Origin of the sequence: Flavobacterium omnivorum (genome assembly GCF_900099915.1) — a bacterium.
GTDB classification, from domain to species: domain Bacteria; phylum Bacteroidota; class Bacteroidia; order Flavobacteriales; family Flavobacteriaceae; genus Flavobacterium; species Flavobacterium omnivorum.
Genome location: NZ_FNDB01000007.1, coordinates 1 through 57,671, shown reverse-complemented (window position 1 = coordinate 57,671; position 57,671 = coordinate 1). Strand labels below are relative to the sequence as shown.

General features: G+C 34.6%; 54 protein-coding genes and 2 tRNA genes. 34 read left to right on the top strand and 22 right to left on the bottom strand.

Translation table 11 applies throughout. The annotated features are described in order from the left end of the window. The first annotated feature begins 100 nt into the window (after positions 1-100). The 5 genes from BLS90_RS09045 to BLS90_RS09020 all read left to right on the top strand — a co-directional run bounded on the left by BLS90_RS09045 (position 101) and on the right by BLS90_RS09020 (position 6,678). Positions 101-2,083, top strand: coding sequence for a urocanate hydratase (locus tag BLS90_RS09045; RefSeq protein ID WP_091257332.1), 1,983 nt, complete (start codon positions 101-103; stop codon positions 2,081-2,083). Positions 2,084-2,131: 48 nt separating this feature from the next. After that, positions 2,132-2,668 carry a DUF4136 domain-containing protein gene (locus BLS90_RS09040; protein ID WP_091257331.1) on the top strand — a complete coding sequence of 179 codons (537 nt, stop codon included), beginning with the start codon at positions 2,132-2,134 and terminating at the stop codon, positions 2,666-2,668. A 59-nt stretch (positions 2,669-2,727) separates the two neighbouring features. Then, positions 2,728-3,129, top strand: a complete 402-nt coding sequence (locus BLS90_RS09035) for a group III truncated hemoglobin (RefSeq protein ID WP_091257330.1) — start codon at positions 2,728-2,730, stop codon at positions 3,127-3,129. 61 nt (positions 3,130-3,190) lie between these two features. Continuing rightward, positions 3,191-4,324: an esterase-like activity of phytase family protein gene (locus BLS90_RS09030; RefSeq protein ID WP_091257329.1), complete on the top strand. Its 1,134-nt coding sequence runs from the start codon at positions 3,191-3,193 to the stop codon at positions 4,322-4,324. A gap of 596 nt (positions 4,325-4,920) precedes the next feature. Next, a complete protein-coding gene (locus BLS90_RS09020; RefSeq protein ID WP_091257327.1) occupies positions 4,921-6,678 on the top strand; it encodes an aromatic amino acid hydroxylase in 1,758 nt (585 codons plus the stop codon). Between the two features lie 100 nt (positions 6,679-6,778). Here BLS90_RS09020 and BLS90_RS09015 read toward each other — a convergent pair whose 3' ends face one another. The 5 genes from BLS90_RS09015 to alaS all read right to left on the bottom strand — a co-directional run bounded on the left by BLS90_RS09015 (position 6,779) and on the right by alaS (position 13,278). Then, the gene (locus BLS90_RS09015; RefSeq protein ID WP_091257326.1) at positions 6,779-7,399 is read right to left on the bottom strand and encodes a DUF4230 domain-containing protein; all 621 of its coding nucleotides are present in this window, start codon (positions 7,397-7,399) and stop codon (positions 6,779-6,781) included. Between the two features lie 2 nt (positions 7,400-7,401). Next, positions 7,402-8,358 carry a GSCFA domain-containing protein gene (locus BLS90_RS09010; RefSeq protein WP_091257325.1) on the bottom strand — a complete coding sequence of 319 codons (957 nt, stop codon included), beginning with the start codon at positions 8,356-8,358 and terminating at the stop codon, positions 7,402-7,404. A gap of 134 nt (positions 8,359-8,492) precedes the next feature. After that, complete coding sequence (locus tag BLS90_RS09005; protein WP_091257324.1) at positions 8,493-9,350, bottom strand: hypothetical protein; 858 nt, start codon at positions 9,348-9,350, stop codon at positions 8,493-8,495. 135 nt (positions 9,351-9,485) lie between these two features. Then, positions 9,486-10,265, bottom strand: a complete 780-nt coding sequence (locus BLS90_RS09000) for a hypothetical protein (protein WP_091257323.1) — start codon at positions 10,263-10,265, stop codon at positions 9,486-9,488. Between the two features lie 373 nt (positions 10,266-10,638). Then, the gene (alaS, locus tag BLS90_RS08995) at positions 10,639-13,278 is read right to left on the bottom strand and encodes an alanine--tRNA ligase (protein ID WP_091257322.1); all 2,640 of its coding nucleotides are present in this window, start codon (positions 13,276-13,278) and stop codon (positions 10,639-10,641) included. Positions 13,279-13,619: 341 nt separating this feature from the next. Between alaS and BLS90_RS08990 the strand changes: the two genes are divergently transcribed. The 7 genes from BLS90_RS08990 (at position 13,620) to BLS90_RS08960 (ending at position 18,238) form a co-directional block, all read left to right on the top strand. After that, on the top strand, positions 13,620-14,597 hold the full coding sequence (locus BLS90_RS08990; RefSeq protein ID WP_091257321.1) for a M23 family metallopeptidase: 978 nt from the start codon (positions 13,620-13,622) through the stop codon (positions 14,595-14,597). A 99-nt stretch (positions 14,598-14,696) separates the two neighbouring features. Beyond that, a complete protein-coding gene (locus BLS90_RS08985) occupies positions 14,697-15,029 on the top strand; it encodes a MerR family transcriptional regulator (RefSeq protein WP_091257320.1) in 333 nt (110 codons plus the stop codon). Positions 15,030-15,096: 67 nt separating this feature from the next. After that, entirely contained in the window at positions 15,097-15,684 is a 588-nt protein-coding gene (locus BLS90_RS08980; protein ID WP_073352690.1) for a LemA family protein, read from the top strand. 145 nt (positions 15,685-15,829) lie between these two features. Beyond that, complete coding sequence (locus BLS90_RS08975; RefSeq protein WP_091257397.1) at positions 15,830-16,267, top strand: TPM domain-containing protein; 438 nt, start codon at positions 15,830-15,832, stop codon at positions 16,265-16,267. Then, positions 16,267-17,070 carry a TPM domain-containing protein gene (locus BLS90_RS08970; protein WP_091257319.1) on the top strand — a complete coding sequence of 268 codons (804 nt, stop codon included), beginning with the start codon at positions 16,267-16,269 and terminating at the stop codon, positions 17,068-17,070. The genes BLS90_RS08975 and BLS90_RS08970 overlap by 1 nt, the downstream gene beginning before the upstream one ends. 77 nt (positions 17,071-17,147) lie before the next feature. Beyond that, positions 17,148-17,891: a DUF2490 domain-containing protein gene (locus tag BLS90_RS08965; protein WP_091257318.1), complete on the top strand. Its 744-nt coding sequence runs from the start codon at positions 17,148-17,150 to the stop codon at positions 17,889-17,891. 104 nt (positions 17,892-17,995) lie between these two features. After that, positions 17,996-18,238 carry a hypothetical protein gene (locus BLS90_RS08960; protein ID WP_091257317.1) on the top strand — a complete coding sequence of 81 codons (243 nt, stop codon included), beginning with the start codon at positions 17,996-17,998 and terminating at the stop codon, positions 18,236-18,238. 97 nt (positions 18,239-18,335) lie between these two features. Here the strand turns inward: BLS90_RS08960 and BLS90_RS08955 are convergent, their stop codons facing one another. Further along, a complete protein-coding gene (locus BLS90_RS08955) occupies positions 18,336-19,127 on the bottom strand; it encodes an SDR family oxidoreductase (RefSeq protein WP_091257316.1) in 792 nt (263 codons plus the stop codon). A gap of 80 nt (positions 19,128-19,207) precedes the next feature. Next, the gene (gene der / locus BLS90_RS08950; RefSeq protein ID WP_091257315.1) at positions 19,208-20,518 is read right to left on the bottom strand and encodes a ribosome biogenesis GTPase Der; all 1,311 of its coding nucleotides are present in this window, start codon (positions 20,516-20,518) and stop codon (positions 19,208-19,210) included. Positions 20,519-20,559: 41 nt separating this feature from the next. On the opposite strand from der, the gene BLS90_RS08945 reads away from it, so the two are divergent. Next, positions 20,560-20,937 (top strand): hypothetical protein, encoded by a 378-nt coding sequence (locus tag BLS90_RS08945; protein ID WP_091257314.1) that lies wholly within the window; start codon positions 20,560-20,562, stop codon positions 20,935-20,937. A 344-nt stretch (positions 20,938-21,281) separates the two neighbouring features. On the opposite strand, the gene era is transcribed toward BLS90_RS08945, so the two are convergent. After that, entirely contained in the window at positions 21,282-22,163 is an 882-nt protein-coding gene (gene era, locus BLS90_RS08935) for a GTPase Era (RefSeq protein ID WP_091257312.1), read from the bottom strand. Between the two features lie 117 nt (positions 22,164-22,280). Here era and BLS90_RS08930 point away from each other — a divergent pair. The 3 genes from BLS90_RS08930 to BLS90_RS08920 all read left to right on the top strand — a co-directional run bounded on the left by BLS90_RS08930 (position 22,281) and on the right by BLS90_RS08920 (position 22,892). Next, positions 22,281-22,353 (top strand) — tRNA-Met (locus BLS90_RS08930). A gap of 35 nt (positions 22,354-22,388) precedes the next feature. Continuing rightward, positions 22,389-22,461 (top strand) — tRNA-Met (locus BLS90_RS08925). A gap of 155 nt (positions 22,462-22,616) precedes the next feature. Further along, a complete protein-coding gene (locus tag BLS90_RS08920) occupies positions 22,617-22,892 on the top strand; it encodes a hypothetical protein (RefSeq protein WP_091257311.1) in 276 nt (91 codons plus the stop codon). A gap of 273 nt (positions 22,893-23,165) precedes the next feature. Here the strand turns inward: BLS90_RS08920 and BLS90_RS08915 are convergent, their stop codons facing one another. Beyond that, positions 23,166-24,020, bottom strand: a complete 855-nt coding sequence (locus tag BLS90_RS08915; RefSeq protein ID WP_091257310.1) for a leucine-rich repeat domain-containing protein — start codon at positions 24,018-24,020, stop codon at positions 23,166-23,168. 177 nt (positions 24,021-24,197) lie between these two features. On the opposite strand from BLS90_RS08915, the gene BLS90_RS08910 reads away from it, so the two are divergent. Beyond that, complete coding sequence (locus tag BLS90_RS08910; protein WP_091257309.1) at positions 24,198-24,686, top strand: DUF1761 domain-containing protein; 489 nt, start codon at positions 24,198-24,200, stop codon at positions 24,684-24,686. Positions 24,687-24,737: 51 nt separating this feature from the next. Here the strand turns inward: BLS90_RS08910 and BLS90_RS08905 are convergent, their stop codons facing one another. Next, positions 24,738-25,013: a 4a-hydroxytetrahydrobiopterin dehydratase gene (locus BLS90_RS08905; RefSeq protein WP_073352704.1), complete on the bottom strand. Its 276-nt coding sequence runs from the start codon at positions 25,011-25,013 to the stop codon at positions 24,738-24,740. A 97-nt stretch (positions 25,014-25,110) separates the two neighbouring features. On the opposite strand from BLS90_RS08905, the gene BLS90_RS08900 reads away from it, so the two are divergent. Continuing rightward, positions 25,111-26,259 (top strand): 8-amino-7-oxononanoate synthase, encoded by a 1,149-nt coding sequence (locus tag BLS90_RS08900; protein ID WP_091257308.1) that lies wholly within the window; start codon positions 25,111-25,113, stop codon positions 26,257-26,259. On the opposite strand, the gene BLS90_RS08895 is transcribed toward BLS90_RS08900, so the two are convergent. Beyond that, a complete protein-coding gene (locus tag BLS90_RS08895) occupies positions 26,252-27,142 on the bottom strand; it encodes a diacylglycerol/lipid kinase family protein (protein WP_091257307.1) in 891 nt (296 codons plus the stop codon). The genes BLS90_RS08900 and BLS90_RS08895 overlap by 8 nt on opposite strands. A 64-nt stretch (positions 27,143-27,206) precedes the next feature. Between BLS90_RS08895 and BLS90_RS08890 the strand changes: the two genes are divergently transcribed. Then, positions 27,207-28,175: an App1 family protein gene (locus BLS90_RS08890; RefSeq protein ID WP_073352707.1), complete on the top strand. Its 969-nt coding sequence runs from the start codon at positions 27,207-27,209 to the stop codon at positions 28,173-28,175. Between the two features lie 31 nt (positions 28,176-28,206). Here the strand turns inward: BLS90_RS08890 and BLS90_RS08885 are convergent, their stop codons facing one another. After that, positions 28,207-30,114 carry an ABC transporter ATP-binding protein gene (locus BLS90_RS08885; RefSeq protein WP_091257396.1) on the bottom strand — a complete coding sequence of 636 codons (1,908 nt, stop codon included), beginning with the start codon at positions 30,112-30,114 and terminating at the stop codon, positions 28,207-28,209. Positions 30,115-30,187: 73 nt separating this feature from the next. On the opposite strand from BLS90_RS08885, the gene BLS90_RS08880 reads away from it, so the two are divergent. Continuing rightward, a complete protein-coding gene (locus BLS90_RS08880; protein WP_091257306.1) occupies positions 30,188-30,571 on the top strand; it encodes a DUF983 domain-containing protein in 384 nt (127 codons plus the stop codon). A gap of 2 nt (positions 30,572-30,573) precedes the next feature. Here BLS90_RS08880 and BLS90_RS08875 read toward each other — a convergent pair whose 3' ends face one another. From BLS90_RS08875 to BLS90_RS08840, 8 genes are all read right to left on the bottom strand, one after another. Further along, a complete protein-coding gene (locus tag BLS90_RS08875; protein WP_091257305.1) occupies positions 30,574-31,626 on the bottom strand; it encodes an NAD(P)/FAD-dependent oxidoreductase in 1,053 nt (350 codons plus the stop codon). A 99-nt stretch (positions 31,627-31,725) separates the two neighbouring features. Further along, entirely contained in the window at positions 31,726-32,616 is an 891-nt protein-coding gene (gene porN, locus BLS90_RS08870) for a type IX secretion system ring subunit PorN/GldN (protein ID WP_091257395.1), read from the bottom strand. Between the two features lie 47 nt (positions 32,617-32,663). Further along, positions 32,664-34,208: a type IX secretion system motor protein PorM/GldM gene (porM, locus tag BLS90_RS08865; protein WP_091257304.1), complete on the bottom strand. Its 1,545-nt coding sequence runs from the start codon at positions 34,206-34,208 to the stop codon at positions 32,664-32,666. Positions 34,209-34,254: 46 nt separating this feature from the next. Continuing rightward, positions 34,255-34,902, bottom strand: coding sequence for a type IX secretion system motor protein PorL/GldL (porL, locus tag BLS90_RS08860; protein ID WP_091257303.1), 648 nt, complete (start codon positions 34,900-34,902; stop codon positions 34,255-34,257). A gap of 40 nt (positions 34,903-34,942) precedes the next feature. Continuing rightward, a complete protein-coding gene (gene porK, locus BLS90_RS08855; protein ID WP_091257302.1) occupies positions 34,943-36,349 on the bottom strand; it encodes a T9SS ring complex lipoprotein PorK/GldK in 1,407 nt (468 codons plus the stop codon). A 127-nt stretch (positions 36,350-36,476) separates the two neighbouring features. Continuing rightward, a complete protein-coding gene (locus BLS90_RS08850) occupies positions 36,477-37,628 on the bottom strand; it encodes a formimidoylglutamase (protein ID WP_091257301.1) in 1,152 nt (383 codons plus the stop codon). Positions 37,629-37,713: 85 nt separating this feature from the next. Next, on the bottom strand, positions 37,714-40,245 hold the full coding sequence (gene topA, locus BLS90_RS08845; protein ID WP_091257300.1) for a type I DNA topoisomerase: 2,532 nt from the start codon (positions 40,243-40,245) through the stop codon (positions 37,714-37,716). Positions 40,246-40,479: 234 nt separating this feature from the next. Then, positions 40,480-41,244, bottom strand: a complete 765-nt coding sequence (locus tag BLS90_RS08840; protein ID WP_091257299.1) for a DeoR/GlpR family DNA-binding transcription regulator — start codon at positions 41,242-41,244, stop codon at positions 40,480-40,482. 147 nt (positions 41,245-41,391) lie between these two features. On the opposite strand from BLS90_RS08840, the gene BLS90_RS08835 reads away from it, so the two are divergent. From BLS90_RS08835 to BLS90_RS08770, 14 genes are all read left to right on the top strand, one after another. Beyond that, positions 41,392-42,975, top strand: a complete 1,584-nt coding sequence (locus BLS90_RS08835) for a glycerol-3-phosphate dehydrogenase/oxidase (protein WP_091257298.1) — start codon at positions 41,392-41,394, stop codon at positions 42,973-42,975. Positions 42,976-43,008: 33 nt separating this feature from the next. Next, a complete protein-coding gene (gene glpK, locus BLS90_RS08830; protein WP_091257297.1) occupies positions 43,009-44,505 on the top strand; it encodes a glycerol kinase GlpK in 1,497 nt (498 codons plus the stop codon). Positions 44,506-44,523: 18 nt separating this feature from the next. Beyond that, positions 44,524-45,255 carry an MIP/aquaporin family protein gene (locus BLS90_RS08825; RefSeq protein WP_091257296.1) on the top strand — a complete coding sequence of 244 codons (732 nt, stop codon included), beginning with the start codon at positions 44,524-44,526 and terminating at the stop codon, positions 45,253-45,255. 23 nt (positions 45,256-45,278) lie between these two features. Further along, complete coding sequence (locus BLS90_RS08820) at positions 45,279-46,064, top strand: hypothetical protein (RefSeq protein ID WP_091257295.1); 786 nt, start codon at positions 45,279-45,281, stop codon at positions 46,062-46,064. Between the two features lie 163 nt (positions 46,065-46,227). Then, positions 46,228-47,673, top strand: a complete 1,446-nt coding sequence (gene miaB / locus BLS90_RS08815) for a tRNA (N6-isopentenyl adenosine(37)-C2)-methylthiotransferase MiaB (protein ID WP_091257294.1) — start codon at positions 46,228-46,230, stop codon at positions 47,671-47,673. Between the two features lie 60 nt (positions 47,674-47,733). Continuing rightward, positions 47,734-48,111: a GxxExxY protein gene (locus BLS90_RS08810; RefSeq protein WP_091257293.1), complete on the top strand. Its 378-nt coding sequence runs from the start codon at positions 47,734-47,736 to the stop codon at positions 48,109-48,111. Positions 48,112-48,160: 49 nt separating this feature from the next. Beyond that, positions 48,161-49,417, top strand: a complete 1,257-nt coding sequence (locus BLS90_RS08805) for a sigma-54 interaction domain-containing protein (RefSeq protein WP_091257292.1) — start codon at positions 48,161-48,163, stop codon at positions 49,415-49,417. Between the two features lie 97 nt (positions 49,418-49,514). Next, positions 49,515-50,018 (top strand): LptE family protein, encoded by a 504-nt coding sequence (locus BLS90_RS08800; RefSeq protein ID WP_091257291.1) that lies wholly within the window; start codon positions 49,515-49,517, stop codon positions 50,016-50,018. A 76-nt stretch (positions 50,019-50,094) separates the two neighbouring features. After that, positions 50,095-50,946, top strand: a complete 852-nt coding sequence (locus BLS90_RS08795) for a tetratricopeptide repeat protein (protein ID WP_091257394.1) — start codon at positions 50,095-50,097, stop codon at positions 50,944-50,946. Between the two features lie 3 nt (positions 50,947-50,949). After that, the gene (gene secG / locus BLS90_RS08790) at positions 50,950-51,279 is read left to right on the top strand and encodes a preprotein translocase subunit SecG (protein WP_091257290.1); all 330 of its coding nucleotides are present in this window, start codon (positions 50,950-50,952) and stop codon (positions 51,277-51,279) included. A gap of 140 nt (positions 51,280-51,419) precedes the next feature. After that, entirely contained in the window at positions 51,420-51,695 is a 276-nt protein-coding gene (locus BLS90_RS08785; protein ID WP_007137725.1) for a co-chaperone GroES, read from the top strand. Between the two features lie 94 nt (positions 51,696-51,789). Then, the gene (gene groL / locus BLS90_RS08780) at positions 51,790-53,418 is read left to right on the top strand and encodes a chaperonin GroEL (RefSeq protein WP_091257393.1); all 1,629 of its coding nucleotides are present in this window, start codon (positions 51,790-51,792) and stop codon (positions 53,416-53,418) included. Between the two features lie 175 nt (positions 53,419-53,593). Beyond that, complete coding sequence (locus BLS90_RS08775) at positions 53,594-54,286, top strand: hypothetical protein (protein ID WP_139171402.1); 693 nt, start codon at positions 53,594-53,596, stop codon at positions 54,284-54,286. Beyond that, the gene (locus BLS90_RS08770; protein ID WP_091257288.1) at positions 54,280-55,959 is read left to right on the top strand and encodes a hypothetical protein; all 1,680 of its coding nucleotides are present in this window, start codon (positions 54,280-54,282) and stop codon (positions 55,957-55,959) included. The genes BLS90_RS08775 and BLS90_RS08770 overlap by 7 nt, the downstream gene beginning before the upstream one ends. A gap of 72 nt (positions 55,960-56,031) precedes the next feature. Here the strand turns inward: BLS90_RS08770 and BLS90_RS08765 are convergent, their stop codons facing one another. Both BLS90_RS08765 and BLS90_RS08760 read right to left on the bottom strand, forming a co-directional pair. After that, positions 56,032-56,712: a DedA family protein gene (locus BLS90_RS08765; protein ID WP_073352721.1), complete on the bottom strand. Its 681-nt coding sequence runs from the start codon at positions 56,710-56,712 to the stop codon at positions 56,032-56,034. A 273-nt stretch (positions 56,713-56,985) separates the two neighbouring features. Beyond that, positions 56,986-57,327 (bottom strand): heavy-metal-associated domain-containing protein, encoded by a 342-nt coding sequence (locus tag BLS90_RS08760; protein WP_091257287.1) that lies wholly within the window; start codon positions 57,325-57,327, stop codon positions 56,986-56,988. Between the last annotated feature and the right edge of the window lie 344 nt (positions 57,328-57,671).

Here is a 57,671-nt window from a genome sequence, read left to right as displayed (position 1 = left end):
CCACAGGTCGGATATTCGTTATCCTTAGTTGTTACATTTTTTAAGAAGTAAAAGCTTCTTTAACAAATCAACATAAAAAATAACGAATCAAGAGCTAAAAATGACTTTTCAAGAACAAATACAACAAGGAATTCCTTCGGTTTTACCCAAATCAAAACCATATGAATTAGAAATCAATCACGCACCAAAGCGCAAAGATATCCTATCAACAGCAGAAAAAAAATTAGCGTTACGCAATGCTTTACGTTATTTTGAGGCGCAACATCACGCAGAATTAGTTGGAGAATTCTCAGCAGAACTAGAAAAATACGGCCGTATTTATATGTACCGTTTTCGACCAGATTACAAAATGTTTGCGAGACCAATAGGAGAATATCCTGGAAAAAGCGAACAGGCCAAAGCCATTATGCTGATGATTCAAAACAATTTGGATTATGCTGTGGCACAACATCCGCATGAATTGATTACCTATGGAGGTAACGGAGCTGTTTTTCAAAACTGGGCACAGTATTTATTGACGATGCAATACTTATCTGAAATGACCGAGGAACAAACCTTGACCATGTATTCCGGACATCCTATGGGATTATTTCCTTCCCACAAAGAAGCGCCCAGAGTTGTCGTGACCAATGGAATGGTAATTCCTAATTATTCTAAACCGGACGATTGGGAAAAAATGAATGCATTAGGCGTTTCGCAATACGGACAAATGACCGCAGGAAGTTACATGTATATTGGTCCGCAAGGAATTGTACACGGAACTACTATTACGGTTTTGAATGGTTTCCGCAAAATAAAACGCAGCCCAAAAGGCGGCTTATTCGTCACTTCTGGTTTAGGCGGAATGAGTGGCGCACAACCTAAAGCAGGAAATATTGCGGGTTGTATTACCGTGTGTGCCGAAGTAAACCCAAAAATAACACACATTCGCCACAGTCAGGGATGGATCAATGAAGTCATTGAAAATGTGGATGAATTAGTGAAAAGAGTAGCTTTGGCGCAAGCCAATAATGAAATTGTTTCTATCGGTTATCTAGGAAACGTGGTTGATGTTTGGGAAAAATTTGACCAAGAAAACATTCGTATCGATTTAGGTTCTGATCAGACTTCTCTACATAATCCGTGGGCGGGTGGGTATTATCCAGCTGACATTTCCTTTGAAGAGGCCAATGTAATGATGGCTGAAAAACCTGATTTATTTAAAATAAAAGTTCAACAAACATTGCGCCGTCACACCACAGCAATCAATAAGCACACTGCCAAAGGAACCTATTTCTTTGATTATGGAAATGCTTTCTTACTAGAAGCTTCCCGCGCCGGCGCTGATGTAATGGCAGAAAACCAGATCGATTTCAGGTACCCAAGTTACGTTCAGGATATAATGGGCCCTATGTGTTTTGATTATGGTTTTGGTCCTTTTCGATGGGTTTGTGCTTCGGGAAAACCGGAAGATTTAGCCAAAACAGATGTAATTGCTTGTCAAGTTCTGGAAGAAATGGCAAAAACTGCTCCTGAAGAAATTCAGCAACAAATGCAGGATAACATTCACTGGATAAAAGGCGCTCAGGAAAATAAGCTTGTTGTAGGTTCACAAGCCCGCATTCTTTATGCTGATGCTGAAGGTCGTGTAAAAATTGCCGAAGCTTTTAATCAGGCTATAGCCAAAGGCGAAATAGGAATTATCGTTTTAGGTCGGGATCACCACGATGTTTCTGGCACCGATTCGCCTTACAGAGAAACCTCTAATATTTATGACGGCTCCCGTTTTACAGCAGATATGGCTATACAAAATGTCATTGGAGACAGCTTTCGAGGCGCTACCTGGGTATCTATTCACAATGGTGGTGGCGTGGGCTGGGGCGAGGTAATTAACGGTGGTTTTGGTATGGTTCTTGATGGATCTACAGAGGCTTCAAAGCGTTTAGCATCAATACTTTTCTGGGATGTCAATAATGGGATTTCTAGAAGAGGTTGGGCGAGAAATGAAGGGGCACTATTTGCTATAAAAAGAGCGATGGAGACGCAACCTTTATTGAAAGTAACCATCCCTAATATAGTTGCCGACAATTTGTTGGATTTTTAAAAATTTGAACGTATCTTTAATAACATTTAGTAATCTAATAATCAAGCCATGAAAGCAATTAAACTTTTGCCAGTACTTTTACTTTTCATAGTTGCATCTTGCGGTTCCGTAAGAGTATATTCTGATTTTGATAATAAAGTAGATTTTAGCCAATATAAAACCTACGCTTTTCACAAAAAAGGAATTGATAAAGTTGAAATTTCAGAATTAGATAAAAAAAGAATACTAAATGCCATAGATCGGGAATTAAGCAAAAAAGGAATGACCAAAAGTGAAAATCCTGATTTACTAATCAACATTCTCACTAAAGAAAGAGAGAAAATAGATGTCAATCAATTCAACATGGGTTGGGGATACGGTTGGGGTTGGGGATGGAATCCTTTCATGTGGGGAGGACAAAACACTGTGGCTTCATCCTCAACGGAAGGAACTTTATTTATAGATTTAATTGACGGTAAGAAAAAAGAATTGGTATGGCAGGGCGAAGGCATTGGATATCTGACAGAAAATAGAAAAGATAAAGAAAAACGAATCAACGAATTTGTTGCTAAAATTTTAGAGCAGTTTCCACCAAAAGCAAAATAGATTTCGACTAAAATCAAACTTAAAGCCTACCTTTGCCTAGGCTTTTTTTATACCCAATTATGACACCACAAACCGACATTACTACACTTGAAGATATCAAATTACTAGTAGATACTTTTTACTCTAAAGTTCAAAAAGACGAATTTATTGGACCTATATTCAACGAAAAAATAGGCGATCGCTGGCCGGAACATCTGGAAAAAATGTACCGCTTTTGGCAAACTATTTTACTCGAAGTACATTCCTATTCCGGAAGTCCATTTCCTCCCCACAAACAACTGCCGGTTGCCAAAGAACATTTTGATCGCTGGATGGAAATTTTCACACAAACTACGGATAGTTTATTTGTAGGTCCTTTAGCCGAAGAAGCGAAGCTACGCGCTAAAAATATGGCTGAAATGTTCCATTACAAAATTGACTATTTCCGCAATCTTGAAAAAAACCAAACAAACAATTCGTAGTTTTAAAAGTAGTTTTTTAATCTAAAACTCGTCTTTTTCGCAAACACCAACACATTACTATATGCGTAAATTATTATTTCTTGTCGTTTTACCCGCTTTTCTATTTTCTTGTTCCAATTTAAAACAAACCGCTGAAAACAAACCAACTCCAAGTTTAAAGTTAATCAGCTCGATTGAAATTCCATTTGAGAAAACATTTCAGAATACAAAAGTGGGCGGCTTATCCGGAATCGATTATGATGCAAAAAATGATTTGTATTACCTAATATGTGATGATCGATCAGTGTTTAACGAGGCTCGTTTTTATACTGCAAAAATTCGTTTGTTCGAAAATAAATTAGAAGGTATCGATTTCCAAAGTGTTAGCAGTTTAAAAAACGAAAGTGGAGAAGTTTATGGTAACTGGAATACCACACCAACTACTTCAACAGATCCTGAAGATATTCGATACAACCCAAAAACAAACACTTTGATTTGGGGCAGCGAAGGCGCGCGAGTGATTACTGGAGACAAACAAGTGTTGCAAGATCCTTCCTTGAATTTCATGGATTTAAAAGGTAATTTTCTTGGAAATGTCACCTTGCCGGAAAATTTGAAAATGCAACAATTGGAAAACGGACCCAGAAATAACGGCACTTTAGAAGGAATCACTTTTGACAAAAAGTATAAAAATATTTACACCAACATTGAAGAGCCACTTTTTGAAGATGGAGACCAAGCCAATACCCGCAAAGGCGGATTCATCCGAATCTATCAATTTGATGCCAAAACAAAAGAGAATACTGCTCAGTACGGTTATCAATTGGAAGCTATTGCTCGTGAGCCCAATCCAAAAGGAAGTTTTGCGGTCAATGGCGTTTCAGCGATTCAGTATTATGGTAAAAATCAGTTATTGGTAGTAGAGCGCTCCTACTCGACAGGAACGCAAGCCTGCACGGTAAAAGTATTTTTATGTGACTTGAAAAAAGCTACTGATGTAAAAAATCATCCTTCCCTACAAAACCAAAATTTTGAGTTGGCATCTAAAAAACTAGTTCTAAACATGGATGATTTGGGAATTTTTATTGATAATATCGAAGGGCTAACTTTTGGACCAAAATTGGTAAATGGCAATCCATCTCTCATTTTTGTATCTGATAATAATTTTTCTGATAAACAAAAAACACAGGTTTTGGTGTTTGAGTTGGTGAAGTAGTGAATTACTATTGAGCCAAAATATAACTACGAACTTGTTCTGAAGTATACGTTTTTTCCCCATCTTCGACAGATTGACTAATGGACTCTATGTGCTCTATATACTGGGATTTAGTCAAAGATTTACCTTTAGGAGTATAGGCAACAATAGGATTTTCGTTTAAAACAGCTTCTATTTGCTCTAATTACTTTAGATCTTGAACAGCTATTAGTTTTTTGATTATCTGATTTTTATATGCCTCGATATTCATAACACTTTCGTTTAATAGAGTAAAGATACAATTTTTTAACGCACAGCTGAACAGAGATTCCTTTTAACAGGAATTATGAATCCTAAGAAATAACGATACTAAACCCTTATAGAAAACTTATAAATTTGAAGAATCATAGTTCATGAATCCCAACTCCCCTAGCCCAGATTGCAATGAAAAGCTTTTTGCGAAAGCCGTTTTGATTTTTCTTGTTTATAAAAAGCGACTAAAGGAAGCTCTTTTATAAACTTTAGAAAAACCAACGGGTTTGCAAAAACTTGCAATGAAAAGCGGGAAATCGCTCCTGAAATTCGTACTTTTGCAGCAGAACTACAACGTTTTCGATATGAACTCAACTATAGAAAGCAATCCGTTATTAGACCGATTGCCAAAGCACTTACGACAATTTATTAAGCCTCAGGATTATAGCGACTACACGCCTATAAACCAAGCAGTTTGGCGTTATGTGATGCGCAAAAATGTGGCGTATTTATCAAAAGTGGCACATAGTTCCTACTTGGAAGGTTTGAAGAAAACAGGAATTGAGATTGACAAGATCCCGAGTATGTACGGTATGAATCGGATTTTAACCGAAATAGGTTGGGCTGCTGTTGCCGTGGATGGATTTATTCCACCCAATGCGTTTATGGAATTCCAAGCCTATAATGTTCTTGTGATTGCATCAGACATTCGCCAACTAGAGCATATAGAATACACGCCTGCACCAGATATCATTCACGAAGGTGCTGGTCATGCGCCTATTATTGCGAATCCGGAATATGCAGAATATTTGCGTCGTTTTGGAGAGATCGGTTGCAAAGCGATTTCTTCGCACAAAGATTACGAAATGTACGAAGCAATCCGACTGCTTTCGATTGTGAAAGAAGCCGAAGACACACCACAAGCTACGATTGAAGCTGCTGAAAAAGCGGTGGAAGATTTACAGAATAATATGGGTGAATTATCCGAAATGGCACAAATACGAAACCTACACTGGTGGACTGTGGAATACGGTTTGATTGGAACAGTGGAGAATCCAAAAATTTACGGTGCGGGTTTACTGTCTTCTATTGGTGAAAGTGCGCATTGTATGACACCTGAAGTGAAGAAAATCCCTTATGATATATCAGCTGCTACTCAAAATTTTGATATTACTAAACTCCAACCGCAGTTGTATGTTACGCCTACGTTTGCGTATTTGAATTTGGTTTTAGAGGAATTTGCCAATAAAATGGCGCTGCGCACCGGAGGTTTATCCGGAATTAACAAATTGATCGACTCGAATGCTTTAGGAACTATTGAATTGAGTACCGGTTTACAAATTTCAGGTATTTTCAGTTCGGTTATCGAGCAGGATGGCAAACCTATTTACATACAAACTACTGGTAAAACAGCTTTGGCTTACAGAGAAAAAGAATTAGTAGGACATGGCACTTTGACACACCCAGAAGGCTTTGGAAGTCCAATAGGAAAGCTAGAAGGCATCAATTTAGCCATAGAAGACATGAGTCCAAAAGACTTGAATGCCTACGACATTTTAGAATCAAAAACCGTTAAACTGGAATTTGAAGGCGGAATAACTGTTGAGGGTGAAATTGTTACCGGTTCCAGAAATTTACAAGGAGAAATTACGCTGATTCGCTTTAAAAACTGTACGATTATGCATGGCAAAACTGTTTTATTTCAGCCGGAATGGGGAATTTACGATATGGCTGTGGGCAAGAAAGTGATTTCGGCTTTTTCAGGTCCTGCTGACGTGAATAGTTTTGACTTGATTTCGCACCTTCCGTCCAGCAAAACGATTAAAGCGAAGCATTCAGCTGAGCGTGATGATTTAGAAATTTTGTACCAAACGGTTCGAAAAATAAGAGAAACCAAGGATACGGAAACTTCTTTGGCGCCACTATTTGAAAAACTAAAAACAAATCACCCTCAAGATTGGTTGCTAGCAGTTGAAGTTGTGGAACTTTTAAACGGTAGAACCGAGCCACAATTGTTGCAAGAAATAATGGTTTATCTGGATCAATTAAAAAACAAAAGACCTGAAGTAGCGCATTTGATTGCTGGAGGTTTAGACTTAATTTTTGACAAAGAGAAAGCTTAAATCTTATTTTTGTCAAATCGAGCGCAGTCGAGATTATTAGGTCTATAAATAAAGACCCCTAAAGATGGTTTCGACTGCGCTCAACCTGACAAAGAAGTCTTTATAATTTTATTTGCTTACCAAAATCCTTCTCGGTTTCAATCACTTTTCCTTCGTATTTTAAGGTCCAACCCAACTGACTGGTAGTAATTAAAAGCTTGGATAACTCACTAATTAATCTATTTTGCGCATTGGTTTTCAAAGATGATTTCTCAATTTTCTTAGCCAAATTTGCCTTCACTGATTTATTGATTTTATTGTAATCATCTCCCGTAAACGGATTCAATTTACTTTGTTCGACATCATAAAACTGAATATCAGGACTAATTTTAATTTCCTCTTTTGGAATACTCACAATCGTGATTGTTTTATTGATCGAATCAATATCGTATTTCATGAGATGCAAATCATAAGCCACCGTAACGTCAGCATTTACAACAACCAACGCTTTTTTCTCGAAAGAAAGCATATCCATCAAATATTTTTGTTGGTTTTTATAAGTAATTACCTCAGAGAAATGTCCCTCAGTAACAACGAGTTTCCCTACGTTTAGGATTTGCTGCTGAATGAGATTCGTATTGTACGTGATATCTTGTTCGTCATTTTTCTTAAAATCACAATATTTGAACAATAAAAATATTCCACCGATAACTGCTATTCCAATAAGTATTCTTCTAAGCATAATTAAAATTTCATAAATGAATATTGATTTTCCAATTTAGTGATTTTTTCTCTGACTTTGGACTGAAACTTTAAATGACTTTCAGAATTTGGGTTAAAAGGCTTGTGTGAAAGACTTTTTTGGATACTTTCTACTTCTTCCATCACATCAAAAGCAGTTTCAGAAATAGTAGTTTCCTTGAAAACTTTCCAGATATAATCGATTGCCACTTGGTTGGGATGCAGCATGTCTTCAGTATAAAAACGATAATCCCGAAGTTCATCCATGATGATTTCGTAGCTCGGGAAATAAACAGCCTTCATCTCTGAAGGAGGAAGGTTCAAAACACTATACAAAGCAGAAATCAAATTTGATTTACTTACTTGATTTTCGACAAAACCGTCTTTGATGTGACGTACCGGCGAAACCGTGAAAACAATAGTGCAATTAGGATTTACAGCATGAATTAATTTGATTGTGTTTGCAACACTTTTTTCTATTTCTTCAACAGAAAGCAATTCTTTCTTGAACTGCTTTTGTGGCACTTTATGACAATTGGCCACAATAGAATCGCTTTCTATATTTCGATAAATCCATGAAGTGCCATACGTTATGATGATATGTGTTGATTGGGCTAGTTGCTGGTTAGTTGATCTGATTAGTGTATTTAAAGATGCTAGTAAATCTTCTTTATTTGAATTACTCAAATCAGAATGCACGTCAAAACAATGCCAGCGTTCATTGTGAAAAAAAATGTCTTTTTCTGTAAATTGCTTTTTGGAAACAGCGAAATTTATCAGTTTTTCAATTGCCAAAGGATGGAATAAAATACCAAATGGATTACAACTATTTTGAAATTTAAAATAGTCCAGCTTCTCCGCCATATTTACTGCAAAACAAGAGCCTAAAGACATAATTTTCGAATTGTAGTCTATTGGACAATTAGTTTTAAGAATGGGAATTAAAGTTCTGAATTGCATTGCCTTTATGTTTACTGCAAATTTCAATAATTTTACCGAATTAAATGAGGTTTAGTTCTTTTTTCATTGGTATAAAAAAACCCTTTCAGAGTTTAAACACTGAAAGGGTTTCTTAAACCTATAATCTTAAATCCTTATTCGTAAAAGTATTGAAAAGTTACATCATGGATATTATTTCCATTATAAATATAAAACTCTTTCATCTCACTTGGATAACCATTAGCACTATAAGTATATTGATTGTATCTAGGAAAAGAGCCTGAAATATTAGATTTCAGAATGTTATTAAACCTATTCAAATGGTATCGTAATGTGGAAGCATTATAAAGAGGAGCAATCTCTTGAAACATAATTTTATTTAAACCTAAAACATCTTTCTTGGGGTTCGATTTCATATCATATTCAAAACTGCCAAAAAGAAAACTAGCATCCAAAGACTCTGATTTAACAAGATTTTTATTTGTATCAAAAGAAAATTTACCTTCCCATATTTGAGTTTCTATATTATCTCTAGAATCACTGGAATACATTTTACAACTAACCGTATTAGCATCTAATTTATTATAAACCAATCTCAAAACACCTTTAAACGTATCAAAATATTGTTCTCTGGTCGAAGAAATTAGTTCTTGGCTACTGTTGTACAAAAAATCTGTTTTAAGAACAAGCTTATCTTGATTACCAAAAATGTTTTTTACTTTGATACTAGTAATTAAATTACCACTGTAGGTGTATTCGGTTTTGTATTGATACAAAAAGCCTATATTTCCGACTACCGAAAAATCTTTTTTTGCAGTAACTTCACTAACAATTTTATTTCCATTATAAACAAAATCAGTCGTGCTGATTTCTTTTCCATCCTTACCTAATTCAACAATTTTCTTAACGAATACAGTTGATGCAGTTGCAGGTATATCAGTTTCACCACTATCACTTGAACAAGATGATAAAACTAACATCAAAACCCCTAAAAGTAAATTTATTTTTTTCATGTTATAATTTTTAATAAATTAATGGATAAAAAAACAATTTAACACTATTAATTGCATAAAAAAACTCAAATATCCCGTTCCTAAGATATTTGAGTTTTGATTTACTTCTTGTTTTATAAGTAAACATTTGTTACCCTAATAGAAATACTCTGTCTTTAAAAAACCAATATCTCCATTAGTAGCAACAGTATTTTCGGAAACCCGCTCCGTTGGGTAATTATCTAAATCGTATGTAAATGAGTTTTTGTATAAATAAGCCGATGATGTTATTTGGTCGTCTTTGGAAACACTTGTAATTACAGTACTGATTACAGTATTATTTATTGAAATTTTATCGTTTTGATTTAATAATTTTCTGAATCCCAAAATGTTAAACAATGGATTTTTCTTAGCGTCATAATCAAAACTAATGCTGTATTTTGAGTCAACACCAACAAGTGTATTGTCGTAGATTCCTTCTTCTTTTATCAAATTTTCATTGTCGAAGTATAATATTCCGTGATATTCTTTAATTTCCTCATTCCCTGAACCTAATGTGAATCTCTCGTAAGAAACTATTTTGTCTGAATTATGAATATAGTTTATTTTATAATTCCCTAAAGAAATAACACTCACTAATTTACCTTTAAGATAACTGTATTCAGTAGTTTCACGAAGCTGATTTGTTTTATTTAGCATTACCATTTTAGAAATCAAACCATCAGTGTATGTGAAATCCATACGGTCTTTACTTCCATCAATACTCACTATCTGGTTCCCATTATACGCATATAAATAAGTTTGTAAAGTGCCTTTATTGGTTGTTTCCACAACTTTTGTAATTAATTTGAAACTCTCGTCTGTATCATTTGTACACGAGGTAAGTGTAAACACAAAAAACGAAAAGAATAAAAGTAGAACTATTTTATTTTTCATAATAAATCAATCGCTTCTACCATTTAATTTTGGTACAAAAGTCTGCAAACTTAGCCAAATAGAATTTTTACTGAAAAATTCATCGTTATAATCCTTATATTTCGGTTGAACTACTCCTTTTGAAGCAAATTTCAATGCAAGATAAACATACAAAGACAAGGTTTTTGGCAAAAAAAATCCTTTCAGAACTTATGTCCTAAAAGGGTTTCTATTATAAAAAATAAATTTGTTCTACTTTACAAACTCAACTGCTTTTTCTAAAGCTTGCTGAGTTCCTGCGACATTCTTCCCGCCTGCTGTTGCAAAAAACGGTTGTCAGCCGCCACATCGTGGATCTAATAAATTTTTTCCTAAAATCAGATATGAAAAATTATTAATTCCGAATCAAAATGCTAGCAACATTATTTAATGCTTCAGTAATTCCAGCTACATTTTTTCCTTTTCCAGAAGCGAAAAAGGGCTGTCCTCCACCATTTCCATCAATATATTGTCCTAATTCTTTGATTACTTTATTTGCATTTAAACCTTTTTTCTCAACCAATTCTTTAGCAATATAACAATGAATATTTGGTAAACCATCTTCAACAGAAGCTAAAACAACAAATGAATTTGGTTTTGCGTTTCCCAATGCTTGTGTTAAATCTTTGGTTGCACTCATAGATAAATCAACACGTCTGTCTAAAACATTAACGCCGTTAATTTCATAAAATTCTAAAAGCAATTTATTTTTTAATCCATCGATTTTTTCCTTTAACAATTGCTCCATTTGTTTTTTTAACTTGGCATTTTCTTCTTGCATCGAATGAACAGCTTTCAGAATATCCTGAGGATTTTTCAAGGCTAATTTTACTTCATTTAATGTGTTTTCATACGAAGCAAAATGTGCTTTTACCGCATCACTTGTAATTGCTTCAATACGACGGATCCCCGCAGCAACTGCACCTTCAGAAACGATTTTGAAATGCCAGATTTCAGCCGTGTTTTTCACGTGGATTCCACCACATAATTCCATGCTTTCGCCAAATTTAATCGCACGAACTTCATCACCATATTTCTCTCCAAACAACGCCATCGCTCCTTCTTGAACTGCTTGCGCAAAAGGAATATTTCTTCTTTCGATTAATGGCAATTGCTGCTGGATTCTTGCATTTACAAAGTCCTCCACTTGTTGCAATTCGGTTTCCGTCATTTTAGCAAAATGCGAAAAGTCAAAACGCAAATAGTTTGGATTTACCAAGGAACCTTTTTGTTCTACGTGAGTTCCCAAAATACTTCTCAATGCTTGGTGCATCAAGTGCGTAGCCGAGTGATTTCTGGAAGATAAACTTCTCAAATCGGAATTCACTTTAGCCACAAAACCAGCGTTAACATTCTCTGGCAATTGTTTTGCAAAATGTAAAATCAGGTTATTCTCTTTTTTAGTATCGATGATTTCGATGGTTTCATTTGCAGAAACCAATGTTCCTTTATCGCCTACTTGTCCTCCACCTTCTGGATAGAATGGTGTATTGTCTAAAACGATTTGGTATAAAATCCCATCTTTTTTACTATCTACTTTACGGATGCGGGTGATTTTTACGTCACTTTCTGATTGATCGTAGCCTACAAATGATTCTACATTTCCAGGAATCAACACAGACCAGTCTTCTGTTGAAACTTCTGATGCGGCGCGGGAACGATTTTTTTGTTCTTGCATCGCAGCGTTAAAACCAGCTTCATCTAGTTCAAATCCTTTTTCTCTCAGAATTAATGCGGTCAAGTCAATTGGAAACCCAAAAGTATCGTACAGCTCGAATGCTTTTGCTCCTGCTATTATTGTTCCTTTCTCCTCTTCAATCACTTTATCTAGTAATTGCAATCCTTGGTCTAGTGTTCTCAGGAAAGAGGCTTCTTCTTCACGAATCACATTGGTAACCAATTGCTGTTGCGATTTGATTTCTGGAAAAAACTCGCCCATTTGATTTGCTAAAACGCTAACCAATTGATTGATAAAAGGTTCTTTGGTGTTCAAGAATGTAAATCCGTAACGAATTGCACGACGCAAAATTCTACGAATTACATAACCAGCGCCTGTGTTTGATGGCAATTGTCCATCGGCAATAGCAAAAGCTACGGCACGAACGTGATCAACCACTACACGAATAGCGATATTAGTTTTCTCCTCGACTGCGCTCGGAGTGACAGCATTGTCTACATATTTAAATCCTGTAATTTGTTCTACTTTTTCAATAAGTGGTGTAAAAACATCAGTATCGTAATTTGAGGTTTTTCCTTGTAATGCCATGCACAAACGTTCAAATCCCATTCCGGTATCAACGTGTTTTGCAGGTAATTTTTCTAGAGAACCATCAGCTTTACGGTTGAATTCCATAAATACATTGTTCCAAATTTCGACTACTTGCGGATGGTCATTGTTTACCAAACTTTTTCCTGAAACTAAAGCTTTTTCTTCTGCAGAACGAATGTCAACGTGAATTTCTGAACAAGGTCCGCAAGGTCCTTGATCTCCCATTTCCCAGAAATTATCTTTCTTGTTTCCAAGAATGATGCGATCTTCATCAATTAATGCTGCCCAAATATCCCAAGCTTCCTGATCAAATGGTACGTTTTCAGCGGGATTTCCTTCAAATACAGAAACGTATAAGTTTTCTTTCGGAATTTTATAGACTTCTGTCAAAAGTTCCCATGCCCAGTTGATAGCTTCTTTCTTGAAATAATCTCCAAAAGACCAATTCCCCAACATTTCAAACATGGTGTGATGATAGGTATCAAAACCTACATCTTCCAGATCGTTATGTTTACCGGAAACACGAAGACATTTTTGCGTATCGGCTATTCTATTGCTTTTTGGCGTTCCGTTCCCTAGAAAATATTCTTTAAACTGAGCCATTCCCGAATTGTTGAACATCAAGGTTGGATCGTCCTTAAGAACGATGGGAGCTGAAGGAACGATTAAGTGTCCTTTTGATGCGAAAAATTCCAGAAATTGCTTGCGTACGTCTTGTGATGTCATTGATTTAATTTAAATATTTAAAGATTAAAAAATTTAAAGATTATTTAGAATTGAATTTTTCAATCTTTTAATCATTAAATCTTTTAATTTCTTTTGCCCCAGATAGCAGTGAAAAGCTTCGAGATTTATACATCTATTTTTTCTTGAGGTGGCAGAGCGACTAGAGGAAGCTCCTGCTGGCTCATTAGAAAAAAAGATTGATAAACGAGAACTTGTAACGAATAGCTGGAATAGGCACATTATTTTATTTATTCCTGAAAAAAGGGTGTAACAAATGAAACATTTCTTAAATTTGTTCGTCTAACCTTTTTACAGTGTGCAAAAATAGGGTATTTTAAAATATGTCGAAAGTAAAATATTATTACGATTCCGAAAATCTAGCCTATAGAAAAATAAAAACACGAAAAAGAATAAAATTTGGTGTTATTATCTTGTTTTTATTGGCATCAGCGTTGTTTGGTTTTTTGAGTTTTGTAGTTTTACTAAATACTCCTTATTTTGAAACGCCAAAAGACCGTTTGCAAGCGCGTGAAATTGAGAATTTGAAATTGAACTATGCGCTGCTGAACAAAAAAATGGATCAGGTAAATGGGGTTATAGAAGCTATTGAGGATAGGGATAATAATTTGTATCGCGTGTATTTTAACAAATCAGCAATTCCAGATTCTATTCGGAAAGCAGGATTACCAGGCAAAAACAGGTATCAATTATTAGAAGGATATGACAATTCACAGTTGGTAATCAATACCACAAAAAGGATTGATGTCCTTGGTAAGGAATTAGCGGTTCAGTCCAAATCATTGGATGTGATTTTGAAATTGGCAGAAGCTAAAAGTGATTTTTTGTCAGCCATCCCTGCCATTCAGCCAGTACAAAATGAAAATTTAAAACAAATGGCATCTGGTTTTGGATACCGAACGGATCCTTTTACAAAAGCAAGGAAAATGCATGAAGGCATGGATTTTACGGCAAAAACAGGAACGCCCATTTACGCTACGGGTGACGGAGTGGTAGCAAAAGCAGACAATACGGCTTCCGGATATGGAAATCATATTGTGATTCGGCATGGATTTGGATATGAAACTTTATACGCACATTTGAGCAAATATAAAGCACGAGCAGGACAACGAGTAAAACGAGGTGATGTTATTGGTTATGTAGGAAGCACAGGAAGATCAGAAGCTCCGCATTTGCATTATGAAGTTCATAAGGATAAAAGAGTGGTAAATCCACTTAATTTTTATTACGGAAATATTTCGGCAGTGGAATATGTTGTTATCGCGCAACTGGCAAATAAGGAGAATCAATCACTGGATTAAGTTTGTGAGAATTGAGAAGTTAGTGGGTTAAAAAGACAAATACTTGCTATCAATTAAATATCAAAATAAAAAAACAATAGTTAGAACAACACATAAAATATGCACATTGAACTTTCTAAAGATAAAAGATATTACAGCATTGGCGAAGTAGCCAAAGCATTTGACGTAAATGCATCGCTGATTCGTTTTTGGGATAATGAATTTGATATCCTAAAACCAAAAAAGAATGCGAAAGGCAATCGAATGTTTACTCCCGAGGATATCACTAATTTACAATTGATTTATCACTTAGTCAAAGAAAGAGGTTTTACGCTAGAAGGTGCCAAAATCCATTTGAAAGAAGGACAAAAGAAAACCTTGGATAAGTTTGATATTATTCGAAAATTAGAAACAATACGCACACAATTAACAACTATTAAAAACGAACTGTAGTCAGCACGACTACTTCCCAATTAAAAAATTTTAAACAATTAAACACTAAACATTAAATTAAGTAAACATGAGAAGATTTTTGCCTTGGATTATCGGAGCAGTTGTAATTTTTGTAATTTACAGCTGGGTTAAAGGAATTAACAATACTGCTGTAACGTTAAACCAAAATGTAGAACAATCTTGGGGTGATGTTCAAACGGCGTATCAAAGAAGAAATGACCTTATTGGGAATTTGGTAAACACAGTAAAAGGTGCGGCGGATTTTGAAAAAAGCACGTTGACAGCTGTTATCGAAGCGCGTTCTAAAGCTACTTCTGTAAAAATTGATCCTGCAAATATTACTCCGGAACAATTAGCTGAATTCAACAAAGCACAAAGTGGCGTGAGCAGTTCATTGTCTCGATTGTTAGTGACCGTTGAAGCGTATCCTGAATTAAAAGCCAACCAAAACTTCTTGAAATTACAAGATGAATTGGCAAGTACAGAAAATCAAATTCTAACGGCTAGAACGCGTTTCAACGAAGCGGTAAAACCATATAACTCTCATATCAAAACGTTTCCAAACAGCTTATTTGCTGGATTATTCGGATTCAAAGAGAAAGCATATTTCAATGCTGTTGAAGGTGCAGATAAACCAGTTGAAGTAAAATTCTAAAGTTAGATTATTAGACTTCTTAGATTTTTAGAAGTTAAATCAAATTTAAATTGAGGAAACAATCTTTAAAAATTAACGATTTTTGATTGCAGATTTAATAATTCTGAAATCAAAAATCGTTAATCTTAACTCAAAAATTTATCCCATGTCAAAAGTAGAAGATTTGTTAACCAAAGAAGATGAACAAGAAATTGTTGAAGCTATTCGCATGGCTGAAAAAAACACTTCTGGCGAGATTAGAGTTCACATAGAGAAAACAACTTCCATGGATGCGTATGATCGCGCTTTGGAAGTTTTTCATGAATTGAAAATGGATGAAACCGAGCTGCAAAATGGTGTCTTGATCTATCTAGCAGTCGAAGATCACCATTTTGTAATTTGCGGAGACAAAGGAATTAATGATGTTGTACCAAATGATTTTTGGAATTGCACCCGAGACATTATGGTGGCGGAGTTCAAAAAAGGTGATTTCAAGCAAGGTCTTATTGATGGAATTGCCAGAGCAGGGGAACAATTGCAACACTATTTTCCTTGGCTAGAAGGCGACACAAACGAATTATCAAACGAAATATCTAAAGGATAATGCTATTACAAAAAAAGAGTACTCTAATTGCACTAAAGCTTTTTGTCTGTTTATTATTCACACAAATTGGCTTTGCGCAATTTACCATTCCTGAAAAACCAACTCTTCAAACTTCAGTTTATGATTATGCGAATGTGCTCAGCGCAACAGAAAAAGCACAATTAGAAGAAAAACTGATTAAATATTCTGATTCTACCACTACTCAAATTGTAGTCATTACGATTGAAAGCCTTCAAAACGAAGATGTGAGTCAACTGGCAACCAAATGGGGACAAACGTGGGGAATTGGCGGGACGGAGAAAGACGATAATGGTGTTATTGTTTTATTGGCTAAATCTGAAAAAAAAATAGCAATCAATCCCGGTTATGGATTAGAAGATCGACTAACTGCTGGAATTGGCGGAGAAATAATTCGCAATATTATTATTCCTGAATTTAAAGCCGGAAGTTTTTACAACGGATTAGATAAAGGAACAGACGCACTTATTGATGTTTTTAAAGGGAAATACAAAGGAGAACGTGTTAAAAAAACCAAAGATACAGGATTCCCATTTTTACCCTTAATCGTTATTGTAATCATTATACTGGTACTTATTTCAAGAAACAAAGGCGGTGGAGGCAATTCTGGAAACAGAGGCGGTGGCATTGGGCCTAGTTTATTGGATGTTATTATACTCAGCAGCCTTGGAAGAAACAGCGGTGGCGGTGGATTCGGTGGCGGTTCCTCTGGTGGTGGAGGCGGTTTCGGCGGTGGATTTGGAGGCGGAGGTTTCTCTGGTGGCGGATCTAGCGGAGGCTGGTAACAAATTGATTTTAAAAATATTAATACCCTATCAAAACGATAGGGTATTTTTTTTATATTTGGTGAAAATTAAAAAAAATGAAGTTATATTATTTGCTCCCATTGATTCTATTGACAAATGGAACAGCAATTGCTCAATCAGAGAAAAAGATAGATCATCAAAGCATTCTTTGGACGCGCTATTACAATCAATTGTTACTAAGCGAAAAATGGTCTTTGCATTCTGAATTTGACAACCGACTTTTTCTAAAACCAGTGCAAGAAAACTTATATGTCATCCGAATTCAAGGTCGCTATAAAATCAATGCACATTTAGAGACAGGCGCTGGCTTTGCTTATTTCTCTGTTGATACACAAATCCCTGAAATCAATCCTGATTTCAATACACCAGAATATAGAGGACAACAGGATCTTACGTGGAAAGAAACTTTTGGGAAATTTGGGATTAACCAGCGTTTTCAATTAGAGGAGCGATTCATTCATAATGCAAACAAAGAAATACTACTGCCAGGAACCATATTTTCATGGCGCTTCAGGTACCGCTTTCAAACAGAATATACTTTTTGGAAAAAAGAAAAACAGTTATTAAAAGCCGTACTATCCGATGAGATAATGTTCAATTTTGGAAAAAATATAATTAAAAATACATTTGATCAAAATAGAATTTACGCTGCCATACATTATGGCCTCAATAGTAATGTAGCATTTGAACTCGGGTACCTAAACAGTTTCCAAAGAAGAAGCAATGGAATTGATTATTTCAATAGAGACATTATCCGCTTCAGCATTTTTCATAAAATTAAAATCTCAAAAAAGATATAAAGAGCATTTATAATTACAACCGACAACTATTTTAAATATTGATTATCAATACATTAACTTAATATTTGCAATTTCTGGCGTAACTTTAATAAAAAGATATAGCCATGAAAAATTTTGCAATTAAACTCGTGTGGTTCACTACCATTTATGTTTTTGTTTTTGCCGGTTTATGTCAAACTAATGTTGCTTTACCGGTAATAATGACGCTATATTGTGTTGGCATACCATTAATCCTCTTTATGGTTTACGCCGTGCTAACTGATGATTATACAACTACAAAAACATTTAAAGATTGGTACGGCGACCATCCAATGGAAACATTGGAAGAAGAAAGAGAAGAAAGCTAATCATTCGAATCTATTTTAACTCAAAAAATCCCGATTGCTCGGGATTTTCTATTTATATAAATTTCTGATTTAAATTTTCATCAGCTACTATTGAAATTTATCTTACTTTGCTTTTTAAAACAAAATGATGCAGCCATTTTGGAAAAAATCGTTTCAAATAAGCGCCTAGAACTTCTTTACCGCCAATATAGACTTCAAATTTTTCAGACTCAACTGCTTTCACAAATTTTTTGGTAAAAACACTTGTTGGCATTCCATTTTGAGTTGCCGTGTCATCTATATTTTGTTTAGATCCATCTGCCGTCAAGGCATTTTTAGCCACATTCGTTTGAATAAATCCAGGACAGACAAGCGTCACACTTATATTGTCTTTTTGATGTTCCATTCTTAAAACATCAAAAAAACCATGTAAGGCATGTTTTGCCCCGCAATATCCAGAACGGTATGGCGACCCAAATTTCCCCATCAGACTGGTTACAGTAACAAAATGTCCTTCCTTATTTTTGATAAAATGAGGCAATAAAGCTTTTGTCAATGCAACCGTACCAAGATAATCTACCTCCATGAGTTTTTTATCCACCTCAAAATCGGTTTCCACAATCAGTGAGCGTTGGCTAACGCCTCCATTATTGATAAGCACATCCACTTTTCCAAAGGCAGCAATAGCTTTTTCTGCATTATTTTTAGCGTTGTCAAAATCAACCAGATCAAAAGGCAAAATCACAACTTCTGTGTTTGAACACTTCGATTTTACAGTTTCTAAAGCTTCCGCATTTCGAGCCGAAAGAATCAATTTACAATTTTTAGCGGCTAATTCATAGGCCAGAGCCTCTCCTATTCCGCTGGAAGCGCCTGTAATCCAAACTACTTTGCCATTTATTGCATTCATATTTTTTCCTAAAAATAAAAAAAGTTTACCGAGCTTTTACAAACTCAATAAACTTTCTAGTATAATTATAGAAATAAAGACTATTTCTCTCTGATATAAATATCAATTGGCACTCCTGAAAAGTCCCAGTTTTCTCTAATTTTATTTTCCAGATAACGTTTGTAAGGTTCTTTTACATATTGTGGCATATTAGCAAAAAACACAAATTGTGGTGTTGGAGTTGGCAACTGCATGCAATATTTAATTTTCACATACTTCCCCTTTGTTGCTGGCGGCGGATAAGCTTCAATCACTTTCAACATAAACTCATTGAATTTTGAAGTCGCAATGCGTTGTTGTCTGTTTTCAAAAACTTTTACCGTTGCTTCTAATGCTTTCAACAAACGTTGTTTTGTTAAAGCAGAAACAAAAAGAATAGGCACATCCATAAATGGCATTAATTCTTCTCTAATTTTCTCCTCATAATCACGGGTTGACATCGTTTCTTTTTCGACTAAATCCCATTTGTTTACTAAGATTACAACTCCTTTACGGTTTTTCTCAGCCAACCAAAAAATACTTTGATCCTGGCCTTCAAATCCACGTGTGGCATCAATAATCAAGATACAAATATCAGCATGTTCAATGGCACGAACGGAACGCATTACCGAGTAAAACTCTAAATCTTCCTTCACTTTTGCTTTACGACGGATTCCCGCAGTATCCACTAAGTTGAATTCGAAACCAAAACGGTCAAATTTTGTATCTATAGAATCACGAGTTGTTCCCGCAATATCAGTAACTATATATCTGTCTTTACCAATTAAAGCATTGATAAAACTTGATTTTCCAGCATTAGGACGACCAACCACTGCAAAACGAGGCAATACCACTTCTTCCTGCGTTGGCTCTGGTTTTATAGGGAAAGCATCAATCAATGCATCCAATAAATCACCTGTTCCACTTCCAGAAATACTGGCAAAAGTATAATATTCTCCTAAACCAAGGTTGTAAAACTCAATTGCATCTTTCTCACGCATCGCATTATCCACCTTATTTACAGCAAGTAAAACTGGCTTTGTCACTTTACGCAACAATCTCGCAACGGCATCATCCATTGGAGTAATCCCCTCTTCTACATCAACCACAAAAATAATTACATCAGCTTCATCAATGGCCAGTTCTACTTGTTTTCGAATTTCTGCTTCAAAAACATCATCAGAACCACGCACATATCCGCCGGTATCAATTACAGAAAACTCTTTTCCGTTCCACTCGCTTTTACCATAGTTTCTATCACGGGTCACCCCCGATACTGAATCTACAATAGCTTCTCTTCTTTGTATCAGCCTATTAAAAAGGGTTGATTTCCCTACATTAGGTCTTCCTACTATCGCAACAATGTTATTCATAATATAAATTCAAATATTTTGCAAAGGTAGTGTTTAAAACCATGATTATCAATTTTTTTGATATATTAGCAAGACCTTATCTTTTTAATACTAACAAGTTTACTACTATGGATGCTAATAATGAGCTCAGACTTCGCTTACGATTTTACAAAGATGTTCCGCAAAACATAGATGCTTTGCGTGTTAAATTTGCCAATTACACGCAAATCAAGTCCAAGGATTACTTCGTTAAAATTCGTGGTTATCACATTTGGTTAAACATAAAAGGACCTAAAAAAGCGTATTGGTTGCCTCATTTGCACATAGAAATGGAATCAAAAGCCAAAATGAAACGCACATTAGAGCACTATTTGGACCTGATCCAACCTTATGGACACTTTTTATGCTCTTCCATTTTATTATTGCAGGAATATTTTTGATTTTTTCGGGAATTGCTTATTCTGATTATATCTTGAAAAATCCCGTATCATTCGAACCAGTCGTTATGAGATTAATGGTTTTCGCGTGGTTTTTGCTCTATATTGTAGCCAAACAAATCAGAAGTAACGGTCACAACCAAATGAATGATTTGGAAAGTTTATTTTTGGAGATTATAGCATCTTAGTTTTTATTTGGAGCAATTCCAGCTCTCCGCTATATCTTTTGTTCAGTCCCGAAGTTTCGGGACTGAACAAAAGGATGCCGCTGCTATCTGGGCTAAAAAAAAAAATCAATATCAGAAATTGAATTCTAATATTGATTTAAAAAAAAAGATCCGAAAAAATTACTGATTGTATCCAAAACGCTTTAACATATTAACGTTACTTCGCCAATTTTTATTTACTTTCACTACCAATTCGATATGAATTTGTTTTCCAAAAAACTTCTCTAAATCGACACGGGCTTCCATTCCTACTTTTTTCAAAGCAGCACCTTTATGCCCTATTATAATTCCTTTTTGAGTTTCGCGTTCCACCATAATCAAAGAACGGATTCTAATGATATTTTCATCTTCAAAAAACTCTTCGGTTACAATTTCTACTGCGTATGGGATTTCTTTGCTGTAATTCAACAATATTTTCTCGCGGATAGTTTCATTTACAAAGAAACGTTCCGGTTTGTCTGTCAATTGATCTTTTGGATAATACGCAGGAGATTCCGGCAACAATTCAATTATTCGTCCAAAAACTTCCGGCACATTAAAATTTTGTAAAGCTGATATTGGAAAAATTTCGGCATTGGGAACTTTCGCAGTCCAAAAAGCCACTTGCTCTTCGAGCTGTTCTTGGTTAGAATTATCTATTTTATTCAATAAAAGAAGAACTGGAATTGTAGCGTGAATGATTTTATTAAAAAATGCTTCGTCTTTCAAATCTTGTTCACCAATTTCTACCATATAAATTAAGATGTCAGCATCTTCAAAAGCCGACTTTACAAAATTCATCATCGATGCCTGCATTTCGTAGGCTGGCTTAATGATTCCGGGTGTATCCGATAAGATCAATTGAAAATCTTCCCCATTTACAATTCCTAGAATTCTATGACGTGTTGTTTGTGCTTTTGATGTGATTATTGATAATCTTTCTCCAACAAAGGCATTCATTAATGTTGATTTCCCAACGTTCGGATTTCCGATGATGTTTACAAAACCTGCTTTATGTGACATTTCTATTATAATTTATTTTGCAAAGGTAGACATATCAAGTCAATAGATGAAATAAAACATTTTTTAAAATTTTTATTGGAAATACGGAAATTCGTTGTACATTTGCACCCGAAACAACGCGGGATAGAGCAGTAGGCAGCTCGTCGGGCTCATAACCCGAAGGTCACAGGTTCGAGTCCTGTTCCCGCTACTAAGGTAGCCTTATTGAGATTACAAAACGCACATCGCGGGATAGAGCAGTAGGCAGCTCGTCGGGCTCATAACCCGAAGGTCACAGGTTCGAGTCCTGTTCCCGCTACTAAAAAGCTTCAGAGAAATCTGGAGCTTTTTTCATTTAAAACCTTCGATAAATTTGTTTTTTTTTAGAATTTGTAAAATCTTTTAAACTCAAATAATGAAGAAAACGTTTTACATTTAAAAGCCAAAACGTTATCAATACTACCTTTTGGAATTATGTCTACGATCTCTTGGCAACTATTAGGAATTCTTTTAGCACATAATGGAATTCGAAATAACCTTCTGATTTATATTCTAGCTTTTACAATTTCTATGCTTTCTGCAATTATTTTATTTAGATTGTTTTCCGGCACACTACTTCTAGAACTTCGGAATGAGACAATAAAAATGGACTGGATAAAGAAACCTATTTATAGTTCGATTAAGTCTCAAACGATTAATTTGAATGATGTTAATCATTGGATACATCAAGAAGGAAAAGGTATCGACTGACTCAAAATTTATCTAAAGAACAATAAAAAAATATGCATTGAATTGGAAAACCTTTCAAATTCAACTAAGAATCATGAGATGGTAAAACAGTTGAAAAACTTCCTGATAGCTAAAGAAATAAAAAAAGCTATTATTCATTAGTATTCTTTTAAAAATAAAAAAAACCTATACGACAAGTCATACAGGTTTTTAACCAACTAAGTTTATTATAATTAAATATCCGAAACCAACTAAAATCTTTATTTGAAAAATAGTATCTAATGTAATTCTAAATTAATCCTCTGAAACAATAGCTGAATTTCTATTAGTTGTTACATCTAACAAAACTGTAAGTCCTTGCTCATTAAGCATAGTCATATTTAACGTATCTAAAACAGCTAAGTCTTTAGAAACCGAACCATTGAAATTATTATAGGAAATATTCATTTCTTTTAGGTTGTCCAAGTTTTCTAATTCAAATGGAACCTGACCAATCATTTTATTGTCAAACAAACTAAGATTTTCAAGAGCCGTCATATTCTCTACATCTCTGCTTAATTCACCTACAAGTTTGTTACTATTTAATAATAACGTTTTTATTGTTTTAATATCATAAAGAGAATTTGGAATTTCACCCACAATTTCATTATTGAATAATGATAATATTTCCAATTGGCTTAACGCTCCAATTTGTACTGGTAATTCGCCTGAAAGTGCATTCATATACAATTCTAAATCTTTCAAATTTGACATTTCGCAAACAGAAGAAGGAATTGAACCTGTTAATTTATTAAACGAAAGATTCAATACTTTCATATCTTTTAGTTTTCCAATAGCAGATGGTATTGTTCCTGATATTTGATTTTTGTGTAAATCCAATTCTTGAAGACTAACCAAGTTAACAATATCAGTTGGAATCTCTCCTACTAGATTATTATCGGCTAAATGCACTGCTATTACTTTTTCATCTTGTACTTTAATACCATGCCAAGTAGAAACCGGAGCTGATAAATCCCACCGCACTTTCCATTGTTTACCATTTGTTGACTGATATAATTTCACCAACGCATCTTTCTCTGATTGAGATACATTTGCAAGCATTGAAAATGAAAACAAAAGCGTTAAAAATAGATTAGATATTTTTTTCATAACAAGGTATTTTTCTTTTACACAACTAAAACTACACACATTATAGCTAATCAGCAAATAAAATCGATGAACTACATAATATTATTTTTTGTAATCAGTAATAACTTACAATTAATCTCTTTTTGATGGTAAGTAATATTTCATTAAATTTGGTATACTAACCTTAATCTCAAATTTATGGAAATCAATTTCTTAGCACTATTTGTTGCGGCGTTATCTACTCTTGGTATTGGATTTGTTTGGTACCACCCAAAAGTTTTTGGAACAATTTGGATGAAAGAATCTGGACTGACAGAAGAAAAACTAAAAGGAGGAAATATGCTTTTAATATTTGGAACTTCATTGCTATATGCTTTTTTCATCAGCTTCGTACTTCAAATGGTCACCATACATCAATTTGGAGCAATAGGTATGATTGGCGGAGATCCCACTATTGCAAAACCTTCTTATGAAGCTTTCATGACTGACTATGGAAATGCTTTCAGAACATTTAAGCATGGAGCTTTACACGGCTTTATGACTGGACTCTTTTTTGCTCTACCAATTATAGGAACGAATGCTCTATACGAAAGAAGAAGTTTCAAATATACCCTTGTAACTGGTGGATTTTGGATTATTTGCCTTACAATTATGGGAGGAATTATTTGTGGATGGAAATTATCTTAACTTTTAAATTAAATTTCGCCTTCAAATTCAAAAGGCGAAATTTATTTTTATTTAAATCTTTTCTATAGCCTGCGCCAAATCAATATCCTTATCCGTGACTCCACCAGCATCATGAGTGGTCAATCGAATAGTCACCTTATTATAGACATTAAATAATTCCGGATGGTGGCTTCTTTTCTCTGCCATCACTCCTACTTGCACGATGAAACCCAAAGCTTGAGTAAAATCAGCAAATTTAAATTTTTTCTCAATTCCGCTATTGTTAAATGTCCAGCCTTTTAGCTCTTCCAAATGGGTTTGAATGGATTCCTCTGAATAGGTTTTCATAATTTACTTATTTTATCACATAAAGTTACTTAATTTCTAGACAATCAATGATACTTTAACTTTATTAACTAATTTTGGAAAAACATTTCTACTCAATTTGAACACCGATTATTCCTTTAAAATTTATACTTCAACTGCGCAACTTCCTTTAAATTGGGATGATGTAGCAATTTCAACTATATTTTTATCCAAAAAATACTTAGAGGTTTTAGAAAATTCGTCTCCCGAAAACATGATTTGTCATTTTATTGGCATTTTTGAAAATGATACTTTAGTTGGCATTTCCCTTTCTCAATTTCTAAATTTGAATAAATTAGCATCTTTTGGAGAAAGAGACCAATGTATAAAAACTGCCGTCCGCAATATTGTTTTTAGAAATTTCGGATCACAAGTTTTGGTCCTTGGAAACAACATGCTAACAGGACAAAATTGCTATGCTTTATCCGATTCTATAGATAAGAAAAAAGCGATGAAAGCCTTATATTTAGCTACAACGGAATTAAAAAAAATATTTAAATCTAAAGGTGTAACTATTCATATTACGACCTACAAAGATTTTAGTGAGGAAGAAATCAAAAACTTCACCATTCCAGAATTCGAAAATGATTATCAATTTTCGACACAACCCAACATGATTTTTTCCATAAATGAAAATTGGAAATCAGAGCATGATTACACTGATTCTCTTTCAAAAAAATACAGAGATCAGTATAAAAGAGCGCGTAAAAGGGCAACTGACATACAGAAACGAAAATTAAATCTTGAAGACATTATTTCACTGGAAGACACCATTTATGAACTGTATTTTCATGTTGCTAAAAATGCACCTTTTAATACTTTTTTTCTGCCAAAAAACCATTTTAGAATTTTTAAAGAAATTTTTAAAGACAAATTCCTTTTTTATGGTTATTTCATTGGCGAAAAACTAATTGGCTTCAATACTTTAATAAAAAATGGAGCAATCATGGATACGTATTTTCTTGGCTATGACGACAGCATTCAGCGAGAAAAGATGCTTTATTTAAACATGTTATATGATATGATTGCTTACTCCATAAACAAAGGCTTCAAGGAAATAGTTTTTGCTAGAACAGCTTTGGAAATAAAAAGTTCTGTTGGTGCTAAACCCCTAAAAATGTTCGGACTTATAGCGCACAACAATAGATTGGTAAATCCTTACATGTCAAAAATATTCAATTATCTAGAACCCGAAAGTATTTGGCAAGAACGAAATCCGTTTAAATAATTTGAATTGGAGGATTAGGAATCGCCACTTTCATTTGTTTGGGTAGAATTTCAATAACTAGCTTGGTTTCTGTTCCGCAATATTCTCCATCGATCTGAAAACTAACCGGAATGTTTGTTGTTATAAAGGCTTTATCAGTCGAAATAATCTCTACATCATTTACATCGATTGGCATATTACCGGTTATGATTTTGCCTAGTACCACCAAATCCATATTTTTCAAAATAACCAATTCAAATTTTCCATCATCCATTATACCATTTGGATTTATGGAAACCCCAGTGCCATATTTTTGAGAATTAGCGATTACAATCATTCTCGCCTCACATTCTATCGTAGGAAAATCACCAGTAATGGTCGCGATAAATGGATCTTCTAAATCAATCAAAGTATTTACTGTTTGCAATGCGTACCCCCATTTTCCACGAATACTGCTGTTTTCATAGTTCTTAATCATTTCTGCATTGATTCCCAAATCGCTTAAATGAATGCTTTTTTTTCCGTTAATGGAAACCATGTCAATTTCCATATAATCATTTTGAAAAGCAATTCCCAAATTTTCTGAAATCCCAGAGGGCAAATTTAAATCTACAGCTAAACCATTGGCGGAACCGGCTGGCAAAATACCAATGATCACATCAAGAGTTTCCATGGCTTCCGCCACCATTTTTATTGTGCCGTCACCTCCCGCAACAATAATTCGCTTTGGCGCGTAGGTTGCATAAAGCGCTTTTATATTATCACTGTCTGAAACTCCGGATGTATTATAAATCACTAGATTCAAATTTTCCTTTTCCGCAAAAAAAGCGACCTCATCGATAAGATCAGACTTATCAACGTCTCCCGAAATGGGATTAACAACTAGGATTACGTTATTTTTCAAATTTTATTCTGTTTTATTGATTTAAAACCGTTAAATTCATCTTTTATCAAAAGTACTACAATATATGAAACCAATTTTAAAATTATATCGAGGTTATGCTAATGAACAAGAATTAATTGTCATGGGACATGTGTTCAAGCCCACATCGATTGAGGAGTATAATTTTCAAAAAAAGAATCTAAAAAACGCTACTTCTGTTATCAAAATGTTCCAAATAAAAACTCAAGCTAATGCTGATGTCTATCTAAAACACAACAATTCCAAAATTCATACCAAAACATTAGCGGATGGTTATTTCAAATTTTGTGTGCCTTTAGATCAAGACAAAAACTACGGCTGGATTGATTATGAAGTTAGTATTGTTTATAAAAATGGAACCATTACTACGAAGGATAGTTACATTAGGCCACACAAAGGAAATTTAGGAATTATATCTGATATAGATGATACTTTTTTAGTGTCACATACGCTAAATCCATTAAAAAAATTATATGTGCTGTTGTTTAAAAATGTAAATAAGAGAAAAATCTATGAAGACGTTGTCACCCATTATCAAGCTCTAAGTACCGCAGGAAGAGACAATAAAGAGGAGTTTAATGCTTTTTTTTATGTTTCCAGCAGTGAATGGAATTTATATCGTTTTATTACAAAATTCACCGAAATTCATAAACTTCCAAAAGCTGTTTTATTGCTAAAAGATATTAAAACGAGTCTAACCGATTTCTTCATGACTGGCAGAGGAAACCACAATCATAAATTTGATAAAATAAAACATATTTTAGAATTTTACCCCAATCTAGAATATGTACTTCTTGGGGATGATTCGCAACATGATCCTTTTCTATATGAAGCAATTTGCAAGATTTTCCCCGTAACAGTAAAAGCGGTTTACATACGGCAAACTGGCTCCACTAAAAAAGAAAAAATAATGACTGTTATGAAAAATTTAGAGACATTAAATGTTTCAATTTGTTATTTTAAAAATAGTAGTGAGGCCATCGCACATTCCCAATCAATAGGAATTATTACATAAAAAAAGAGCTCCATTACGGAACTCTTTGTTATTATAAATGATCGATTTCTTCTTGAACAAGCTCCCAATCCAGCAGGAGTTTGTCTAATTCTGCTTTTTTCTTATTGTAGGCTGTAAAAAATTTTGCGTCTTCAACATGCTTGTCATAATTTGAAGCCAACATTTTATCGTCCTGCTGTATGTCTTTTTCTAATTGCTTAATTTGGCTCTCCACTTTGCTTAGTTTGTTTTGCAATGCTTTGCCTTTTTTCTGATCTTCATAGGAAGCCTTATTACTTTCTTTAGGTGCGGCAGCTTTTTCAGCATCTTTCTTCTCCACTTCGCGCATGTTTTCCATATTGCGTTGTTCTAAGAAATAGTTGATATCGCCTAAATATTCTTTGATTTTTTGGTCTTTAAATTCATATACCAAATTTGACATTCCTTGCAAGAAATCCCTATCATGTGAAACCAGCAATAAAGTCCCACCAAATTTTTGTAGTGCCGCTTTCAAAACATTTTTTGATTTAATGTCTAAGTGATTTGTAGGCTCATCCATCAACAACACGTTAATAGGTTGTAATAATAATTTACACAACGCTAAGCGATTTCTTTCGCCTCCTGAAAGCACTTTTACTTTTTTATCTACATCATCCCCTCTAAACAAAAAAGAACCCAGCATATCACGTACCTTCATTCGGTTTGTATCTGCTGCCGCGTCCTCCATAGTTTGTAATAAAGTAATTTCACCATCCAAATATTCGGCTTGATTCTGAGCAAAATAGCCTAGTTGTACATTGTGACCTAATTTAATGTTTCCTTGATACTCAAATTCATCAACTATAGCTTTAATAAAGGTAGATTTTCCTTGTCCGTTTTGTCCAACAAATGCAATCTTGCTGCCTCGCTCTACTAACAAGTTAATATCTTTCAAAATCGTAACAGCACCGTAGCTTTTAGTTACATGCTCCGCTTCAATAACAACTCTTCCCGGCTCTTTAGAAACAGGAAAAGAAATATTCATCACTGAGTTATCATCTTCATCGACTTCGATACGTTCTACTTTATCTAGTTTTTTAATTAAAGATTGAGCCATCGAAGCTTTAGAAGCTTTGGCACGAAATTTTTCAATTAATTTCTCCGTCTCTTCAATTTTTTTGGCTTGATTTTTTTGCGTTGCCAATTGTTTTTCACGGATTTCATGACGTAATTCTAGATATTGAGAATAGGGTTTATTAAAATCATAGGCTTTTCCCAGCGAAATTTCAATGGTCCTGTTGGTTACATTATCCAAAAACATTTTATCGTGAGATACGATAACCACCACACCTGGATAAATACGCAAAAAACTTTCTAACCATATAATACTTTCTATATCCAAGTGATTCGTTGGCTCATCCAGTAATAAAACATCATTGGCTTGCAACAATAATTTGGCTAATTCGATCCGCATTCTCCAACCACCAGAAAATGTTTCCGTTTGATTGTCAAACACTTCTCTTTTAAAACCCAATCCCAGAAGAATTTTCTCCGTATCACCTACATAATTATACCCTCCCAATAACTCAAATCGATGGGTATAATCTGATAAATCCTCTATAATTTGACTGTATTCATCACTTTCATAATCAGTGCGGGTTACTAACAAATGATTAATCTCCTCCAGCTTTTTTTCTACAATTTTTATTTCCGTAAAAGCTTCATAGGCTTCTTCAAGAACTGTCCTACCTTGTTCAAAATCAATGTCCTGACGCAGAAATCCCATACGGATATCTTTCTCTTGAGAAATAACCCCTGAATCAGGAGCAAAATCTCTAGCCAACATTTTAAGCATAGTAGATTTTCCGGCTCCATTTTTCCCAACAAGACCAACTCTGTCTCCGGCACCCAATCGAAAGGTAACTTCTTCAAACAAATAAGTACCACCAAAAGAAACAGATAAATTGTGTATATTAAGCATGTATTGTGATTTTATTCCTTTTCGAATGCGTAAATTTGTAACTCCAAAAAAGGAAAAATTAAATTTTTTGCAAATGTTAAAAAAAGGATCCAAATTATATAGCATTTTAACAGGAACTTGTCCTAAATGTCAGAATGAGAGTATGTATTTAGATAAAAATCCACTTCATTTAAATAAAATATTAAAAATGCATGAAAATTGTAGTCATTGCGGCTTACATTATCAAATTGAGCCTTCCTTTTTTTATGGTGCGATGTACGTTAGTTACGGGTTAAATGTTGGCATAGGAATTGCAGCCTTCATTATCTCATTTTTGTTTTTAGGGGCTAGCCTTAAAGTAGCTTTTATAGTAATTATCGCTTCACTTCTTATATCATTCCCATTTGTTTTACGTTGGGCTAGGAACATCTATATTAACATGTTTGTTTCCTACGACCCAAAGAATAAACTGAAATAGTTTTACTTCTTTTCTTTAGTTTTAAATCGTCTAATATCAATAGCAGCATCTAAAGGGACTTGATATTCAATAGAGTCAAACAGTTCTTTTGCCATTGCCGGTCCCAGCATCACACCTCTTGTACCCAAGCCGTTCAAAATATGAATAGTTTGGTGATTTTGTAGCGTTCCTACTAACGGCCGCCTGTCTTTTACCGTAGGGCGAACTCCTGCAAAATGGGCTATAATCTCAAAATCACAGGTTATTATTTCTTGTATTCTTTCTACCAATTCGGTTTTACCTTCTTCTGAAGGCAAATTTGTTTTATCTTTCCAATTATAAGTTGCACCCACCTTGAATAAATCATTGCCAAGGGGTAAAATAAAGACACTCGTATTAACAATTACATCTAAATCTAATTTGGGTGCTTTGATTATAAAAAGCTCGCCTTTTGTACCGTCTAATGGTAAATCCTTAAAATAAGGATTTGCATGCATACCAAAACCCTCAGCAAAAATAATATGCTTCGCCTGAATGTCTTTATAACGAATACCTCTTGTTTCAAGCTGTAAAGCGTCATAAACAAAAGATTCTTCTTGAAAAAGCGAATGTTCGATCAGGTAGGCTCTATATTTTTCTATTAACAAAGCGGTATCCACATAGCCGGTCTGTAAAACTTCACCATATCCATAAGGAGAATCAATTCCAGGATATTTTTTAGAAATTAATTGAGTAGATAAAAAAGGAGCTAGTGCTAGCTTATCAGAAGCCACAAACCAATTATTCTGTTCTTCAACAGAAAAGAATTTCCGTAAGATGGGCCTTTTGAAATCAACGGTGCATTTTAATTTTTCCTCTAAAACAGCATAAAACTGTTCCATTAATTCTAATTGTTCCTTCGCTTTCCAAACTTCACTAAAGCGCTTTAAAATAACTGGATTGTATAGCCCACCAGCAATTTGAGAGGAATTTTGGGAATTATTATCCATGACAAAAATAGATTTGCCATTTTGCAATGCCTTTTCTGCAAAAGAAATCCCTGCTAATCCACTACCTATAATTAAATAATCAATCATATAAAAAGTTCTTTAAAAACCGAATTACAAAGAAAACCCTTTAAAACAAAAAACTCTTACCATTACAGTAAGAGTTTTTAAATATTTTTTTAAAAAAAATCAATAGTTCCACATGTCTGATTCAAAATTCCGAATTTTATCCTTCACTCTCTCGGATTCCAAAAGCTGATTTTGTGCATTATCTTTCATGTATTCTTCAATAGATCTATCTCCATATACATTTTCTTCTTTATAAATAACCGCGTTAAAACGTCTTGAATTTAATATTTGGTCAAATGAAACGGGCATTGCTGAATTTTTATCATTGAAAGCTTTTGCTTCATGCAAAACCTCTCTAGCAGCAGGAAAAAAGATCCAAAATAGTTCAATATAATCTTTTTCATCACTGTTGACTGTGTAAACATCTGGAGTAACAGGACACAATCCTAACAAACGATATTTCAATTCACTTTGACGCTTGTCAAAATACCAATATCCTTTAATTTTATATTGTGTTACATCTTGCGCTGCTAAATCTGTTCTCAAAATATATTCATCAGAAATTTGATTTCCAGCGTTAATTTGTTCTCTACCCGCATCCGTCGTATCAATTCTTGTTAACGAACCCTGAATATCTTGCAACGATTTCTTAGTGTTAAAATAACTATCAGTATACACTTCCGTTATTTCACCATTTTTCATTGCTTTGGTCAACACATCATAAAGAGACCTTCTGTCTGACCCAATGTTTGCGGTATCAATTGGAAAGTACAAGGCAAAATTAATTTTTTCGCTCAAGTCTATAATTTCCCAAGTAGTCTTTCCCATCAAAACATCTCTATCGTGCACATAACCGTAAGCTAAAGGCTTATCGTTATCTGAATCAAGTTGAGCAGCAGTTTTCAGCCCTATTTCTTCTGGAATTTTTGCATTAAGCAGATTGGATTGCGCTACTGACGCAAAACTTCCGGAAATAGAGATAATGGCGATTAAAAAATTTCTTACATTCATCATGTTATCCTTATAAGATATTGAAATAGGTTACCAAAACCTACTTATTATTGTATTTCAAAAATTACTGGAGCAGTTCTTGGCAATAAATAACTACCTGCTCCGACAAGTTTAGTTTTAATTTCAGAGATTGTTACCTGATCTCCTCTTCCTGCTTTGGAAAGAACCGCTTTACATTGTGCATTCAATCTATTTCCTTGAACAACAACTGTAGGTTGACCAGTTACTTTTAAATTAAATCCAACAACATTTAAACCAACTTCAAAATCAAAATCCTCTAATTTTGCTCCAATTGTAGCAATTTCAAGATTAGATTTAGGTCCTTTTACCACACCTGTTTCTCCTCTAATTGTTCCTGTTGGACCTGGAATTCCTTTGATTCTAAATACTTTTTTATCATTTGCAACTTTTCCGTCAGACATTTTACCTGAAACGCTTACTACAACTTCATTACCTCCACCTGGATTCATAACGTATTTGCCATTACCCACCTTTGATAAGCCTGGAGCAGAAGCATTAACAGCATTATCCGGAATACCAGCAAATGAAATCGTCATTGGATTAGATACACCTCTATAAACTACATTCATCTTATCAGCTGAAATTGTAGCAGAATTAGGTCTTGGCACAACAACATATTTTCCAGCGAATTTTAAAGGAATTGTTTTACCATCCTCAACAAAAGTAAATTGTCCCGAAATGTTTTGCTCACCTACTCCTCCTGCGGTTAAAGCTATTTTAGCTTGGCCTGTAGCTGGATCCAATCTTGCACCAGTAACACTAGAAGGTTTAGTATTCTCGTCATAACGACCCAATACTACTTTTCCTGTAACTTGCTCCCCTTGAAAATAAGCATTTTTATCTAATACTACAATAGCTTCATAGTTATTATACGAAGCAGCGGCAACAGCTGCCTTACCTAATGCAGTACTGTAAACATCTGATTCTAATTTTTTAACATCATTCTGCCAAGCAGATAGTTTAGCTAAAGAGGCAACTGCTGGGAAACCTTTGAAATGATAATCTAAATAAGGAACCGGTCTACCGTCTTTATTTTTAACGTCTGACAAACTAAACTTGGCTTCCACTTCAGATAAAATTGGTGCTAATTTCTTATTATCACCTAAAGCCAACTTCATGTCTGCCTTATACTTTTCGAATGTTGCAATAACTTCTTTTCCTTTAGCAGAGTAACCAGCTGGACTGAACCAAAGGTTATCAATATTATCTCCTTTGTCCATCTCTTCATAAGGCAATTTGCCTGTTTCAAGATCCACTTCAGTTCCTACTAAAACTTCCGCTTTTATTTGTCCAATATAATCGTAAAAATTTTTTGTTATCACTTCTACTTTATGAGCTGTTACGGCCGCTGACGTAAATTCCCCACCTGCTTCGGCAGCTTTTGCATCTAATCCCGCTAACATTTGAGCATTTGACTGCACAGCGGAAGAGTTAGAGCCTTCAAATTTTTCGTTCATTAATCCAAAAGCGGATAATACTTCTTTGGACATATTTAATGCTAACATTGCGATAAAAACCAGGTACATTAGGTTAATCATCTTCTGTCTAGGGGTTAGTTTTCCTCCTGCCATATTTTCTAAATAATTAGTTTATTGTTTTTGTATAGTTCGAAACTAATTATCCTTTGTTACTCATTGCAGAAAGCATTCCTCCATATACGTTGTTTAAAGACGAAAGATTAGAAGTCAATGATTGCATTTGATCTTTTAATTTTAAGTTATTTTCAGCAACTTCTTCATTTATTTGGGCGTTTCTAGAAGCACTTTGCAACTGTATTTTATATAAACTATTTAAAGATTCCATTTGGGCTGCAGCCAAAGTTAATTCTTCGCTGTATTTTTTGGTAGAATTAATAGAATCCACAGTTGGAGCAATTCCCTTAGCCGCTGATTCGAAATTTTTAATACTACTTCCTAAACTAGCCATTAATTCCCCATCAATTTTAGCGTCTTTTAACATGGCGTCTAATTTTTGAGATAACATTCCTTGTGCATCGTGTTCAGCTACTACTGGTTTAGCGATAGCAACAGCATTCTTATCTTTAAGTTGTGGGTAAACCATTTCCCATTTATATTCGTCATCAACTGGCTCAAAAGCAGAAAGTGCAAAAATAGCGGCCTCTACAATAAGACCAATAGTAAGCATAAGATTACCCGTAATTGGACCAAATTCAATATGGGTAATTTTGAATAATGCGCCAATGATTACAACCGCCGCTCCCATACCGTACGCGAAATTCATCGCTTTTTTGCCTAATAATGCCATAATAATGTAATTTAAAATTTAATAGATTTGGTTTTTTTGTTTATTTTTTCTTTTTCCCGTTGCCGGTGGTTTGAATTCCCATGTAATCTTGAACGGTTCTAAAACCAATGTAACTTCTGGCTGAATCAGCATATTCATAATCTCTAGTACTTACTTGTAGGAAATAAGCAACGTCTTTCCAAGAACCACCACGAAGTACCTTGCGTTTATTAGAAGCATCAAGTACATTTGGATTCATCGAGGAAACATATTCATAAGCATTTGGATCATAAGAAGAATCCGTCCACTCCGATACATTACCTGCCATGTTATAAAGATTATATCCATTTGGCTCGTAAGATTTAGCTTCAACAGTATACAACGCTTCATCAGCAGCATAATCACCTCTATTTGGTTTAAAATTAGCTAAAAAACAACCTCTATCATTTTTTGTGTAAGGACCACCCCAAGGATAAGTCGCAGACTCGAGACCCCCTCTTGCAGAATATTCCCATTCTGCTTCAGTTGGCAATCGGAAAGAATTAATCAAATCTTGACCTTTCTTTTTTGATTTAACATAACTATTTTTATTTAATGTTCTCCAAGCGCAAAATGCTTTTGCTTGAGTCCATTTCACTCCAACCACTGGATAATCACCATACGCTTTGTGCCAAAAATAATCATTGTGCATTGGCTCATTATAAGAGTAGGCGAAATCCTTAATCCAAACAGTTGTATCTGGATAAACATTAACTTCTTCTGTTTTGATAAAATCTTTTCTTCGTCCTACTTTTGCTTTGGCAGCAGCCTGAATATCCATCCAAGAGTAGCGGAATTTTAATTTATTAACATCGATAGTTCTTAAACCATTGTACGATTCCTCTATTGGAAGGTACATTGAATCCATAACTTCAGCATATTCTGCATCTGGATACAATTTAGTATCTTTAATTAATTTTACTTTTTTGTTCAATTTTCTTCCCGCATAAGGGTCATCAGCAGTTCCTACACTATAATAATTATCATACATGTATTTATCATACGCCGTCATTTTCTCAGAATCAGAATCATTGAAAGCAAAATCACCAATACTTCCAACATTTTTACCTTTAGCGGCTCCTGCATCAGCTGTTTGACCGCTCATATCTGCCATAATTGCCAAACGAACTCTCATGGTAGAGTCTTTTACCCATTCTACAAATTGACGGTATTCACTGTTGGTAATTTCCGTTTCATCCATATAGAATGAACGAACGGTAACCGTTTTTGTAGGAGCATCTTCAACATTAGCTAAATCAGCATCTGATTTACCCATGATAAAAGCACCGCCTGGAATTAATGCCATTCCATACGGCTTCTCAGGATGCCATTTTCCTCCATTAATACCAACTAATTCTCCTTTGTCGCTTGATTTACCACAGCCAATTAAAAGGGTCAAAATTGTCGTAAAAGCTATGAACTTCTTCATATAAATTTGGTTATCTATTCATTATTTTTAAGTGTGTAAACCTATTTATTATTTTTTAGAAAAACAATTTTTTTACACTAAACAAACTGTTTTTTATAAAAAAATCATAAATAAGTAAAAATAGATTCTAAACGATGTTTTTTCTTTGGGCTTTCCACCATCTTTCAGGTAATTCTTGATTGCAAGCCAACAAATATTCATCATAAGAACAGGGTAATAACGTGTTTCTTTTTAATTTATTATTAACATTTGAAATAAATGGAATTTCTATCCACCAGCGATCTGTTTTATCACTTTTATAAAAAACAAGTTCTTGTTCTTCTAGCGGTACATTGTACTTTATATAATTTTCTTTGCTTCCAAATGGATACTCATTCGAACGATAATGAAATCCTTCTATAAAGTACCAAATAATCTGTGCAATAATGACCGATTCTTGTGCCGAATTATTATGGTTGAAAATCCCAAACGAAGAAACCTTGTCGCTTATTCCTGCATAACGGGCCAATGAACAAATTTCTTTTCCGTTAAAACCATTAGGCTGAAACGAAATGAAATTACCAGAATCAGCTGATTTAATGGAATGTAAATCTATACTTACTACATCTGCATCTCTAAACACAGGCTCCGAAATAGAGATGTTATTTGACACTTCCCCTAACCTGTAGGCGTCAAAAAACAATTTCTCTATTAAATCAATTTCCTCCTGTGAATTAAAATACGTTTGATATCCTACATTGCAATAGTTAAAAAGATTGTTAGGCTCGTCAATGATTATTTTAGTCAAATAAGAAGAAGCTGAAACATCTTCATTTTCTTTCCCAAAATCAAATTTAGAATCGATGGAAACTAGGTTAACCATCTGTTCAAGATCATCATATCCTCTATAAATGGCGTAGGTCAAATCCTGAGAACCTCCAATTACTATGGGAGTAATTTTCTTTTTGATCAAGCTCGCAACTACTTTTTTTAGAGCAAAATAAGTGTCTTCAACGGAATTGCCAGGCAGAATGTCCCCTAAATCGGCAATGGACGCATTCCAATTTCCTGGAAAAAGTCCGTATAATTCCTTTCGCACCGGCGTCAAATCACTATCGGAAATAGCGTTATTCGAACCTCGATTTTCCAAAACGCCAATTATTGCAATTTTAATTTTGTTTAAATCTGGGAATTGTTCCGTAGTATGCAAAACTATTTTACTTCCTAATTGCTGAGAAGTTAATCCGTCTAGATATTCTAAGACTTCATTCGCTATCGGTTTTAGAAAATCAAATTCCATTGTATTATTTTTTTTCCTCTCTCCTGCTCAAATTTCGGGATATTGCAAAATTTAAGCAGTCAAGGTGTTATGAATTAAGCGTGCGCTATTTCTTTTTTGCAACTGCTTTCTTTACGACTGCTTTCTTAGCAACTGCTTTCTTAACTGGAGCTTTTTTTGCCACCACTTTTTTAGCTGGAGTTTTCTTAGCAATCATTTCCTGAACTTCGGCTAAGGTCAACTTTGTTGCATCTACCTCTTTACTCAATTCAATTTTGATTTTGCCTTTGGTAATGACAGAGCGTCCCCAACGCGCTTTTTCCACCAAAATTCCTTCTTCCTCCCAATTATGTAAAACCTTATCAATATTTTTCTGCAATTTGTCTTCAATCAAAGCTTCAATATCCTGCTGCGACAAATTATCAAAATCATATTTTTTACTCACATTGATAAACAAACCGTCCCATTTGATAAAAGGACCAAAACGACCTACTCCTTTTTGAACTCCTTCGCCTTTGTAAACCGCTATTGGAGCGTCAGCAAGTGCTTTTTCATCAATTAATTGTTTGGCTCTATCAAAATCTACGTCTAAGGGATTTTCTCCCTTAGGCAAGGAAACAAAAGCTGCACCATGACGAATGTAAGGACCATAACGGCCATTGCTTACCTCTACTTCTTCTTCTTGATAGTTTCCAAGATTTTTTGGCAACAAAAATAAATTCAGCGTTTCCTCCAAAGTAATATTCCCAATATTTTGATCACTCATTAAACTGGCAAATTTTTTCTCTTCATCATCTGGAGCTCCAATTTGAGCCATTGGTCCAAATTTCCCTAAACGTACTGAAACCGGCTTTCCTGTTTTTGGATCGGTTCCTAAAATTCTCTCTCCACTTTCTCGCTCTGCATTAGCCTCTACGTCTTTTACATTTGGATGAAATTTATCATAGAATTCCTTCATCATTGTTGTCCAAACGATATTTCCATCGGCAATTTCATCAAAATCCTGCTCCACTTTGGCAGTGAAATTATAGTCCAAAATGTTTCCAAAATTTTTAACCAAGAAATCTGTTACGATGGTTCCAATATCTGTTGGAACTAATTTTCCTTTATCTGAACCAGTATTTTCTTTAAGCAGCTTTTCGCCTACTTTACCTGACTGAAATGTCAGTTGTGTATAATTTCTTTCTTGTCCATCAAGATTTCCTTTCTCCACATAATTTCTGTTTATAATGGTAGAAATCGTTGGAGCATAGGTAGAAGGACGGCCAATTCCTAATTCCTCAAGTTTTTTTACCAAAGAAGCTTCAGTATATCTTGCTGCAGCTCGAGAATATCGCTCCGTAGCTGTGATGTAATTATTCTGTAATTTTTCATTGACTTTCATGGCTGGCAACATGCCTTCTTGCTCTTCTTCATCGTCATCATGCCCTTCCAAGTATACTTTTAAAAATCCTTCAAAAAGTAAAACTTCTCCAGATGCCGTGAATATTTCACCGTGATTATTTGCTTCAATTTTCACGTTAGTACGTTCTAACTGTGCATCGCTCATTTGCGAAGCCAAGGTTCTTTTCCATATCAAATCATACAAACGCGCTTGATCTCTATCGATATCCACGGTATGACGGGACATATCCGTTGGACGAATTGCCTCGTGTGCTTCTTGAGCTCCTTTACTTTTATTCACAAAAGTTCGAGGCTTAGAAAATTCTTTTCCGTAGGATTTGATAATTTCAGCCTGAGCAGCTTCCATCGCATCTTTAGATAAATTCACACTATCCGTTCTCATATATGTAATGAGTCCAGCTTCATACAAACGTTGTGCTAATTGCATAGTAATTCCAACTGGCAGATACAATTTTCTGGCCGCTTCTTGTTGTAAAGTCGAAGTCGTAAATGGACCTGTTGGTGTTTTTTTGGTAGGCTTTGTTTCTAAGTCAGCTACCTTATATGTAGAACCTATATTTTTCTTTAAAAAGTCTTCCGCTTCTTTTTTGGTGTTGAGATTTTTAGGCAGTTTAGCTTTAAATGACTTTCCAGCTTCGTTAGTAAACTCAGCTACAACAGAATAAGTCGCAATGGCTTTGAAATTTTGAATCTCTCTTTCACGCTCTACGATTAAACGAACAGAAACGGATTGCACGCGACCCGCAGAAAGCCCTCCTTTTATTTTTCTCCACAGTACAGGCGATAATTCATAACCTACTAATCGGTCTAAAACCCGACGGGCTTGTTGCGCATTAACTAAATTATAATCGATTTCTCGTGGATTATCAATCGCTTTTAGGATTGCGGTTTTGGTAATTTCGTGAAAAACAATACGCTTTGTTTTGGTTTTGTCTAATTTTAATTCTTCGGCTAAATGCCAAGAAATAGCCTCACCCTCGCGATCCTCATCACTTGCTAACCAAACCATTTCAGCTTTTTTAGCTAGTCCTTTTAATTTAGTAACCAACGCTTTTTTATCAGCAGAAACTTCGTATTTAGGTTTGAAACCATTTTCGACATCTACTCCAATTTCTTTGGATGGTAAATCGGCAATATGTCCATAACTCGACTCTACCTGAAAATCACTTCCTAAAAATTTTTCGATTGTTTTCGCCTTTGCAGGTGACTCCACTATAACTAAATTCTTTGCCATATCCCGATTGTTTATGTCGGCAAAAGTATATGATTTTTTTAAATTTTAAGTTTTTTAAATTTTAAAAGTCATTATAATCGTTGAATTACAGGTTTTGAATGATTTGAATTCCAAATTTTAAAAACAAAAAAATTAATCCTGTTTAATTAACAATTTATCATTTTTGTGGTTTGTTACCTAAAGTCGGATGCAATTATAAACATTAACATAAATCCTTTTTTTAAGCTAAATTCTCTACACAACCACCACATTTAAACCTAGGTCCTCCAGTTTCGTTTTAGTTTCGATATCGATACCAGAGTCCGTGATTAAAACATCAATTTTTTCGACATTACAAATTTTTCCAAAACCTCTGACATTCATCTTAGTCGAATCTGCTAAAACGATAACCTTCTCAGCAACATCAATCATCGCCTGATTCAAATGCGCTTCCATTGCATTTGACGTACTTAAACCAAACTCCAAATGGAGACCATCAGTACCAATGAATAATTTATTACACGAAAACTGACTCAAAATACCTTCCGCAATAGCGCCTACAACTGACGTCGATGCTTTTCTAATATCCCCTCCTAACTGTATGGTGTCAATTTCCGAATGTTTGCAAAGTTCTAAAGAAACTTTAAGCGAAGGAGTTAGAACGGTCAATTTCTGAAACCCGCCCATCATTTTAGATAAATTATGAATTGTTGTTCCAGAACCCATAATAATGTAATCATTTTCTTTGATATAATCCAAAGCTGCTTTTGCAATAAGCTTCTTTTGTTCAACCTGAAGTAATTCCTTATCACTTACGTTTCTTTCGAAAGCATAAATGGGCTGTTTGCTCGCGCCTCCATGGGTACGGTGCAACAGATTTTTATTTTCTAAGAAACTTAAATCCTTTCTTATCGTTACCGATGAAACTTTATGCGCTTCACACATTTCCACCACATTGACATATCCTTTTTGATTTAACTCCTCCAAAATAAGTTCCTGTCTGATATTGATTATAGCCATAGTACTGTTTAAATATTAAAATAAAGATAGGTATTCTTTTAGAAATAAAAAATAAAATCAGTTATTTCGAATAGTTTCACTTTGTTTCGATTTATTTCGTTATGTTTGTAAAACGAAAACATTAGGTTACGATATAAAAATAATAAAATGAAAAGATCAGAACAATTAACTCAACTTGCACAAACCAAAAATTGGGATGTAATCATTATTGGTGGAGGTGCTAACGGATTAGGCATTGCATTAGATGCAGCCAGCAGAGGTTTCAAAACCATCTTGTTGGAATCTATTGATTTTGCCAAAGGAACCTCCAGCCGAAGCACAAAGTTAGTTCATGGTGGGGTTCGGTATTTAGAACAAGGAGATATTGCTTTGGTACGTGAAGCTCTAAAAGAAAGAGGTTTAATGGCTCAAAACGCCGGCCACTTGGTAAAAAATCAATCCTTCGTGATTCCAAATTACAATTGGTGGGGTGGTTATTTCTATACCGTTGGGCTTACTTTATATGACATGTTAGCAGGACGATTAAGTTTAGGCGCTTCTAAATATGTTTCCAGAAAAAAAACAATCGAATTACTTCCGACCATTACACAAAAAGGATTGGTAAGCGGCGTAGTATATCAAGACGGACAGTTTGATGATTCCCGTTTAGCGATCAACATTGCGCAAACTGCAGTTGAAAATGGAGCTACGCTATTGAATTATTCAAAAGTAACTAACTTATTGAAAGATGATAAGAACCAAGTTATAGGAGTAGAATTTGAAGATAAAGAAACCGGCACTAAATATGAACTAAATGGAACTGCGGTTATTAATGCTACGGGAGTTTTTACCAATTCAATCATGAAAATGAATGATTTGGAATACAAAAAATATATCGTTCCAAGCCAAGGAATTCACTTGGTTTTTGACAAATCATTCTTGCCAAGTCAGCACGCCTTAATGATTCCAAAAACAAGTGACGGACGTGTTTTATTTGCCGTGCCATGGCATGATAAAATTGTGGTAGGAACCACCGATACCTTGGTTAAAAAATCGAGTCTGGAACCAATTGCCTTGGAGGAAGAAATTGATTTTGTTTTAGAAACTGCCCAAAGATTTCTAGAGAAAAAACCAACAAGAGGTGATGTTTTATCTGTTTTTGCAGGATTAAGACCTTTAGCAGCACCTGAAAAGAAAGGCCAAAGTACCAAAGAAGTTTCAAGAAGCCATAAAATAATTGTTTCGGATACCGGATTAATTACCATCACCGGAGGAAAATGGACTACATACAGAAAAATCGCCGAAGACGTTATTGGCAAAGCAATCAAAGTACATAATTTACCTAAAAACGGATGTAAAACGGAACACATCGCTATCCACGGAAATAAAGCAACCTCAGTAACAGACCGGGAAAATCATTTATACATTTATGGAACTGACATTCCTAAAATACTAAAATTACAGGAAGACGAGCCTATATTGAAAGAGAAACTACATCCTGACTATGATTACACCATGGCCGAAGTGGCTTGGGCCATTCGTTTCGAAATGGCCAGAACCATTGAGGATGTACTGGCTAGACGTGTACGACTTTTATTTTTAGACGCCAGAGCAGCAATTGATTCTTCTGAAAAAGTTGCTCAATTATTAGCCAAAGAATTAGTCCATGACACTACTTGGGCTCAAGCTCAAGCAGCTGAATTTAGAACTCTCGCCAACGGTTTCCTTTTAACAGAATTTCAAGTAAAATAATCTATAACCCTATTAACATAAAAAACGCCAAAAATGAAAAACAAACTAATTCTTGCCCTTGACCAAGGGACCACATCTTCTAGGGCAATTGTCTTCAATCATGATGGAGAAATTGTCAACGTGTCTCAAAAATCCTTTGAACAAATTTTTCCAAAACCAGGATGGGTAGAACACGATCCAAACGAAATTTGGTCCTCACAAATGAGTGTTACTGCTGAAGTTATTGCAAAAGTAGGAATCTCAGGAAAAGAAATCGCCGCTATTGGTATCACTAATCAAAGAGAAACCACGATAGTTTGGGACAGAGAAACCAGTAAACCAATTTACAACGCAATTGTTTGGCAAGACAGAAGAACATCCAAATATTGTGACGCATTGAAAGCTGAAGGTCATGGAGATATGATCAAGGAAAAAACAGGACTTGTTTTAGACGCCTATTTTTCTGCCACAAAATTAAAATGGATACTAGATAATGTAAAAGGAGCTCGTGAAAAAGCAGAACAAGGAAAGTTGTGTTTTGGAACCGTCGACACCTGGTTAATTTGGAAATTGACCCGAGGTAAAATGTTCATGACTGATGTTTCCAATGCCAGCAGAACGATGTTATTGAATATCCACACAATGGAATGGGACCAAGAATTATTAAATTTATTTGATATCCCGCAATCGATATTGCCAGAAATAAAACAAAGCAGCGAGGTCTATGGAGTAACCTCAACCACTCTATTCTCAACAAAAATTCCAATAGCCGGAGTTGCCGGAGATCAGCAAGCAGCTCTTTTTGGACAGCTGTGCATCAATCCCGGAATGGTAAAAAACACCTATGGAACAGGCTGTTTTATGCTTATGAATACTGGTAAAAAGCCCGTTTATTCTAAAAACAACTTATTAACCACCGTGGCATGGAAAATGAATGGAAAAACAACTTACGCCTTAGAAGGCAGCGTTTTTGTTGGCGGTGCGGCCGTACAATGGCTGAGAGATGGCGCTAAAATGATTGATGCTGCCCATGAAATTGAAGAATTAGCAGCCAGTGTTCCAGACAACGGGGGCGTATATTTTGTCCCTGCACTAACAGGCTTGGGAGCGCCATATTGGGACCAATACGCTCGAGGAGCCATTGTTGGGATAACTCGAGGGACCACAAACGCGCACATTGCCAGAGCTACTCTTGAAGGAATCGCCTATCAAGTATATGATTTAGCAAAAGCAATGGAAGCCGATTTTGAAAAAAAGGGAATTGAACTAAGAGTGGATGGCGGAGCAGTTGCTAATAATTTACTGATGCAATTCCAATCAGATCTTTTTAATTTTAAAGTGATTCGTCCAAAGACATTAGAAACAACGGCCTTAGGAGCCGCTTATTTAGCCGGTTTGGCTATTGGATATTGGGACAGTGTAGATGAATTACAAAAACAATGGACAATAGACCGTGAATTTTCTCCCGAAATGCCCAGAGATACTGTAACAGAATTGGTAAAAAACTGGGGTAAAGCGGTGGGCCGAGCTGGAAACTGGATAGAAGATTAATCACTAAAACCTTATATTATGACTCCATTTATAGCAGAAATTCTCGGTACCATGCTTATGATTTTACTAGGTAATGGCGTAGTTGCCAATGTCGTTCTTAAAGGAACCAAAGGAAATAATTCGGGTTGGATTGTCATCAGCACGGCATGGGGCTTTGCTGTATTTGTTGGTGTTGCCGTTGCCGGTCCTATTAGCGGTGCACATTTAAATCCAATTGTCACATTAGGCCTAGCTCTGATAGGAAAATTCGCTTGGTCTCAGGTTGCTTCCTATATCTTAGCTCAATTCATTGGAGCCATGCTGGGAGCCTTTTTAGTTTGGCTCTCCCATAAAGATCATTTTGCCGCTACAGAAGATGAGGGCGGAAAACTTGCTTGTTTTTGCACGGGACCCGCGATTCGGAATTACTCATCCAATTTGATGAGTGAAATCATCGCCACTTTCGTGTTGATTTTTGTAATCTTTTATATCGCAGGCCCAGAACTGATAATGACTTCTGATACTGGCGCTGCAATTGGGCTTGGAACTGTAGGAGCTTTGCCGGTCGCTATTTTAGTTTGGGTTATCGGATTGTCCTTAGGAGGCACCACAGGGTATGCCATAAATCCGGCCAGAGATCTTGGACCGCGCATGATGCATGCCATTTTACCCATAAAAGGCGGTAGCGATTGGGGGTATGCGTGGGTTCCTATTGTTGGTCCTGTAATAGGTTCTTGTTTGGCCGCAATCTTGTATATGTTACTTCTCTAACCTTCTCTTTTTAAAGTAAAATCATGCGAAAATTATTTTTCACCTCTATAATCACTATTATAGCGCTAGCTGGATACGCCCAAAAAACGCCTGTTTCCGACACCATTCCGGTAGCTGTAGCAAACACAAAACCAAACCGACTGGATTTTGATGTAGAATTAAAAACGAGCCACCTCTGGAGGGGACTGGTCATCAGTGGGACCATGACTGCTATGGGAAACATTTATTATGCTTTGGACAAAAAACAAAATCTGACCGTTGGCCTTTGGGGCGGAAACGGGTTTGACGGAGACTACAAAGAAATTGATTATTACATTCAATACCAAAACAATGGTTTTTCAATTGCCGTGTGGGATCTATTCAATACCACAAATATTGAGAATCCTGCCGTTTTTAATTATGATCGAAAAACAAGCACACATATTATTGACTTGAGAACATCCTATCAATTTCCTGATCGATTTCCTTTGCGGATTGAAGCTGATTTTCTGCTATACGGCAATGACCGCGAATTGATGAATAATCTCGATTATAAAAACAGGTATTCAACCTATGTAGAATTAGGATATCCGTTCTTGAAAAGTCAAAAAATCACTTTACAGGCCTATTTAGGTGCCGGATTTGCACTAAACGGAGCCTCCCATTTATATACAGATGATCCTAACAGTAATTTTGATATTGTAAATACTGGAATCAAAGCGTACAAAAACATTCACATTTTAAATTACAAACTTCCTGTTTCCGCAGTTGCAATGTGGAATCCAGCCCTTAAAATTGCCCGAATTCAATTGGGTGTGGTATTGTTCTGATCACAAACACAACGACATCTTATTTGCTAGTAAAAACGTTGTTTTAGAAATAAAGGAACGTTTTTTTTATTCCAAAACTAAAACACAAAACAATGTTAATTCTTAGTCTGACATCTTGTCATATTTATTGGAATTCACTTATCTTTGCACTTTAAATTACCCCATGGAGAAGATTATTGAAGAAAGTAAACAAGGCGAAAGCTTAGTTTTAGAGAATAAACCCGAGAATACTAAAAAACTTTTTATAGAAAGTTATGGCTGTGCGATGAATTTTTCGGATAGTGAAATTGTAGCTTCTATTTTATCAGGGAACGGATACAATACAACACAAATTCTAGAAGAGGCCGATTTAGTTTTGGTCAATACCTGTTCTATTCGGGACAAGGCAGAGCAAACTATTCGGAAACGTTTGGAGAAATACAATGCCGTAAAACGCATTAACCCAAAGATGAAAGTGGGCGTTTTGGGTTGTATGGCAGAACGCTTGAAAGACAAATTCCTAGAAGAAGAAAAAATAGTGGATCTCGTTGTGGGGCCAGATGCGTATAAAGATTTACCAAATTTACTCGCTGAAGTCGAGGAAGGACGTGATGCAATAAACGTAATTTTATCAAAAGACGAAACCTACGGGGATATTTCGCCGGTTCGATTGATGAGCAACGGAATTACGGCTTTGGTTTCTATCACGCGTGGTTGTGATAATATGTGTACTTTTTGCGTGGTGCCTTTTACTCGCGGACGTGAGCGCAGCCGTGAACCGCAAAGTATCATGACCGAAATTCAAGATTTATGGAACAAAGGTTTTAAAGAAATTACGCTTTTGGGACAAAACGTAGATAGTTTCCTTTGGTATGGGGGCGGTTTGAAAAAAGATTTTGCAACAGCATCAGAAATGCAAAAAGCTACAGCAGTAGATTTTGACCAATTACTCGAAATGGTAGCCGTTGGTTTTCCTAAAATGAGAATTCGATTTTCAACCTCTAATCCGCAGGACATGCACGAAAGTGTTTTGCATGTGATTGCCAAATATCCCAATATTTGCAAACACATTCATTTACCAGTACAATCTGGTAGTAACAGAATTCTGAAGGAGATGAATCGTTTGCACTCCCGTGAAGAATACATGACTTTGATTGATAAAATAAGAAGAATTATCCCAAACGGCTCGATTTCGCAAGATATGATTTCAGGTTTTCCAACAGAAACAGAGGAAGATCATCAAGACACATTGAGTTTGATGGACTATGTTAAGTATAATTTTGGTTATATGTATTCGTATTCGGAACGTCCAGGAACTTTAGCAGGACGAAAAATGGAAGACGATGTTCCCGAAGAAACGAAAGCCAGAAGATTACAGGAAATTGTTGATTTACAACAAAAACACGCTTGGTTCCGCAGTGAGGAATTCATTGGTCAAACCGTAGAAGTTTTGGTAGAGAAAGTTTCCAAAAAATCGACAGAAGAATTTTCAGGAAGAAATTCCCAGAGTATCACAGTTGTTTTTCCAAAAGAGAATTACATAATTGGTGATTTTGTAAATGTGAGAATCACTTCTTGCACCAGCGGAACATTGAAAGGAGAAGCAGTTGGTTTAAGTGAAATGAATTGATTTTTTTACCACAAATTTCGCAAATTCATTCAATTAAAATATATAACATGACTGAGTCTAATGAGTATTATTATAAAAAAAAATGAAAATTACGAAATAGTTGGTCTTTGTATGGAGGTACACAAAATACTTGGGCCTAGTTTACTTGAAATTGTTTATAAAGATGCATTAGAAATAGAATTCAGAAACCATAATATTCCATATGAAAGAGAAAAAGAGTACAATGTGGAATACAAAGGAATTATTTTGCCTCATAAATTTTATGCCGACTTTGTGGTTTATAGCGATATTATACCAGAAGTAAAATCAATAAAAGAAGTCAATAATGATCATCTTGCACAAACATTAAATTATATGAAATTAGCCGACACATCCATTGGAATAATAGCAAATTTTCAAAATAAATCGTTAGTTCACAAAAGATTAATAAATACCTAAAATTATAAATTTGCGATAATTTGTGTAATTTGTGGTTGAGAAAAAAAATATGGAATCAGTTCAAAACATAAAACAACGATTTGAGATTATCGGGAATGACCCAAAACTTAATCGTGCAATAGAAAAAGCAATTCAGGTTGCTCCTACTGACATTACGGTATTAGTAGCGGGAGAAAGTGGAGTTGGAAAAGAGAATATTCCTAGAATTATTCATTCGCTTTCGCATAGAAAACACGGGAAATATATTGCCGTAAACTGCGGCGCCATTCCTGAAGGAACGATTGACAGTGAACTTTTTGGACATGAAAAAGGGGCTTTTACTGGCGCAACAAATACGCGCGAAGGCTATTTTGAAGTAGCCGATGGCGGAACTATTTTTCTAGATGAAGTAGGCGAACTTCCCCTTACTACGCAAGTGCGTTTGTTACGTGTTCTTGAAAATGGGGAATTTATAAAAGTGGGTTCTTCACAGGTTCAAAAAACAGATGTCCGAATTGTGGCTGCTACCAATGTAAATTTATTCGATGCCATTGAAAAAGGAAAGTTTCGTGAGGATTTGTATTATCGTTTGAGCACCGTGGACATTACTTTACCGCCTTTAAGAGACCGCAAGGATGACATTCACCTATTATTCCGAAAATTTGTCGCTGATTTTGCCCACAAATATAAAATGCCTCCTTTAAAACTGGATGAAAATGCGGTTCAATTACTTCAGAAATTTCGTTGGAGCGGAAACATTCGGCAATTACGAAATGTAGCAGAACAGATTTCGGTTTTAGAAACCAATAGAGACATCTCCTCAGTAACCTTGCAATCCTATTTACCAGTACAAGGAAGTAATTTACCCTCTGTAATTAAAGACAAAAAGAGTGAAAGTGATTTTAGCACAGAAAGGGAAATCTTATATAAAGTTCTTTTTGACATGAAAAGTGACTTGAATGATTTAAAAAAACTAACGCTGGAACTGATTCAAAACGGAAGTTCAAAAGTGCAAGAGACCAATCAGAATTTGATAAAAAAAATATACGGTTCTAAAGAAAATGATAGTGAAATTGAATTTGAAGAAGAGCCAAGATCAGCCTTAATCGCTTCCCAAAATACGGAAGACGCATACCAAGAGAATGACGATAATTATCTTTTTGCAGAAACAATTGAGGAGGAAGAAACCTTGCGTTTAGAGCAAAAAGAAATTGAAATGATAAAAAAATCATTAGAAAAAAATAAAGGAAAACGAAAAGCTGCCGCCGATGAACTGGGTATTTCAGAAAGAACGTTGTATCGCAAAATCAAGCAATTTGATTTGTAGCTTTTTTACAAATACACGAAGTGGGAAATGGTTTGATTGAAAATGAATATATTTGACCCAACCTTTAGAACTGACCAAGCAATTTTTAAATTAGAAAATGAAACATATAAAACTAATTCTACTTTCAATACTTATTTTGAGCATCAATAGTTGCTCGGTTTATAACTTTACCGGAACTGGAAAAATTGACGCAGAGACTTTTCAAGTTGGATTTTTTCAAAATAATGCGGAGTTAATTGAGCCTGGAATTGATCGAACATTTACATTAGAATTACAAGATTTGATCCAGAATCAAACTAATTTAAATTTAGTCAAAAACGTTGCTGATTTAACTTATGAGGGAGAAATCATAGATTACAGAGTTAGTCCAATGACAGCAACGGCAGATCAAAGGGCCGCTCAAAATAGATTAACGATTCGGATAAACGTACGTTTCACCAATAAGAAAAAAGAAACCGATGATTTTGAAAAACCATTTACCTTTTTCTTTGATTATCCAGCAGAACAGCAATTAACGGGAGCCACATTAAATGCAGCTTTAAAAGAAATTTTTGAACGAATAACACAAGATATTTTTAATGAATCATTAGCTAAATGGTAAATTGAAGTTCGTTTGTTAAATGTTTTTTGTTCACTCAAAGAAACAGTTAAACAATACGGCTATTAAATACAAAACAATGAATGTAACCGATTATACCTATTTGATTAACAAACCCGATGCAATCCATGAAAAGCAAACGGAAGCTTTAGAAATAGTATTAAATGAATTTCCTTATTTTCAAAGTGCTAGAGCGATTCAATTAAAAGGATTGTACAATCAAAACAGTTATAGATACAATACTGCTTTAAAAAGAACAGCAGCGCATACCACGGATAGATCTATATTATTTGACTTCATCACTTCGGATACCTTTACTTCTATACATAAAAGTTTATACGATAAAAAAGCACTAGAAATTCTAGAAATCCAAGTGGTGGATAGCGAAATTCTTATTCTGGAGGGAAAATCAGAAATAAAAATAAACTCGTTAGAACACTCTATTCTGACTTCAATAAAAGAAGCTGCACCAGTTGAAACTGAAGTTTATTCAAAATTAGTTGAAGAGAAACTCGCTATTGGAAAACCGTTAGACTTTTCGAAAAAGGAACAACATTCCTTTCAAGAATGGCTACAACTTTCTCGCACGGAACCTATCAATAGAGAAATTGAGAACTCTAAAAATCAACTAGCTCCTATTATAGATGCTGATAAAAGAAAAAAAATAGAATTAATAGATAAATTTATCGAAACAAGTCCGAAGATTTCACCTGTAAAGCACGGCGTGCCCTCTACCGTTACTTTTGATCTAAATGCGGCTGATAATTCTTATTTGATGACAGAGACTTTAGCCCGTGTCTACTTGGAACAAAAAAAATATCAAAAAGCGATTCAAGCATATGAAATATTAATTTTGAAATATCCAGAAAAAAGTAGTTTCTTTGCGGACCGCATATCGGATATTAAGATTTTACAACATAATAATAATTAAACAATGAGCACATTTTCAATTTTTTTAGTTTTAATAACTATCGTTTGTTTTCTATTAATCGTAGTTATCATGGTTCAAAACCCTAAAGGTGGTGGATTATCTTCTACAATAGGTGGTTCTCAAATGTTAGGTGGCGTACAAAAAACAACTGACTTTTTAGACAAAAGTACTTGGACATTAGCAACTATACTTATTGCGCTTATTCTTCTTTCAAGCTTAAGCTTTACTGGAACCTTGAGTGATACTGATTCTAAAATCATTGACAATACAACTACAACCGCACCGGTAGCCCCAATTCAAAACACACCAGATGCAACAAATCCAGCAAAATAAAAATATATTTCCTATTTTAAAAATGCCAGCTTGTCAAAGCTGGCATTTTTTATAAGAAAATGTGTCAGTTATCATAAGCTGGCATAATTTCTGAAATCTTATTCTTTTAATATATTAAATAATACTAAAAACATAAAATCATGGCTTTAAACATCAAACCACTTTCAGACAGAGTTCTTATCGAACCAGTCGCAGCTGAGACAAAAACTGCTTCAGGGATTTTTATTCCAGATACAGCCAAAGAAAAACCACAAAAAGGAACTGTTGTGGCAGTTGGAAATGGTACAAAAGAACATACGATGACAGTGAAAATTGGAGATTCTGTACTTTACGGAAAATATGCTGGAACTGAATTGAAACTAGAAGGAAAAGATTATTTGATCATGCGTGAAGACGATATTCTTGCAATTATCTAAATTAAAGTGAGGATAAGCTCGACTTGTCCCTTCACAAAAACACGAAACTAATAATGAGGATGCGATTGCTTCGTACCTCGCAATGACAAAAAAAATGGCAAAAGATATAAAATTTGATATTGAGGCACGTGACGGATTAAAACGCGGTGTAGATGCATTAGCAAATGCAGTAAAAGTAACTCTTGGACCAAAAGGTCGTAATGTTATTATTGGAAAAGCTTTTGGTGGACCAACGGTTACTAAAGATGGTGTTACTGTCGCAAAAGAAATAGAATTAAAGGATCCATTGGAAAATATGGGTGCTCAAATGGTAAAAGAAGTTGCTTCTAAAACCAATGATTTAGCTGGAGATGGAACTACAACTGCAACTGTTTTGGCGCAAGCTATTGTAAAAGAAGGTTTGAAAAACGTTGCTGCTGGAGCGAATCCTATGGATTTGAAACGCGGTATAGATAAAGCAGTTGAAGCTATTGTTGCTGATTTAGCGAAACAAGCTAAAGTAGTAGGAAGTGATTCTGAAAAAATCAAACAAATCGCCTCTATTTCAGCTAATAATGACGAAGTAATTGGGGAACTAATTGCTACTGCTTTCGCAAAAGTAGGAAAAGAAGGAGTAATCACCGTTGAAGAAGCTAAAGGAACAGATACTTATGTTGATGTTGTTGAAGGTATGCAATTTGACAGAGGATATCTTTCTCCTTATTTTGTTACTAATTCAGAGAAAATGGAAGTAGAATTGGAAAATCCTTATATCCTTTTGTATGACAAAAAAGTTTCTTCTTTAAAAGAATTGTTACCCGTTTTAGAACCAGTTGCTCAATCTGGAAAACCATTATTGATTATTGCCGAGGATGTTGATGGTGAAGCATTGTCTACATTAGTAGTAAACAAATTACGTGGAGCCTTGAAAATCGCAGCTGTAAAAGCGCCTGGTTTTGGAGACAGAAGAAAAGCAATGTTGGAAGATATCGCTATTTTAACTGGAGGAACTGTAATTTCTGAAGAAAGAGGATACACTTTAGAGAACACAACTATCGAGATGTTAGGAACAGCTAAAAAAGTGACTATCGACAAAGACAATACAACTATTGTAAGTGGTGCTGGTGAAGCGGATATGATCAAAAATCGTGTCAACCAAATAAAAGGTCAAATGGAAGCTACTACTTCTGATTATGACAAAGAAAAGCTTCAAGAACGTTTGGCTAAATTAGCTGGTGGAGTTGCTGTACTTTATGTTGGTGCTGCTTCTGAAGTGGAAATGAAAGAGAAAAAAGACAGAGTTGACGATGCACTTCACGCCACTCGCGCTGCTGTAGAAGAAGGAATTGTTGCTGGTGGTGGTGTTGCACTTTTAAGAGCTAAACTTGCACTTAGCGCAATTAAAGCAGACAATGCTGACGAAGCAACAGGAATTCAAATTGTATCTCGTGCCATTGAATCTCCATTGAGAACTATTGTTGAAAATGCAGGTCTTGAGGGTTCTGTTGTAGTTGCAAAGGTGGCTGAAGGTTCAGGAGATTTTGGATACAACGCTAAAACAGATGAATATGTAGATATGCTTGCTGCAGGAATTATAGATCCTAAGAAAGTAACGCGTGTAGCATTAGAAAATGCTGCTTCGGTTGCTGGAATGATCTTGACCACTGAATGTGCATTGATTGATATCAAAGAAGATAATGGTGGTGGAAACCCAATGGGTGGCGGTATGCCAGGAATGATGTAATAGCACTTCCTTTAGATTAAAATTTAAAACAAACTCAAAATATTTAAATTTTTTAAAGAAAATGAGCTCGATTGTACTTCGGGCTCATTTTTTTTTTGCCTGTACAATTAAATTTGGCTTAGTTGTTGTTATTAATTTTCCTACTAAATCAATAACCAAAACCAACCTATTTATTATGATAAAACCAAGGCATTTTTTTCTACTCATTACTTTTTTAGTTTCTTCAGCTATTTTTAGCCAGAATAATGAAGAAACCGTCAAATCAAAGATTGGTGTTGTGCTTGAAAACTATTTTGAATTAGATAGAGAAGCAATCCATATCCATGTAAATAAATCAACATTTTTAAGCAAAGAGACTATATGGTATCAAGGATACATAGTTAATAGAAAGACTGATAAACCATTTTACACTTCCAATGTTTTTGTACTATTGTTAGACGAAAATGGAAAACAACTCTCTGAAAAATTAGTATTTGCTGACAATGGTGTTTTTTCGGGTCAAATTAAACTTGACCCCAATCTGGATTCCGGAAACTATTACATCCAAGTGTATACTAACTGGATGAATAACTTTATAGAAAATGAATCTACTTTGGTAAAAGTAAACATAATCAATCCGGACCAAGGCATTCGAGAAACAAAAAAAATAGTTAAAGAAACACTTAAAATTTACCTGAATCCAGAAGGAAAAAATCTTATTAGCGGAGTTTCAAATGCCATCGGGATACAAGTAAAAGATTGCAATAATAACACACCTACAGATCTTGAAGCAACTATACAAAATAGCAAAGGAGAGGCTTTGCAAACCGTCAAATTAAATAATTTTGGCTTGGGAAATTTTACACAATCCCAACTACACAAGTGCTAAAAGTAGTAGTGAAATATGAAGACAAAATTATCGAAAATAATTTGCCCCCTGCTAATTTAATAGGCGTTGCTATCGAAGCAAGTTCCTTCATGCTAGAGAAAACTACAATCAAAGTAAAAACAAATAAAAGTAGTTTCAATAGTATACAATTACGTGGATTAAATTTAGTTATTCATAAAGACCAAAATTACATCGTTGAACCTTTAAACATTAATCCTGATAACTTAGAGCAAATAATTGTTGTCAATAATACAGATTTAAATCCAGGAATTAATACTATCAGAATAATTGATAATGAATTAAAACAATGGTCTGAAAGACAAATATACATTAGTCCAATTTCGAAAAAAAATTATGATGTTATAAAAAATAATCAACAGGAAAACAATATAAAACTTGCTGCATTCTCCAATTTAACTAATAATATGGTTAGTATTTCTGTTTTGCCTGTAGAAACGAAAAGTATCGACGATAACAATTCTATCATTGCAGGATTGACTATCAACCCTTATATAAAGACATCTCTTTTAAATTCTAATTATTATTTAAATGATGTAAATAGATTAAAATATTACGAATTAGATTTGGCTCTACTGAATCAAGAAAGCCTAAAATATGATTGGGAATACATGAAACTGCAACCACCTACTGCAAATTATTCTTTTGACATTGGAATTAATTTAAAAGGAACAATTGCTAACCCACTTAAAAGCAAATCATTTCATAAAGTAAAACTAGTAAGCAGTAAAGAATTCATAACGGCATCAGCTGATGTTACTGAAAATGGAACTTTCGAATTCCAAAATCTGCTTTTAACAGATTCTACTTATGTTAATTTATCCTTGCATAAACAACCAAATTTTGAATATGTTGATGCAAAATTAGCGCTACAAGTTGTCAATAGAAAAAAACTATATAATAAAGTTTTTACTGGTCTTATTGAAAAGAACTGTAATTCAGAAAATGATACTATTAAAATCGTAAATTTTGATTTACCCCACTTTAAGGAAAAAACCATTCAACTTAAAGAAGTTGTATCAAAAAACAAAAAAAAACAATTGACCTATGGCAATATTCTTTCAAACAGAATGCTTCGTGGTCATAAAATTGATTTGACCAACAACTCTTCAAGTATTTTAAATTTTATAGAAGGAAATGGGTTCAAGGTCGAACGAACCATTGGCAAGATAAAAATATATAGTAGATTGCCTGGTGTATTACAACTACCCACACCTATTGTTTATATTGATGATAGGCAACTCTACTTTGATTATTATGAACTTGAATTTTTAAAAATGGATGATCTTGATGAAATCTATATTAACTCTCTAGCTTTAGTGCCAAGCATTAACAATAATCTTGGGATAATTAGAATTTACACCAAAAAACAACAAAATACTTACTCCAAAAAACCACATCCAAATTCGTTTTTTGTAAAAGATGCATTTTCAAAAAGTAGTACTTTTCAAAATCTAGAATACGAGAATGCTTCTAGTAACGGTTTTAATAATTTTGGCACAATTAGTTGGTTTACAAAAACAATTTCAGATTCAAACGGTAATTTCACATTTGATATTCTAGATTATAACAAAAAAAACTGCAAAATTATCATTGAGGGCATGAATACTGACGGACAAATTTTTCATGAAGAAAAGGTAGTTCAATTAAAGTAAATAGTAGAACAATTAAAAATGCCCCCAAATAGTTCTACACTGATTGGGGGCATTTCAATTTTTAAATTAGATTTATTCTTGAACTTTCGATTTTTTACTGAACTTGTAAATTACGGGTAAAACAGTAATTCCTACTAAAGCTAATACTATTAATTCAATATGCTCTTTCAAATCAATTTGATAATTATCAAGCAAAAAACCATATAAATAATGTCCGGCAAAAATTAACGTAAAAGACCAGATGAATGAACTCAGAACATTATAAAACATAAATTTTTGTTTGTCCATGGATACAATCCCAGCTACAATAGGCGCAAAAGTTCTAAATATCGGAAGAAAACGAGCAAAGATTATTGCTTTTCCACCGTATTTTTCGAAAAAATCTTTGGATTGAACCAAGTACTTTCTCTTGAACCAAAAACTATCCTGTTTATTGTACAAATAGTATCCACTTTTTGAACCAAACCAATACCCAACAACGTTCCCTAAAATTCCAGACAACGCTACAAATGTTGATAAAAGGACAACATTAAGAAAGTCATTATTAATAAATAAAATATTTTCTATTAATTCACGGCTATAAATTCCTGCTAAAAACAACAAACTATCTCCCGGTAAAAAGAAACCCGCAAAAAGACCTGTTTCAGCAAATACAATAAATAAAACTATATAAATCCCCAACTTAATTCCATTAACATCAAAATGAATATAAAAAAGTGGGTCAATTAAATTCTTCCAATCAAAATCGTTCATTCTAAGGTGTTTTATGCTAAAATTATTCGTGTGTGAAAGTACGGATAATATATCTCAACCACAATTTATGATTCTATTTTAAAGTTTTATTAACTATTTAAATTAGCCGAATTAACCTTGCATTGGCAACAACAAAATATTGTTTTTGCTATTTGGTATTCTAGCGCTTTAAAAACATCATTTTTTATAGTGAACAGCTATCATTTTATTCAAAAAAACATTAAAAATATGGCATTAAAAAAACCAAAGCTTTCACTTTGGTTTTCTTTAAAATTATTTTCGTTCATATTGGCAACAAGTGTGAAGTTTGTCATAATCTTCCTTTAAAGCCTTGACTTCATCGGTATCGTGACCAGCTTTTGCAATCGCTTTTTGAATCGTAAGAACATCCGTTTTCTGCTCATTAACAATCAAATATAAAGTGCCACAGTCCATATGCCAATCAGCAGATTTTACCCCCGAAACGCTTAGAGCACCTTTTTCAATTCTCTTTTTACACATTTCACAATTCCCGCTCACATGAAATTCAACTTTAGCGTTTTTATTTTTCACTTCCTGAGCCTGAATTGAAAAGCCAATAAATGTCAGCAACAATACTGCTAATATATTTTTCATTCTTTATTTTTTAACATTGTTGTCCGATAAAAATAATCGGAACGTTATTTTTTCTTTGTTTTTCAAGGCTTGACGAGGTTTAAACCTAGTTCAGCTTGTTTTTGACTACTTTCCTGAGAATTCGATGTACTAAAAAATATAATTTTTGGTTTCTTCTATCGAATTTTATCCGGTTGCTAAATAATCATCAAACAAACCCAATTGCCCATCGCTTTTGGTATTTAATTCCCAGTCTTTTTCAGGGCTTTCTAAAAATTTAGTTAGATGAATATAATTGAATAAATGAATTCTACAAAAACTAACTAAATTGGAAAAAGACCATTGTCTTTTCAAACTTTTCTTTA

Coding starts and splice junctions, on each gene's coding strand:
- BLS90_RS09045 (WP_091257332.1), top strand. CDS start 101: ATGACTTTTCAAGAACAAATACAACAAGGAATTCCTTCGGTTTTACCC.
- BLS90_RS09040 (WP_091257331.1), top strand. CDS start 2,132: ATGAAAGCAATTAAACTTTTGCCAGTACTTTTACTTTTCATAGTTGCA.
- BLS90_RS09035 (WP_091257330.1), top strand. CDS start 2,728: ATGACACCACAAACCGACATTACTACACTTGAAGATATCAAATTACTA.
- BLS90_RS09030 (WP_091257329.1), top strand. CDS start 3,191: ATGCGTAAATTATTATTTCTTGTCGTTTTACCCGCTTTTCTATTTTCT.
- BLS90_RS09020 (WP_091257327.1), top strand. CDS start 4,921: ATGAACTCAACTATAGAAAGCAATCCGTTATTAGACCGATTGCCAAAG.
- BLS90_RS09015 (WP_091257326.1), bottom strand. CDS start 7,399: ATGCTTAGAAGAATACTTATTGGAATAGCAGTTATCGGTGGAATATTT.
- BLS90_RS09010 (WP_091257325.1), bottom strand. CDS start 8,358: ATGCAATTCAGAACTTTAATTCCCATTCTTAAAACTAATTGTCCAATA.
- BLS90_RS09005 (WP_091257324.1), bottom strand. CDS start 9,350: ATGAAAAAAATAAATTTACTTTTAGGGGTTTTGATGTTAGTTTTATCA.
- BLS90_RS09000 (WP_091257323.1), bottom strand. CDS start 10,265: ATGAAAAATAAAATAGTTCTACTTTTATTCTTTTCGTTTTTTGTGTTT.
- alaS (WP_091257322.1), bottom strand. CDS start 13,278: ATGACATCACAAGACGTACGCAAGCAATTTCTGGAATTTTTCGCATCA.
- BLS90_RS08990 (WP_091257321.1), top strand. CDS start 13,620: ATGTCGAAAGTAAAATATTATTACGATTCCGAAAATCTAGCCTATAGA.
- BLS90_RS08985 (WP_091257320.1), top strand. CDS start 14,697: ATGCACATTGAACTTTCTAAAGATAAAAGATATTACAGCATTGGCGAA.
- BLS90_RS08980 (WP_073352690.1), top strand. CDS start 15,097: ATGAGAAGATTTTTGCCTTGGATTATCGGAGCAGTTGTAATTTTTGTA.
- BLS90_RS08975 (WP_091257397.1), top strand. CDS start 15,830: ATGTCAAAAGTAGAAGATTTGTTAACCAAAGAAGATGAACAAGAAATT.
- BLS90_RS08970 (WP_091257319.1), top strand. CDS start 16,267: ATGCTATTACAAAAAAAGAGTACTCTAATTGCACTAAAGCTTTTTGTC.
- BLS90_RS08965 (WP_091257318.1), top strand. CDS start 17,148: ATGAAGTTATATTATTTGCTCCCATTGATTCTATTGACAAATGGAACA.
- BLS90_RS08960 (WP_091257317.1), top strand. CDS start 17,996: ATGAAAAATTTTGCAATTAAACTCGTGTGGTTCACTACCATTTATGTT.
- BLS90_RS08955 (WP_091257316.1), bottom strand. CDS start 19,127: ATGAATGCAATAAATGGCAAAGTAGTTTGGATTACAGGCGCTTCCAGC.
- der (WP_091257315.1), bottom strand. CDS start 20,518: ATGAATAACATTGTTGCGATAGTAGGAAGACCTAATGTAGGGAAATCA.
- BLS90_RS08945 (WP_091257314.1), top strand. CDS start 20,560: ATGATTATCAATTTTTTTGATATATTAGCAAGACCTTATCTTTTTAAT.
- era (WP_091257312.1), bottom strand. CDS start 22,163: ATGTCACATAAAGCAGGTTTTGTAAACATCATCGGAAATCCGAACGTT.
- BLS90_RS08920 (WP_091257311.1), top strand. CDS start 22,617: ATGTCTACGATCTCTTGGCAACTATTAGGAATTCTTTTAGCACATAAT.
- BLS90_RS08915 (WP_091257310.1), bottom strand. CDS start 24,020: ATGAAAAAAATATCTAATCTATTTTTAACGCTTTTGTTTTCATTTTCA.
- BLS90_RS08910 (WP_091257309.1), top strand. CDS start 24,198: ATGGAAATCAATTTCTTAGCACTATTTGTTGCGGCGTTATCTACTCTT.
- BLS90_RS08905 (WP_073352704.1), bottom strand. CDS start 25,013: ATGAAAACCTATTCAGAGGAATCCATTCAAACCCATTTGGAAGAGCTA.
- BLS90_RS08890 (WP_073352707.1), top strand. CDS start 27,207: ATGAAACCAATTTTAAAATTATATCGAGGTTATGCTAATGAACAAGAA.
- BLS90_RS08885 (WP_091257396.1), bottom strand. CDS start 30,114: ATGCTTAATATACACAATTTATCTGTTTCTTTTGGTGGTACTTATTTG.
- BLS90_RS08880 (WP_091257306.1), top strand. CDS start 30,188: ATGTTAAAAAAAGGATCCAAATTATATAGCATTTTAACAGGAACTTGT.
- BLS90_RS08875 (WP_091257305.1), bottom strand. CDS start 31,626: ATGATTGATTATTTAATTATAGGTAGTGGATTAGCAGGGATTTCTTTT.
- porN (WP_091257395.1), bottom strand. CDS start 32,616: ATGAATGTAAGAAATTTTTTAATCGCCATTATCTCTATTTCCGGAAGT.
- porM (WP_091257304.1), bottom strand. CDS start 34,208: ATGGCAGGAGGAAAACTAACCCCTAGACAGAAGATGATTAACCTAATG.
- porL (WP_091257303.1), bottom strand. CDS start 34,902: ATGGCATTATTAGGCAAAAAAGCGATGAATTTCGCGTACGGTATGGGA.
- porK (WP_091257302.1), bottom strand. CDS start 36,349: ATGAAGAAGTTCATAGCTTTTACGACAATTTTGACCCTTTTAATTGGC.
- BLS90_RS08850 (WP_091257301.1), bottom strand. CDS start 37,628: ATGGAATTTGATTTTCTAAAACCGATAGCGAATGAAGTCTTAGAATAT.
- topA (WP_091257300.1), bottom strand. CDS start 40,245: ATGGCAAAGAATTTAGTTATAGTGGAGTCACCTGCAAAGGCGAAAACA.
- BLS90_RS08840 (WP_091257299.1), bottom strand. CDS start 41,244: ATGGCTATAATCAATATCAGACAGGAACTTATTTTGGAGGAGTTAAAT.
- BLS90_RS08835 (WP_091257298.1), top strand. CDS start 41,392: ATGAAAAGATCAGAACAATTAACTCAACTTGCACAAACCAAAAATTGG.
- glpK (WP_091257297.1), top strand. CDS start 43,009: ATGAAAAACAAACTAATTCTTGCCCTTGACCAAGGGACCACATCTTCT.
- BLS90_RS08825 (WP_091257296.1), top strand. CDS start 44,524: ATGACTCCATTTATAGCAGAAATTCTCGGTACCATGCTTATGATTTTA.
- BLS90_RS08820 (WP_091257295.1), top strand. CDS start 45,279: ATGCGAAAATTATTTTTCACCTCTATAATCACTATTATAGCGCTAGCT.
- miaB (WP_091257294.1), top strand. CDS start 46,228: ATGGAGAAGATTATTGAAGAAAGTAAACAAGGCGAAAGCTTAGTTTTA.
- BLS90_RS08810 (WP_091257293.1), top strand. CDS start 47,734: ATGAGTATTATTATAAAAAAAAATGAAAATTACGAAATAGTTGGTCTT.
- BLS90_RS08805 (WP_091257292.1), top strand. CDS start 48,161: ATGGAATCAGTTCAAAACATAAAACAACGATTTGAGATTATCGGGAAT.
- BLS90_RS08800 (WP_091257291.1), top strand. CDS start 49,515: ATGAAACATATAAAACTAATTCTACTTTCAATACTTATTTTGAGCATC.
- BLS90_RS08795 (WP_091257394.1), top strand. CDS start 50,095: ATGAATGTAACCGATTATACCTATTTGATTAACAAACCCGATGCAATC.
- secG (WP_091257290.1), top strand. CDS start 50,950: ATGAGCACATTTTCAATTTTTTTAGTTTTAATAACTATCGTTTGTTTT.
- BLS90_RS08785 (WP_007137725.1), top strand. CDS start 51,420: ATGGCTTTAAACATCAAACCACTTTCAGACAGAGTTCTTATCGAACCA.
- groL (WP_091257393.1), top strand. CDS start 51,790: ATGGCAAAAGATATAAAATTTGATATTGAGGCACGTGACGGATTAAAA.
- BLS90_RS08775 (WP_139171402.1), top strand. CDS start 53,594: ATGATAAAACCAAGGCATTTTTTTCTACTCATTACTTTTTTAGTTTCT.
- BLS90_RS08765 (WP_073352721.1), bottom strand. CDS start 56,712: ATGAACGATTTTGATTGGAAGAATTTAATTGACCCACTTTTTTATATT.
- BLS90_RS08760 (WP_091257287.1), bottom strand. CDS start 57,327: ATGAAAAATATATTAGCAGTATTGTTGCTGACATTTATTGGCTTTTCA.